Genomic DNA, 55521 nt, shown 5'->3' on the forward strand with positions numbered 1-55521 from the left:
GCGGCGCCGCCCACATCGGCCACCCGGGCACCCTGCTTGATCACGGCGATTTCTTCCGCCGACTTGTACATGCGCATCTTCATGGTGGGCACGCCGATATCGACGAACTCGGCTTCCGGCAAGGCTGCTTTCAGCTTGTCCAGTGCTTGCAGGTTGATGTGGTCGAATTCCACACCTACGCGCTTGGCGCCGCCGATCAGTGACTTGACCGCATAGAAGAAGTTGTCTTTCTGCCAGTCGGTGTACACCAGGTTGTCGCCCAGGGCGTTGCGACGGTAAGGCTGGCCGCCGTCGATGTTGGCGGTAATGGTGGTGTGAATGTGCTGGGTCACGGCCAGACCGTAATCCCGACCGAAGCGGCAGTAGACGAAGTCACTGAAGTAGTTGATGTTGTGATAAGAGGTAAACAGCACCGCGTCCACGTCGTTGGCAGCCATGTAGCTGCGCAGCTTGGACTGACGTGAGGCCATTTCTTCTTTGGAAAACATGCCCTGGACTTTTTCGCCGTTGGGGATATTCAGTGTCTGTGGCATTTGCATGATAAGGCTTCCTTCCTCTATGACAGTAACAGGGTTATTTGCGCCGCTGTAACAATCGGGCTTCGCGCATGGTCTGATACTAAGCCGGGCTCAGTCATAACAGAAATGAATACTTTAAATGCCATCATTAACAATGTTAATGACATGATAATATAAAGTAACAATCAAACATCTGCGGGAGCAGACTAATGGGTAAGGACACGCGTAGCGCGACTCAGATGAGAGGGTGACTAAGGATGACTGCGCCTCCAGAAGAATTGTTATCAGAAACATACGCCGACCAAAAAAATGGTCTGGCAGATAATATATCCGCCAGACCAGATGTTAACCTATAGCCAGATTATCAAATTAATAGCACCAAACAGAAGAAGTTCCGCCCATTAACATTTATTCAGACTATGGTGAATATCAGTTATTCGTCACCAGACTGCCATTGGTCGTTACCTTGGCTTCACCATCAGTATCAACTGTCAGCTCTACCTGTGGATCGGGATTATTTACTACTTTCTCCAGCTCTTTAATTGATTTGTCTCTATTCAAGAGCCGTCTGATTGTGTTTGCAATCATAAGCAAGATAACAATAGAGAAGGGGAAAGCGCCAATAATGGTTCCGGTCTGAACGGTATCAACGACTCCGCTCCCCCCGACTGTCAGCAGCACAGTTGCAACAGCAGCAATACTGATAACGAGAACCACTCTGAACCAGGGCCCCGCCTGTTGCGGTGCAGATACGAACTCCGCAAGCGCATAGGTACCGGCGTCCAACGATGTCACATAGTAAGTTGCCACCAGTATGGTTGCCACAACCAGAAGGATACTACCGACGAAGGGGATCGACTCCAGCATGACAAAAAGCCCGCTGGAAACATTTTCGCTCACCGCTGCCGATATACCATTTCCTGTCTGATCATCGTAGTAAATGGCGGCAGATCCAAGCACACCAATCCATACCATGACGATCAGGGAAGGAATCACGGTCACGCCGATCACGAACTCACGAAGTGTGCGACCACGAGATATCCGGGCAATAAAACCTGCAACAAAAGGTGAGAAGGCAATCACCCAGCACCAGATAAACACTGTCCACCAACCATTCCAGCTCTGCTGCCACGATTCCAGCGGAGCGACGGTACTTGGGGCATCTGTCCAGAAGCTCATTGGTATAAAGTTTGTAAAATAAGAGCCAAAGGTCTGGGTCATGTTGGAAATAATGAACAAGGTGGGGCCAAATACCAGGGCAGCCACCACCAGCACTATGCTCAGGATCGAGTTCGTTTCACTGATCAGGCGCATACCCTTGCTGATGCCGAAGAAAGCCGAGATGGCCGTTGCCGTCCCCAGACCCACAATGACCAATAGCCAGATGGTGGAACTGGAAGTCACGCCGGTAAAAGAGCTGAGCCCTGAAGAGAACTGCATGGCCGCAAAGGCAAAAGACGTTGACAAACCAAGAACCGTGGCCATGATCGCCAGCAGCTCGACGACTACGCCGGCACCACCCTGAGCCCATCGCGGCAAAATATCTACGGTGGCTTCCCGGAACGTCAGGGTTTTGCCCAGGTTGTGATGCGAATAAGCCAGACAGACTGCCACAACGCAATACATGGCCCAGGCGGTGAACCCCCAGTGGAAATAAGCCCAGACAATCCCGCCCCCGGCGACATTACCTTCCAATGCCTGGATCACCGGACTTTCATAGCGAAGCATAATCGGTTGAGCAACAGACCAGAATATCAGTCCTATGCCCTGTCCGCAGGCAAACAGCATCGAATACCAGGCAAAGTTATTGTACTCTTTTTTAGCATTGGGGCCGCCCAGACGAACCTGCTTGCCAATTTTGCTGAAAACAAGCCAGGCGCATACCGCCACGGAAAAAAGCGAGAAAAGGATAAATAGCCAAGTATAACCACTTGTAACATAGGTTCGCAGATCAAAAATGACGGCGGCCACACTATCCGGGCCCCTCAACACCATCACAATCAGTGCGATAATAGCGAGCGGAGGCGTGAACTGAATGAGTAGTCTGCCTATGGGAGGTAGATCACGTCCGGTGAATCGAGGAACCACAAGGGGCTCAAGCGATTCTTTATGAGCCCCCGGTTTGTTATGTCCAGGTTTACTGTTTGTCACCTGCCTTACCTCTCTATTATTGTCGTTATCCATTACCTTCTATTACCCTGCTAACTCATCGGTACCCTTATGATTCTTTTGGTTTTATTCGGCAGGGATAATAAAGATATTGGAAACTCGTATTTAAAGGATCCTTCCCAATCATGGCTGCTGGGCCACAACACAATCTGACCCCGGAATTAGCACATGAAGCCAATATAGAAAGTTATCCACTGTAAGAAGCTAAAAAGCCCACCCCCTGCTCGGGGATGGGCTCAGTTCTTAGCCTTTAATGATATTGTGTTCCGGACCGAACGGGAAGCGGGTGATGTTCTCTACTCCGCTATCGCTGATCACCAGAATATCGTGCTCACGATAACCACCTGCGCCCGGCATGCCTTCCGGCAGCATGATCATCGGCTCCATCGATACCACCATGCCCGGCTCCAGTACCGTTTCGATGTCTTCACGCAGTTCCAGCCCGGCTTCACGGCCGTAGTAGTGGCTCAGGGTGCCGAAGGAGTGACCGTAACCGAAGGTGCGGTATTGCAGCGCATCCTGCTCGGCGAAGATCTCGTTCAGCTCGTGAGCGATATCACAGCAGCGAGTACCGGCCTTGATCAATTCCAGACCGCGGCGGTGTACCTTGCAGTTGAGTTCCCACAGTTCCAGGTGACGATCGGACACGTGCTCGCTGAACAGGGTCCGTTCCAGCGCCGTGTAGTAACCACCGATCATCGGGAAGGTGTTCAGGCTGAGGATGTCGCCGGCTTCAATCTTGCGGCTGGTCACCGGGTTGTGGGCGCCGTCGGTGTTGATACCGGACTGGAACCACACCCAGGTGTCCATCAGCTCGCCATGGGGGAAGGTTTTGGCAATTTCACGCACCATGGCCTGAGTACCGGCCAGGGCCACTTCGTATTCCGGCACACCGACACCGATGGCGTCACGAATGGCGGCGCCGCCCACATCAGCCACCCGGGCACCCTGCTTGATCACGGCGATTTCTTCCGCCGACTTGTACATGCGCATCTTCATGGTGGGCACGCCGATATCGACGAACTCGGCTTCCGGCAAGGCTGCTTTGAGCTTGTCCAGTGCTTGCAGGTTGATGTGGTCGAATTCCACACCTACGCGCTTGGCGCCGCCGATCAGTGACTTGACTGCATGGAAGAAGTTGTCTTTCTGCCAGTCGGTGTACACCAGGTTGTCGCCCAAGGCGTTGCGACGGTAAGGCTGGCCGCCGTCGATGTTGGCGGTAATGGTGGTGTGAATGTGCTGGGTCACGGCCAGACCGTAATCCCGACCGAAGCGGCAATATACGAAGTCACTGAAGTAGTTGATGTTGTGATAAGAGGTAAACAGCACAGCGTCTACGTCGTTGGCAGCCATGTAGCTGCGCAGCTTGGACTGACGTGAGGCCATTTCTTCTTTGGAAAACATGCCCTGGACTTTTTCGCCGTTGGGGATATTCAGTGTCTGTGGCATTTGCATGGTAAGGATTCCTTCCTCTATGACAGTAACAGGGTTGATTGCGCCGCTGAAACAACCGGACCTAGCGCATGACCTGATACTAAGTTCGGCCTTGTCATAACAGAAATGAATACTTTAAATATAACCATTAACAACGTTAATGACTTGTTAACTAAGTGAAAGAAATCATCATCATAGAAACAAGGTATCGAGCAGGATCAGACCCCAAATCAGCCCCATCAGCAGCATGGTCAGTAACACCGCCGCCGATCCCATGTCCTTGGCCCGGCCCGACAGCTCGTGATGTTCGGGTCCGATACGGTCCACCACCGCCTCTATCGCCGAGTTGAGCAGCTCCACTATCGGCACCAGCATCAGGCTGCCGATCAGCAGCAGGGTTTTCACCACTCCCGGGCTCCAGATCAGCGCCACCGGCAGCAGCACCGCCACCAGCCAGCATTCCTGGCGAAAGGCCGCTTCATGACGATAGGCACTTTTCAGCCCCTGCAATGAATAGCCGGTGGCGGCGATGATGCGTGACAGTCCTGTTTTTCCTGGTTTCATCTTGCCTCCTCAAAAGCCCGGCTCTGCAGTTCCACCCCTTGGGGAGTGACCGCCAGCACGCTGCCCTGTGTATACCAGTCGCCCAGCACGATACGGCGAGCAGACTGACCGTTAATATCCAGCTGGTGGATGGCCGGTCTGTGAGTATGGCCGTGAATGAGCGAACGCACCTTGTAACGACGCATCTGGCGCTCGACCTCGCCCTGATTGACATCCATCACCTGCATCACCTTGTTTTCCTTGGATTCGGCGCTCTTGCCCCGAATGCCGTCGGCAATTCGCATCCGCCGGCTGAGCGGCAAGCGCAGAAACAGCCATTGCAGCCATCCCCAGCGGGTGATGCGACGATAGCGCTGATAACCGGCGTCGTCGATACAGAGGGTATCGCCGTGCATGATCAGCGTCGGCTCGCCGTAGAGGTCGATTACCTGGTGCTCGGGCAACAGTGTCATACCCGCCTGGCGGGCAAAGCGACGACCGACCATGAAGTCCCGGTTACCGTGAATGAAATAAACAGGTGTGCCCTGCTCGGCGCAGGCCTTGAAGGCGGCGGCCACTTCGTCATTCAGCGCACTGGGCTCGTCGTCGCCGATGGAGAATTCGAACAGGTCTCCCAGCACATACAGCGCCTCGGCCTGGTTCGCTTCTTCCTGCATGAAGCGCAGAAAGGCGGCGGTAATGTCCGGCCGGCTGGGGCTCAAGTGCAGGTCGGCAATAAAGAGGGTGGTCTGGTTCAAGGGCAGGCTCGTGATTCAGAGAGATTAACAATGCCCGCAAGGGGGCGAGGTAAGGGTTACCTCAAGAGGCAAAACGGGATAGACCAACTTTCCACCGACACGCCGTAAACCCATCCCTGGGGGCTCTGCTGCGCCATCCATGGCGCAGAAGGTCGGCTTGAAAGCCGGTCTATCCCGTTAGCTACTTTACATTTCGCCGCGGGTGCTTATCGCCCATGACGATAATCAACGACATGAAGACAGACTTACTCGCTGACGGTCACGCCGGTGATCAGCACGTCGTCCATGGGTACGTCCTGGTGCACATAGCCGCGGGTGCCGGTCGCCACGCCCTTGATCTTGTTGACTACATCCATGCCTTCAACCACTTCGCCAAACACGCAGTAGCCGTAGCCCTGGCTGGTGGCGGACTTGAAGTTCAGAAAGTCGTTGTCGTTGACGTTGATGAAGAACTGGGCGGTGGCGGAATGCGGTTCCATGGTACGGGCCATGGCCACGGTGCCAACCTTGTTGGACAGGCCGTTGTCGGCTTCGTTTTGTACCGGGGCGCGGGTTTCCTTTTCTTCAAAGCCGGGGCCGAAGCCACCGCCCTGAACCATGAAACCGTCGATCACACGGTGAAACAGGGTGTTGTCGTAGTGGCCGTCGCGGCAGTATTGCAGGAAGTTGGCAACGGTTTCCGGCGCCTTGTCGGCAAACAGGTTCAGGGTGATGTCGCCGTGAGTGGTGTGCAGAGTAACCATAGTAATTATCCAGATAGTAGGTTCAGAGCTCGATTTTAACGCAAGCGGCCGCTTTAGCGAACCCCTGTGGTCGCAAGGCTTGCACCAAATGGCCATTAAAGGTTCAATACGTACCGACCAATATCCTTCACCAAGACGTGGACTCATGCTGAAAATCTACAATTCCCTGACCCGACAAAAAGAAGAATTCATCCCTCTGGTACCCGGCAAGGTCGGCATGTACGTCTGTGGTGTCACCATTTACGACCTCTGTCATATCGGTCACGGTCGCACCTTCGTCGCCTTCGACGTGGTCACCCGTTACCTGCGCTATCTGGGCTTTGACCTGACCTTTGTGCGTAACATCACCGACATCGACGACAAAATCATCAAGCGGGCGGCCGAAAACGGCGAAAGCTGCGATGCCCTGACCGAACGATTGACCAATGACATGTACCGGGACTTTGACGCCCTGCACATTGCCCGCCCCGACATCGAGCCCAAGGCCACCCAGCATATCCCCGAAATCATCAATATGGTGCAGAGCCTGATTGAAGACGGTCATGCCTATGTGGCCGACAGCGGCGACGTGCTGTTTGCCGTGAACAGCTTCCAGGATTACGGCAAGCTGTCGGGCCAGAATCTGGAGCAGTTACAGGCCGGCGCCCGGGTCGAAGTAGAACAGAGCAAGCGCAACCCGCTCGACTTCGTGCTGTGGAAACCGTCCAAGCCCGGCGAGCCGAGCTGGGAGTCGCCCTGGGGCCCGGGTCGCCCCGGCTGGCACATCGAATGTTCGGCCATGAACGGCAAACATCTGGGCAAGCATTTCGACATTCATGGCGGCGGCTCCGATCTGCAGTTCCCCCACCACGAAAACGAAATCGCCCAGAGCTGCTGCGCCAACCACAGCCCCTACGTCAACACCTGGATGCACTCGGGCATGGTAATGGTGGATCAGGAGAAAATGTCCAAGTCGCTGGGCAACTTCTTCACCATTCGTGACGTGCTGGGCCATTTTGACGGCGAGACCATTCGTTACTTCCTGCTGTCCGGCCACTATCGCAGCCAGCTCAACTATTCGGACGACAACCTGAACAAGGCGCGCAGCGCACTGGAACGTTTCTATACCGCCCTGCGTGGTCTGCCGGTGACACAAGCGGCCGGTGGCGAGGAGTTTGTCGAGCGTTTCAAGGTCGCGATGAACGACGACTTCAATACTCCCGAAGCCTATTCGGTGCTGTTTGACCTGGCGCGCGAGATCAACCGCCTCAAGGGCAAGGACGACGCCACCGCCGCCGGCCTGGCCGGACGTCTGCGCGAGCTGGCCGGCGTGCTGGGCCTGCTGAGCCAGGATCCCGAGACCTTTCTGCGCGGCGATGCCGGTGCCGACGACGAGGTAGCCGACATCGAGCGGTTGATCCAGGCACGCCTGGATGCCCGCAAGAACAAGGACTGGGCCGCCGCCGATGCGGCGCGCGACAGCCTCACCGCCATGGGCATAGTGCTGGAAGACGGCCCCGAGGGCACCCGCTGGCGTCGTAAGTAAGACTCGCTTCTCACTCATTCACCCTTGCGGCGAAGATTGAAAAAATCATCATGGGCGCCATAATTGGCGCCCTGTTTTTTTGAACGGCTATTTACGGCCGACATTATCTCTTTCAAGTTCAAGGAGCCTTGCCATGCGCATTTTTATTCCCGCCGTATTAATGACCGCCCTGCTCGGCCTGACCGGCTGTGAGCCTGAAGGCCCGGCGAGTGATATCGGCGACAACATCGATCAGGTGCTGGATAACGCCGTCTCATCCTCAGAGCCTCAACAGGTTGAAACGCCAGCACCGGCCAGTTCACCCGAGCCTGAAGTGATTGAACAGCAAAAAGAAGAAATCGAGCACGTGGTGGAAGAAGCCTCGCAGGAAGCCCAGCAGCGGCTGGACGAAATACTGGAAAACACCCTGGAACAGCCGTAAATCCGCACCGCAGCAGACCCCGTCCGGTTTGCTGCGGCTTCGCTGCCCCCGCACCGCCTGTTTTTCAACCACCCGATGACACGCTTCGTCATATCCGCGATTATCCATTCCGCTTTGTTTACGTCATTCCGGGACGTAACCTGTCATTAATATCTGATTTATATGATTATTTTTAAATAAACATCCGTTTTTAAATCATTGACCGGCTGTTGTTTCATCACCGTCTGGGCTATTACTAGTAAGGTAAAAACACAACGGCGGCCCCGGCCGCAAACGATCCCCAGCGAGGAGCAGAAAATGAAAAAATCATGGCTTAACGTATTATTACTGACCTCTGTTGCCACCTTTGGCCTGGCTGCCTGTGATAACAAGGGAGACGCGGAGCAAGCGGGTGAACAGATGGATGAAACCATCGAGCAAGTGCAGGAGCAAAGCCAGGAAATGGCCGACGAAGCACAAGAAGCTCTGGGCGTGGAAGAGCAGGGCACCATGGAAGAAATGGGCGAGCAGCTGGATGAAGCCGCCGATAGCGTCAAGGATGCCGCCAGCGAACAGGCAGCCGAAATGGATCAGGCCATGGACGATGCGGCAGCCGAAATGGAACAAGCCATGGATGACGTAGCGGCCGAAGCCGATCGCAAGCTGGACGCGCTGATGGAAGACAACAAAGAGTAATCGCTCGACACAGCGTAATAACCAAACAAAAGGGAGCCTCGGCTCCCTTTATTGCTCTTCACACACAGACCATCGTTACTCCTGCGGTGGCTCCATTTCTCCGCCGCAATATTTGCAATAATTGGCATCCCTGTCGTGCCCGCCCTTGTCACACTGGGGGCAATGGCGGTGTTCGTATTCGCGCCACATTTCCCGCCCCAGCTCGGCACTGAGAATACCGGTAGGCACCGCGATAATGGCGTAGCCCATCAGCATGGTCACGGCGGCAATGGCCTGACCCAGCGGCGTTTGCGGGGTGATATCGCCAAAGCCGACGGTGGTGATGGTGACGATGGCCCAGTAAATACTGACGGGAATACTGGTAAAACCGTTTTCCGGCCCTTCCACCACATAGAGCAGCGAGCCGAACAGGGTCACCAGAATGAAGAGGCTGCTGAAGAACACCAGTATCTTGCGCCGGCTCTGATTGAGTGAACGCAACAACACATTGGCTTCGTTGACGTAGCGGATCAGCTTGAGAATGCGGAAAATCCGCAACACCCGCAGCAGACGGATGATCATCAGAAAGCTGGCGCCGGGAATGAAAATGGCCAGATAGGTCGGCATTACCGCCAGCAGGTCGATAATGCCGTAAAAACTCCGGACGTAGGCGAGCCGGTTCTGGGAGCAGTAGATCCGTACGCCGTATTCAATGGTAAAGGCCAGGGTAAAGGCCCATTCCACCCCGTAAATCACGGTGCCGTATTGCGCTCGAACCGAACCTATCGAGTCCAGCAGCAAAACCACGATAGACAGCAGTATGGTGACAATAAGGGCAATATCGAAGCGGCGACCCGCCGGGGTTTCGGTGCCGAAGATTACCGTATAGAGCACATCCTTGTCGGGCCACCGCATCCGCTGTCCTTACTGACTGTGTTTATGAAGGGTGTTTACTGATCATGATAGCGTTCACAGGCGATCAGGGTGTTTTCTATCAAGGAGGCCACCGTCATCGGGCCCACGCCGCCAGGCACCGGGGTAATATAGGAGGCGCGCTCGGCGGCCACCGCATATTCCACATCGCCCACCAGACGGCCGTCGTCCAGCCGGTTGATGCCCACGTCGATCACCACGGCGCCGGGCTTGATCCAGTCACCGGGAATAAAATGCGGCTTGCCCACCGCCACCACCAGCAGATCGGCCCTTGCCACCTGGGCCTTGAGATCTTCGGTGAAGCGGTGGCAGGTAGTGGTGGTGCAGCCGGCCAGCAGCAGCTCCAGCGTCATGGGGCGACCGACGATATTGGACGCGCCCACCACCACGGCATTGAGGCCATGGGTCTTGATATGGCTACGCTCCAGCAGGGTGATGATGCCCTTGGGGGTACAGGGGCGCAGTGCCGGTATGCGTTGGGCCAGACGGCCGATATTGTAGGGATGAAAGCCGTCCACATCTTTGTGCGGATGAATGTGCTCTATCACCGGGGTGCTGTCGATATGGGCCGGCAGCGGCAGTTGCACCAGAATACCGTCTATGGTGGCGTCCTGGTTCAGCTCGTCAATCAGTTCCAGCAGTTGCTGCTCTGTGGTTTCCTTGGGTAAATCGTAAGACTTGGAAATAAACCCGACTTCTTCACAGGCCCGGCGTTTGCTGCCGACATAGACCTGGGAAGCCGGATTGGCACCGACCAGTATCACCGCCAGACCCGGCGCGCGTTTGCCCGCACGGGTGCGTTCGGCCACACGTTCGGCCACCTGGTTGCGTACCGCCTGTGCAATCGCTTTTCCATCGATTATTTGAGCTGACATCTGCGTTGATTCTCACCTTTATAAACCTGCGGCAATTGTCGCATTTTTTCCCGGCTTTGATAAGCAAGCGCCCGCGGCTTTCGCTCGGTGCTCCCGGTGGGATAAAGCCGTTGACCGACGCAAGTCAAATAGGTATCATCCCGCCCCGTTACGCCGCAGCCCTGCTGCCGCCTAATGTCAGAAAAGCGCCCTTAGCTCAGCTGGATAGAGCACCCGCCTTCTAAGCGGGTGGTCGCAGGTTCGAGTCCTGCAGGGCGCGCCATCTTTGGTGACCGTAGCTCAGTTGGTAGAGTCCCGGATTGTGATTCCGGTTGTCGCGGGTTCGAGCCCCGTCGGTCACCCCATTTGATACGCTGTATTTTTCTACTCTTCCATTCCCTGCTGTACCTGTCGCTCCAGATGCGCCACCAAATCGGTCGGTATATTCAACCTGTGCGCCAGTGCCTCCAGATAAGCTCGCTCCGCCGCCTGATCCGGATCGATCACCAGCCGTGAGGCCAGATACAACTCTGCCGCCTGCTCGGTACCCTTGGCCGACGCACAAATGTCCGCCAGTGACACCGGCGCCGACAGCATATCGAACACCATCGCCTTTTCTTCTGCGGCCAGCCCCATCTGCTCGACCTGTTCGAAGATATGCGCCTGTTCGGCGGCATCGATGTGGCCGTCGGCCCTGGCGGCCCCTATCATGGCGCGCATCAAGGAAATCTGGAACGACTCGCCGTTGGCGGCGGCACTCTGCGGCGAAAAGCGCGGATCCAGCTGCTGCACGTCGTCCCCGGTCACGGGGCGGGCTTCGGCCGGGCTTCGGTTCTGCTGCCAGCCCTGATAGGCTTTCCAGGCCATGGCGCCGGCGGCGGCCAGCCCCGCATACTTGATGGTGCTACCGGCCATGCTGCGGCCCTTCTTGCTGCCAAGCAGCAGCCCGAGAATACCGCCGGTGGCGGCACCCTTGCCAAAACCGCTCCCTTTGCCCGGGCGGCCATTGCCACCCAGAAACTGGCCAATCAACTTGTCTACTTTCATATCATCTCCTTATAAGTAATATCTCATAACTTATGTGGATACTGGGGCTAGCTTTTTTTTCTCGTCACCCTCGCGAAGGCGGGGGTCCAGTGTCTTTGCAGGAGAAGCGCAGGCTGACAAATCTGCGCCACAGGCCCTGGATTCCCGCCTTCGCGGGAATGACGACAGAACCACACCTGTTATGCAGCATTACTTACCCAACGGATTAAACATGTCGTCTTTTTGATACCTGCCGGGAGCGGTATCAAGCGCTTAATCCAGCAGCGACTGGGCTATCTGCTGCCATTCTTCCCGCGTGGTACAATTCGGGCGCTTTTTCTTGGCGCGGCCGTACCAGTAGTCGGCATTCCACAGCACGCCTTCTACATGGTGCAGATAGGCATGAACCCAGGCCGAAGGCTGGTCGCTGTTGTCACGCACCCGATCGTGCGCCGCCTCCCACTGGCCATTGGCGTCCAGCCACAAGGCAGTAAGGGCATCGGACAGCCCCTGCGGCGGTGTCGGCTGGCTGAGTGAGGCGTGGAATTCTTTAAAGTTCATAGTAGTGTCTACCGTACCGTTTTGTGTGGTGAGATGAAGAGTCAATAGACCCCGTAGCCTACCATAGGCAGACCACAGGGCTCGTATCGGGTTGAGTCGTTGTCGCATGGCTGAAGAATATCGCCTTATTGCCTAACAGCGTTCAGTTAACGGGAGCGATTGGCTTTCAAACCGACCTTCTGCGCCATGGATGGCGCAGCAGAGTCCCCAGGGATGGGTTTACGGCGTGTCGGTGGGAAGTCAATTGATTCCGTTTTACGCTTAACTGACAGATGCCAGCCTTATTGTCCGCTGTGGGTCATCAGCCGGGCGACCTTGTCGATCAGTGCACGACGAATACCGCCCAACTGCTTTTTCTCGTCGCCCTGCCAGGGCACGGGCCGACACAGGCTCATGGTTTGCAGCCCGAGGCGGGCGGTGAGCAAACCGGCGCCCACCCCCTGCCCGGCCCGGGCCGACAGCCGCCCGGCCAGCTCCAGCCCCAGCAAGTCCATGCCGGCATCGATGGCCGCCTCCGACACGCCCACATAAAGCATGTGATGCAATACCTGGCGGATCAGCCGCAGTCGGCTCAGGCCGCCCAGACGAATGCCGTAACACTGGCTGATGTCTTCAATCATCTTGAGGTTACGCCACAGCACCAGCAGCATGTCTACCGCCGCCAACGGGCTGGCCGCCACCATGACCGCCGCCTCGCCGGACCATTTCAGCACCCGCGCCCGGGCCTGCCGGTCCTGTACGCTCAGCACCTGCCGGCTGTAAAGCGTCAGCACTTCGGCATCCTGCTCCTGGTCGGTCAGACTCTGCTGCCAGTCCTGAAAGGCATCGGTCTGCTGCAAGCCACTGCGGGCGGCCAGTTGTTCGCAGAATGCCCGGGCCCGACCACTGCCCTGCTCGGCCAGCAGCTGCTCGGCTCGTGCCTGCTGGCGAGATACCCGCTCCAGGGTGCGCAGCAGCCTGAGCTCGCGCCACAAGCGACCCAGGGCCGCCAGCGCCAGCAGGGCAATGGCCAGGCTCCAGGCCGCACCGAGCAGGCGGTTGTCCTGCCAGGTCTGCCACAGGCCGAGGACGGAATGCACCAGTAACAGGGTCAGCAACAGACCGATGCCGCTCCACCACAGCCAGTGCCGACGACCGGGCCGCAGGCTGTCGGCCAGCATCGGCTCCGGGGTTTCGTCCAGGGCGATAAAGTCGTCCTGCTCCAGTGGCTGACTCGGCCGCAGCGCCTTCGGCTCCGGTTGTTGCAGGGGTTGGTCCAGGATCACCTTGCTTTTCAAATTCACGATAACTTGTCTCCCAACAGGAACGCCAGCGCCTGATCCAGACGCAAATGCGGCAGCGGTTGTTCCGGCTGCCATTCGGGCGGGGCGAATTCGGTAAAATCGAAACCCTGCTGCTGCCAGAAGGCCTCTTCGGGTAACGACTCGGGCACCTCGCCCGGGTACAGCGCCACCGCGTCCTGATTGTCCAGCCGCCGGCCCTGCAGCGCCGGTATGGTCTCGCCTTTATGGCTGACCTGGCCGCTGCTGGTGGCACGAATCGCCGCCAGCGCCAGGGTATGAATGTCGATACCGGACAAGCGGGCGTGGCGATGCCCACCCCGTACCAGGGTACCGAGCAGGGTCGCCAGCCGACCGTGCTGATCCGGGGTCAGATGATCGGCCTTGGTGGCGGCAAACAGCAGCTTGTCGATCCGTGGGGCAAACAGTCGTTGCCACCAGCCGCTTTTGCCGTATTCAAAGCTCTGCAGTATGGCGTCCAGCGCCCGGCGCAGGTCGGCAAAGCTGTCGGGGCCGCGATTCAACGGCGTCAGGCAGTCCACCAGCACTATCTGGCGGTCGAAGCCGGCGAAAAAGTCCTTGTAAAAGCCCTGCACCAGGTGCTTTTTATAATGCTCGAAACGCGCGGCCATCATGCCGTAATGGTGGCTGTCATTCAGCCCGCCCGGCACCTCATCCCATACCCAGGGCACAAACTGCAGCATGGGCGCATCCCGGTATTCGCCGGGCAGAATGAAGCGCCCCGGTTGCACCAGATAGGCGCCGCATTCGCGCTTGATGTCGTGCAGCCATTGGGTGTAGGCCGCCGCCAGCGGCACCAGTTTGCCATCGTCGGCCGGGCTGTCGGCGGCCAATTTTGCCCCGGCCTGCAACCAGGGCGTGGCCAGCCCGGCCAGCGCCGGCGTCTGCAGCAACAGGCGCTGTTGCTCGCTCCACTGGGCATAGCTCATGCCCAGCAACGGCAGGTCCAGCAGCCATTCCCCCGGGTAGTCGACAATTTCCAGATAGAGGGTGGCGGTGTCCTGCAGCTTGCGCTTGAGCCGGTTTTTGGGCCGATAGCGAATGGCGAGGGTGATTTCGCTGATACCCCGGGTGGGCTCGGGCCAGCAGGACGGCGTGGCTGACAGCTGATTCAGTGCCGCCTCGTAACCGAAGGCCGGCACATGATGATGGCGGCTGGGCACCCGCTGTATGCCGAGCAGGCGCCCTTCCGCCGCCGGGGGCCAGTGCGGTAGCCGGGCATCGAGCCCGGCATGTTCCAGCTGGTTGACCAGACTGGTGATAAAGGCGGTTTTACCGCTGCGACTCAGCCCGGTCACCGCCAGCCTGATGCGTTGATCCAGCCCCCGCTGCACCCAGGCGCCGGCCTTATTTCGCCAATGTGAGTTGCGCCACTGATCCAGTGGCATCTTGCTCATTTGTTTTTACTCAAATCATTGAACTCCCGTCGCAGTCGAAACTCCCGCGAAGTCAGCAGTTGCTCCATTTTGGCCACTCGGCCATTGAGCTGCTGCAAGCGGCTGTCCAACCGGGTCAACGCCTCTTGCGGCGACAGGCCCGACTGCCAACCGGCGGTTTTGACATGAGACCGCTCCGCCTCTTCTGCCTCCGGCCTGTCTTCCAGTAACAGCCAGGCGGCAATATAAAGCACAAAGGTCAGAAAACTGGCAAACACCAGGCCGGTCAGCGCCAGCACCCGCACCAGCCAGGGCTCGACCTCGGCCTTGCGGGCAATGCCGGCACAAACGCCGCCGAGCTTGCCGTTGCGTTTGTCGCGATACAGATTTATCAAGGTTGACGCCATCCGGGCACCTCCTGATCCAGCAGCCGCTCGAGGGTGGTGACCCGTTCGGCCAGTTGTTCCGCCTGGGTCAGACTCTGCTCCAGGCGTTGACGGGCAGTCTCGTCCAGTCCTTCATCGAGCCGGCGCTTGCTGCGATAATGCAGCACCAGCCAGATAGGCACCACCAGAAACAGAAAGATATTCAGGGGGGCCACCAGGGCCCAGGCCAGCTCCGACATCAGCGTTCCTCACTCTTCTTGTTCATGTTGGCTTTCAGCGTGTCCAGCTCACGGTTAATGGCATCATCTACCTCCAGTTCGGCAAAAGACTGCTCCAGTCCCTTGCTCTGGCTGTACAGATCCGCCCGTGATTCCAGCTCATCTATTTTACGCTCCATGCGATCGAATTTGTCGACCGACGAGGACGTTTCGCTGTGGCGTACCCGCTCCTGTACCTTGATGCGGCTCTGGGCACTGCGTTCGCGCAACTGCATCGCCTGCTGGCGAGAGCGGGCGTCGACCAGCTTGGCTTCCAGCGCGCCGATGGCCTCCGACAGTTTATTAATGCCTTCGGCCACCGCCTCGTGTTCATGCTCCAGTGCCTTGAGCAGCTCGCTCTGCTTGCTTTTTTCCAGCAGCGCGGCCCGGGCCAGATCTTCACGCTCGCGGCTCAGCGCCAGCTCGGCCTTGCCCTGCCATTCAGCCACCCGTTCGCGGTGACGTTCAATCTGGCGCAATACGTCTTTTTTCTCGGCCAGAAAGCGGGCCAGGTTGGAGCGCTCGCGCACCAGCTCGTCTTCCATTTCCTGAATGATCAACCGTACCATCTTGGCCGGATCTTCGGCCTTGTCCAGCAGGGAGTTGAGATTGGCGTTGATGATGTCCGCCAGTCGGGAAAATATGCTCATGGTGTTTGTCTCCTCGATACCGATGATAGAACAAGACTCGGAGCGTCTTGCCTTCCTCCTCTTTACGTAACAAGTTATGTGCCAATCAGACAGAGTTCACTAATCATTTGAAATATAGATAAAAATTATAAAAAGACTGGATTCGTCATTGGCCGACATCGGCTAATAACGCTATTATTTAGCAAATTTCGCCACTTTGGTGTGCCATGACCGACAATGAGCTGATTGGCCAGTCCAATGCCCTGCTCGCTATACTGGAGCAGGTGTCGCTGCTGGCGCCGCTGAACAAGCCGATACTGGTGGTGGGCGAGCGCGGCACCGGCAAGGAGCTGATCGCCCACCGGCTGCATTATCTGTCGCCCCGCTGGCAGCAACCCTTTATCTCCCTCAATTGCGCCACCCTCGCCGAGACGCTGCTGGAAAGCGAGTTGTTCGGCCACGAGGCCGGCGCCTTTACCGGCGCCCAGAAGCGCCATCAGGGCCGCTTCGAGCGTGCCGATGGCGGCACCCTGTTTCTTGACGAGCTGGCCAGCACCAGCCCCCGGGTGCAGGAAAAGCTGCTCAGGGTGATCGAATACGGCGAATTCGAGCGGGTCGGCGGCAGTCAGTCCGTCTCGGTCGATGTCCGGCTGGTGTGTGCCACCAATCAGGATCTGCCCGGGCTTTCGCAAAAGGGGGATTTTCGCGCCGATCTGCTTGATAGACTGGCCTTCGATGTGGTTACATTGCCGCCCCTGCGAGCCCGGGATGACGATATTCTACGCCTGGCCGAGCATTTTGCCGTGACCCTGTGCATGGAACTGGGCTGGCCGCTGTTTGCCGGCTTTACCCCGGCTGTGCGCCGGCAACTGCTGGCCCATCCCTGGCCGGGCAATGTGCGGGAGCTCAAGAACGTGATTGAGCGCAGCCTGTATCATCATGGCCGGCCGGAGGTAGCGCTGAGCGACTTGTATCTGGATCCCTTTGCCTCGCCCTGGCGCCCGACCATGCCGACCTCGAACAAGGCCGAGACCCGGCTGCCGCTCGATCTCAAGGCGCATCTGGCCCGGGAAGAAGTCAGGCTGCTCACGCTCGCCCTGGAGCAGACCCGTTATCATCAGCGCCAGGCCGCCGAGCTGCTGGGCCTGAGTTATCATCAGTTGCGTGGCTTGCTGCGTAAATATGCTTCCCTGCTGCCGGCAGGCGAGCAGGAAGACCTCAAGGATTAAGCATGCGTTTATGGCTCTGGAGCCTGCTGACTACCCTGCTACTGGCAGGCTGTGATGGCGGCAACCGACAACTGGCACAGGAAAGTCTGCTCTATTGCATAGAAGGGACGCCGCTCACCTTTAATCCGCAACTGGTTACCTCCACCGAGACCCTGGACGCCACCGCTCATCAGCTGTATGACCGGCTGCTGGATATCACCCCGGACAGCCAGTACCCGATACCTTCGCTTGCCACCGAATGGGAACGCAGCGACGATGGCCTGCGCTATCGTTTTACCCTGCGCCCCGACGTGACCTTTCATCACACCGGCTGGTTCAGCCCCGGCCGACCACTGACCGCCGACGACGTGGTCTTTACCTTTTCCCGCCTGATTGACCCGCAACACCCCTATCATGCGGTCAGCGGGGGCCGTTACCCCTTTTTCGACAGCATCGGCTGGCCGGAGCTGGTTCGCGAGGTGCGGGCCTTGAGCGAACACGAAGTGGAATTTGTGCTCAGTCGCCCCAACGCCTCCTTTCTGACCAACCTGGCCACCGACTATGCGGTTATACTGTCGGCTGAATACGGGGCACAATTGCTGGCCGCCGGCCATCCCGAACGAATCGATCAACAACCGGTCGGTACCGGGCCCTTTATGCTGAAGCTGTACCGACCCGACGAGTTTATCCGCTACCATCGCCATCCCGACTACTGGCGCGGCAGCGCCCGACTGGCGCAACTAGTGTTCGACATTACGCCGACCTCGTCCAAGCGGCTGGCCAAACTATTGACCGGTGAATGCGATGTCATGGCCCATCCGGCCACCAGTCAGCTGTCGGTGATTAAACAACACCCCGAGCTGGCCCTGAGCTACGCCACCGGCATGAACGTGGCGGTACTGGCGCTCAATACCCAGAAAGCGCCCTTCGATGATATCCGGGTGCGCAAGGCCCTGAGCCTGGCGCTGAGCAGAACGGATATTCTGCAGGCGGTATACTTCGATATCGGTGCGCTGGCCGAGTCGTTGCTGCCGCCGGTGTCCTGGGGCCATGATGCCAAGCTGCTGATGCCGCAGCCGGATCAAGGCCGGGCCCGCTGGCTGCTCACGCAGGCCGGTTTGAGCAACGGCTTCGACATGACCCTGCTGGTGCCTTCCGGTGCGCGCACCTACAACCCGGACAGCCTGAAAACCGGCCAGCTGATCCAGCGCCGGCTGGCCGAGCTGGGCATTCGGGTCAAGCTGCTCAGCCTGGAAGAACAGATACTGCGCCGCGAGCTGCTGGCAGGAAATCAGGATGCGGTGCTGACCGGTTGGTCCGCCGACACCCCGGATCCGGATAACATGCTGCGCAATCTGCTCAGCTGCCAGGCCATTGCCGCCGGCACCAACGCCAGCCGCTGGTGTCACCCGCTGTTTGAACAACAACTGGAGCTGGCACTGACCGAACCGCAGCTGACCCGCCGTATCGGCTATTATCAGCAGGCGCAACAGCTGGCCTATCAGGACATGGCGGTGATACCGCTGGTGCACAGCCAGCGGCTGCAGGCCTTCCGTAAAGAAGTCAAGGGACTGCGTCTGCTCCCCTATAGCAGCGTTGCCTTTCATCGGGCCTACAAGGAGTAATGATGCTGCGTTATCTGTTACGGCGCCTCGGCCTGCTGCTGACCACCCTCTTGATGCTGACTCTGGTGGCCTATGTGCTGGAGTTTCAGGTCATGATCGATGACCCGGACGATTTCTGGCCCGGTTACCTGGCCTTTATGCAACTGCTGCTGGCCGGCGACTTCGGTATTTCCAGCGCCACCGGTCTGCCGGTGCTGGGGGCGCTTGGCCAGTATTTTCCCGCTACCCTGGAGCTGTGCCTGGCCGCCTTTACCTTGTCAATGCTGGTAGGGGTCCCCATTGGCACTCTGGCCGCCCTGCGTCAGGGCCGCTGGCAAGACACCCTGATCCTCACCGGCACCCTCATCGGCTACTCGGTACCGGTGTTCTGGTTGGGTCTGTTACTGGTGATGTTTTTCTCGCTCAACCTGGGCTGGTTGCCGGTATCGGGTCAGCTCAGCCTGCTGTACGAGGTGAAACAGATAACCGGTATCATGACCATAGATACCCTGCTCACCGACAGTCAGTATCGCTGGCCCGCCTTTCTCGACGCCCTTCGCCATCTGATACTGCCGGCGCTGGTGCTGGCCATAGTGCCGACCACCGAAGTGATTCGCCAGATCCGCAGTGCCTTGCTGGAAGTACTCAAACAAAACTACATTCGCGCCGCCCTGACCAAGGGACTGAGTGAAACCCAGGTCATACTGCGCCACGGCCTGCGCAACGCCTTCCCCATGGCCATTCCCACCCTGGGGCTGCAATTCGGTACCGTGCTGACCTCGGCCATCATGACCGAAATCGTGTTCGACTGGCCCGGTCTGGGCCGTTGGCTGGTGACCAGTATCGCGCTGCAGGATTATGCCGCCATCAAGGGCGGCACCCTGGCCATCGCCACCTTCACCATAGTGGCCAGCTCCGCCGTGGAGGTGCTTTCCACCCTGATTTATCCCGCCAGAAGGAGAGCGATTTATGCCCGGCAGAGCTAATATCTATCCGGAATTGCATGTCCGCTCGCCGCGCGAGCAGGCCTGGGAGCTGTTTCGCAAGAATACCCTGGCCATGATTGGGTTGTGGGGCCTGGTATTGCTGTCACTGATGACCCTGCTCGCGCCCTGGATCGCGCCTTACGCCCCTTACGAGCAGTTCAGCCAGGCGCTGCTGATGCCGCCGTCCTGGGCCGACGACGGCAATATCGACTTTTTTCTCGGCACCGACGATCTGGGCCGCGACATGCTGTCCCGGCTGGTGTTTGGTGCCCGCCTCACCTTCGGCAACGCCATACTGGCGGTACTGGTGGCGCTGCTGGTCGGCGGTTGTATCGGCATTGTCGGCGGCATGAGCAAGGGCTTCAAGGCCAGCATTCTCAACCATTTTCTCGACACCCTGCTGTCGATCCCCTCGCTGCTGCTGGCCATCATCTTCGTTGCCATTCTGGGACCCGGGCTGTTCAATACCCTGATCGCCATTACCCTGGCGCTGACCCCGCAGTTTACCCGCGCCATCTATAACGCCGTGTCCGACGAAATGCAGAAGGAATACATTACCGCCCTGCGCCTGGATGGCGGCACCCGCTGGCGTATACTCAGATTTGGGGTCCTGCCCAACCTGAGCGACACCGTCGTCAGCCAGACCACCCGCGGGCTCTCTTCCGCCATTCTGGACATTACCGCCGTGGGCTTTCTTGGCCTGGGCGCCCAACCGCCCCGCCCCGAATGGGGTGCCATGCTGTCGGACGCCATGGAGCTGGTCTATCTAGCGCCCTGGACGGTCACCCTGCCGGGGCTGGCCATACTGCTGTCGGTACTGGTGGTCAACATGGTGGGTGAAGGCCTGCGCCAGGCCATTAACGAGGTAATGGACTGATGCCGCTGCTCGATATTCGCAATCTCACCATCGAAATTGAAACGCCCCAGGGACTGGTCAAGGCGGTGGATAAATTCAGCCTGACCCTGGCCGATGGCGAAATCCGCGGCCTGGTCGGCGAGTCCGGCTCGGGCAAGAGCCTGGTGGCCGAGACCATCGTCGGCATCGCCAAAGACACCTGGCGGGTGACCGCCGACCGCATGTATCTCGACAATATCGACCTGCTCAGCCTGTCCCACAAGGAGCGACGACGGATCATGGGGCGGGATATCGCCATGGTATTTCAGGAGCCGTCCAGCTGTCTGGATCCGTCCGAGAAAATCGGCGCCCAACTGGTCGAGGCCATTCCTGCACGCAGTTTTCAGGGTAAATGGTGGCAACGCTGGTACTGGCGCCGCAAGCAGGCGACCGCACTGCTGCACCGGGTGGGCATTCGCGAGCCAAAAGTAGTGATGAATGCCTACCCCTTCGAGCTGTCGGAAGGGCTCTGCCAGAAGGTGATGATCGCCATGGCCATTGCCAATCAGCCCAAGCTGCTGGTGGCGGATGAGCCGACCAACGCCATGGAAGCCTCCAATCAGGCCCAGATACTGCGGCTGCTGGAACGGGTCAACAAACTGTCGGGTACCACCATACTGCTGATCAGCAACGATCTGACCACCTTTGCCCAGCTGACCGACAACCTGACCGTGATGTATTGTGGCCAGGCGGTGGAGTCCGGCACCCGGGATAAAATCCTGACCCGGCCACGTCATCCCTATACCGCCGCCCTGCTGCAGATGATGCCGGATCTGGACGGCAGCCTGCCGCACAAGTCCCGGCTCAACATACTGCCGGGGGTCATACCGCCATTGCAGAGCCTGCCCATCGGCTGCCGGCTGGGCCCGCGTTGTCCCAAGGCCCAGAAGCAGTGCGTGATAACGCCCCCCCTGGCCAAGATCAAGGGGCAGACCTATTACTGCCACTTTCCGCTCAACATGCCAGAAGGTAAGTCCAAATGAGCCAGGTGCCACTGCTCAAGGTCGATAATCTCAGCAAGGTGTTCGTGAGCCACAGCGGCCTGTTTCGCAAGGTCAGCAAAACCGCCTTCCACCCGCTGTCTTTTACCCTGGAACGGGGCCAGACCCTGGCGGTGATGGGCGATTCGGGTTCCGGAAAAAGCTCACTGGCCCGGGTGCTGGCCGGGGTAATGCCCCCGACCAAGGGCAGCATTTACATCGACGGTGAAAAAATAGAGCCGGGCGACGACAAGAAACGCTGCCAGCTGCTGCGGATGATTTTTCAGGATCCCAACACCTCGCTCAACCCTCGCAGCCGCATCGGCCAGATTCTGGAAACCCCGCTTATCCTGAACACGGGCCTGGATGCCGAACAACGTGAAGCCCTGGTGCTGGATACCCTGCGCATGGTGGGGCTGCTGCCGGATCACTACCACTTTTATCCGCAGATGATTTCCACCGGTCAGAAACAACGGGTGGCGCTGGCCCGGGCGCTGATCCTCTCCCCCAAGATCATCGTCGCCGACGAGGCCATCTCCAACCTGGATATTTCGGTGCGCTCGCAGATCATCAACCTGCTGCTCAGCCTGCAAAGCCGGCTGGGATTATCCTACGTGCTGGTAGCCAACGATCTGGGGGTGGTACGCCATATCAGCGATCAGGTGATACTGATGCACGAGGGCCATGTGGTGGAAGCCGGCCCCACCCACAAGGTGCTGACCAACCCCCAGAGCGAGCAGGGCTTGCGCCTGCTGCAGAATTACAACAACGAATACCGCTGGCACCACCGGGATATGAAGCGCTGATCAGCCATCGGGTTTAAGCGTTACACTTCGGCCAAAGAGCGTCAGAGGCAACAGAGCCGCCTCCCTCGACACGCTACGAGTACATCCGTGTAAGCTCGGAAATGCCGTCCCTGGCATTTCACGGTCGTGGGAGGCCATCTCTGTTCCCTCTTCTTAAGCACCGAGTTGTCTGCAGGTCGCCCCCACAGGCGATGCCGTAGCATAGGAGCGGATGAAGGGTCCAACTCCAGCGACCATCACATGACAGGACGTCATGTGCTGAGCGCAGAGGGGGCGAGCTTGTCTCGCCGTGACGAGCTGTTTCAGCCTGACCGAATATCCGGTGAATGTTCGCAGCAGGCTGAAACGGTGAGTGTCATTCGTCTGAAGCGGGTCAGTGGAGCAGACCCTTTGTCCGACATTGATCGGTATTACTCAGCTACGATCGGTATTACTCAGCTACCCACTGGTACACCACTGTGAAAACGCAGTACCTCGTCGGGCGCCTGTATCAGCTCCGCTTCCCTCGCGCCAAAAAAGGCTACCCGTTCATCGATATTCTGGCCGCTGTAGTCGGCGGCCAGGGTCAGATAGTCCTGATAATGGCGCGCCTCCGAACGTAACAGCGAGATATAAAACCGGTTCAGTTCCTCGTCCAGATAGGGCGCCAGCCGGGCAAAGCGTTCACAGGAACGCGCCTCGATATAGGCACCGATGATCAGCCGATCGACGATGGCCGCCGGCTCGTGGGTGCGCACATGCTGCAACAGACCACGGGCATAGCCGGACGCCGACAGGCTGCTGTATTCGATGTTTCTGGCGGCCATGATCTCCAGCACCTGCTCGAAATGATGCAATTCTTCCTGGATCAGTCGCACCATTTTCACCAGCAGATCGTTCTTGGCCAGCTCGTCGAACACCCGCCGGTTTTCATCCAGCAGGGTCTGCTTGCCCAACACCTCGCCTTTTTCCGGCAGGGCGTCGAGCGTCTTGTAAAAGTCCAGATTGGGCAACAATTTGCGTTTTTCTTTCGGCAGACAATAACGGCGTACCAGGCTGTGGGCACTCATCGCCGCCTTCATTTCGCAGTTGGCATGATCCACCAGCAGCGCGGCCAGCTGTTCCGGCTTTCGTGCCTCGGCTATCCATTCATCGGGAGTATCACACTGCAGAAAGACATGAATGGGCGCCAGCAACTGGCCAAGCTCTGAATTCAGTGAATGTGGGTGCAAAATAAGTACCTGTCCCCGGCCTGACGGCGAGGTTCAATGGGGTTGATGCCGCTATTTTATCAATTCGTACGGCCAACAACAGTCCGAATAATGGCGCCAACGGTGGGGCGGTCTGGCGAATCGGCTTCTGTGATCTGCCTCACGTTTCCCTTACTACACTTACACAAAATACGGATTTATTGTCTACAATTGACCATCGAATCGATTGCGTAACCGTTTCGCTCACCATTTCTGGTTAATTTTCGGAGCGTTTCAGCTCCAGAACAAGGCGATACCGTGAAGAAAACCACCTTGCTTAACAGTCATTTATCCGCGCTGGTCGCCGGCGTCGGCCATACTGACGAAATAGTGCTGGCCGATGCGGGCCTGCCCATTCCCGCCGGTCCCGAGCGTATCGATCTGGCGGTCAGCCCGGGGTTACCCGGCCTGCAGCCGGTACTGGCGGCGCTGCTGAGTGAATTGCAGCTGGAGTCGGTGGTGCTGGCGGAAGAAATTAAAACCGCCAGTCCCGAACTGCACCAACAATTGCTGAGCCAGCTGGCCGAGGCCGGCCAGACTCAGGGCCGGGACATAGCGGTAAGCTACATCAGCCACGTGGCGTTCAAGCGGCAAAATGCCTGCGCTCGCGCCGTGGTGCGCACCGGCGAATGCACTCCTTACGCCAACATCATACTGCGCTGCGGCGTTCCTTTCTGAGGTGAGCATGGAACCCATATTGTCTCTATCCGGCATCGACAAGGCCTTTCCCGGCGTCAAGGCGCTGGATCAGGCCGGACTCAACGTGTATCCGGGCCAGGTAATGGCGCTGATGGGCGAGAATGGCGCCGGAAAATCCACCATGATGAAGGTGCTGACCGGTATCTATCAGGCGGATGCCGGCGAGATCCGTTATCGTGGCCGGCCCTGTCACTTCAAGGGCCCGCGCGACTCGCAGCAGGCCGGTATCGGCATCATTCATCAGGAGTTGAACCTGCTGAACGAGCTGACCATTGCCGAGAACATCTTTCTCGGTCGCGAGCCGGTGAATGCCTTCGGCAAAATCGACTGGACCCGACTCTACGCCGACGCCCAGGTACTGCTGGATCGATTGCAGATCCGCCAGTCGCCCAAGACCCGGGTCGGTGATCTCAGCATCGGCGCCCAGCAGATGGTGGAAATCGCCAAGGCGCTGTCGTTCAAGGCCGACGTCATCATCATGGACGAGCCCACAGATGCCCTGACCGATACCGAAACCCGCGCCCTGTTCCGGGTGATTGAAGAGCTGCGGGCCGACGGCTGCGGTATCGTCTATATCTCTCATCGACTAAAGGAGATCTTCGAGATCTGCGATCGGGTCACCATACTGCGCGATGGCAAATGGATCGGTGAAGACGCGGTCAGCGATATCGACGAAGACCGGCTGATCGAAATGATGGTCGGCCGCAAGCTGGACGAGCAATACCCGCGCATTCGCGTTCCTCAGGGGGCGGAGGTGTTGAAGGTAAAAGATCTGAGCGGCACCGGGATCAACGGCGTCAGTTTCAGCCTGCACGAGGGAGAGATCCTGGGCTTTTCCGGCCTGATGGGCGCCGGTCGTACCGAGCTGGTCAAGACCCTGTACGGTGCCCTGCCCCGTACCGGAGGCCAGGTCTGGCTGGCGGGCAAACCCTATGCCGCCAACAGCCCGCAACAGGGGCTGGCCGCCGGTATCGCCTATATTTCAGAAGACCGCAAGGGCGATGGTCTGGTGCTGGACCTGTCGGTCAAGATCAACATGAGCCTGTCGGCACTGGCCCAGCTGAGCCGGGGCCCCCAGCTCGATCACCAGGCCGAACGCGGTGCCGTGGACGAGTTTATTTCGTTGTTCAAGATCCGTACCCCGGGCCGGGAACAGCTGATCGGCAACCTGTCCGGTGGCAACCAGCAAAAGGTGGCCATCGCCAAGGGGCTGATGACCCGTCCCAAAGTATTGATCCTCGACGAGCCGACCCGCGGCGTCGATGTGGGTGCCAAGAAAGAAATCTATCAGCTGATCAACCGTTTCAAGCAGGAAGGCATGGCCATTATTCTGGTGTCGTCCGATATGCCGGAAGTGCTGGGGATCAGTGACCGTATCATGGTGATGCACGAAGGGTGTATTGCCGGTGAATTCAACGCCACCGCCGCGACGCAGGAACAACTGCTGGCCGCCGCCGTAGGTCAGACTCAACAAGAGGAAGATGCATGAACTCCCCCGCCATTAATAGCCGCCGCTGGTTCAGCAAGGAATGGTTGATTGCCCAGAAATCGCTGATTGCCCTGCTGGTGCTGATCGCGGTGGTTTCTGCACTGAGCCCCAACTTTTTCACCGTTGACAACCTGCTCAACATACTGCGTCAGACCTCGGTCAACGCCATTATTGCCGTGGGCATGACCCTGGTGATCCTCACCGCCGGCATCGATCTAAGCGTGGGCTCGGTACTGGCGCTGTGCGGCGCCTTTGCCGCCAGCATGGTGTCGATGGAGCTGTCCATTTTCATCACCCTGCCGGCGGTGTTGCTGGCCGGCTTTGCCCTCGGTGGCGTCAGCGGCCTCATCGTCGCCAAGGGCCGGGTACAGGCCTTTATTGCCACCCTGGTCACCATGACCCTGCTGCGCGGCGTGACCATGGTCTATACCGATGGTCGCCCCATCTCCACCGGTTTTACCGATGCGGGCGACATCTTCTCCTGGTTCGGCACCGGCTATGTGTTCGGCATACCGGTACCGGTGTGGCTGATGGCCATGACCTTTCTCGGCGCCTGGTATCTGCTCAACCACACCCGCTTTGGCCGCTATATCTATGCGGTGGGCGGTAACGAAGCGGCGGCACGACTGTCGGGAATCAACGTCGCCCGGGTCAAGATGGGCGTCTATGCCATCTGTGGCATGCTGTCGGCCCTGGCCGCCATTATCGTCACCAGCCGTTTGTCATCGGCCCAGCCCACCGCCGGCACCACCTACGAGCTGGACGCCATTGCCGCCGTGGTATTGGGTGGCACCAGCCTGGCCGGCGGCAAGGGCGCCATCATGGGTACCCTGATCGGGGCGCTGATCATCGGTTTTCTGAACAACGCCCTCAACCTGCTGGATGTGTCTTCCTACTATCAGATGATCGCCAAGGCCTCGGTGATCCTGCTGGCGGTACTGGTCGACAATAAGCACAAATAATACCCATTTGAATAAACATCTGATCATTTTAACCTCGGGTTCAGAGGCAACACAGTCGCCTCCCACGACACGCCATGGGCTAAGGCCATCTGCGCTTGGCGATGGCTGCAAACATTCACTGGATGTTTGGTCCATCACCAAACTGGATGCAGGCAGCAAGCTGCCCCCTGAGGGCTCGGAAAGCCATCTGACCGCCATGGAAGGCGGGAATGCCGGAACGGCAGGAGCATTTTCCGGCCTTGGCATTTCACGGTCGTGGGAGCCGATCTCTGTTGCCTCTTCTCGAGCATCGAGTTGTCTGTAGACGGCGCTAACAGGCAACGCCGGTGCATCAAGGAGGACAAAGGGATCTGCTCAGCCGACCATTCGCGCCACGGATGGCGCGGCTGAGCCTCCAGGGAGGGATTCACGGCGAGTCGGCGGAGCGGGCCCTTTGTGCGACTTTTATACAAAAGCGGAATAGATCATTTGTTTAGTGGGATTGGTATAATCCAAGTCACGATAAGACCCGAATTCTCGATACGATAAAGGAAGCTGAATCATGAAAAAACTGACGACCCTGCTCTCCGCTGCCCTGATCAGCGCCACCATGACCTCGGGTGCCTACGCCAAAGACACCCTGGCACTGGTGATCTCGACCCTCAACAACCCCTTTTTCGTGACCATGAAAGAAGGTGCCGAGCAAAAGGCAGAAGAGCTGGGCTATGAGCTGATCGTGCTGGACTCCCAGAACGATCCGGCCAAAGAGCTGGCCAACGTGGAAGACTTGAGCGTGCGCGGCACCAAGGTACTGCTGATCAACCCCACCGACTCCGATGCGGTGACCAACGCCATTCGCCTGGCCAACCGGGCCGACTTGCCGGTACTGACCCTGGACCGGGCCGCCAACCGCGGTGAGGTGGTGTCTCATATCGCCTCCGACAACGTGGCCGGTGGCCTGATGGCCGGTGACTATATTGCCGAGCAGATTGGCGCCGACGCCAAAGTAATTCAGCTGGAAGGTATTGCCGGCACCAGCGCCGCCCGCGAGCGTGGCGAAGGTTTCGCCCAGGCGGTCACCAGGCACGGCTTCGAGCTGATGGCCAGCCAGCCGGCAGACTTCGACCGCACCAAGGGCCTGAACGTGATGGAAAACCTGCTGACCGGCAACCCGGAAGTACAGGCGGTGTTTGCCCAGAACGACGAAATGGCACTGGGTGCCATGCGCGCGCTGCAGGCGGCCAACAAGAAAGACGTAATGATCGTCGGCTTTGATGGCACGCGGGATGGCATCAAGGCGGTGCAAGGCGGTCGTCTGGCGGCCACCATCGCCCAGCAGCCGGATGCCATCGGTGCCATCGCGGTAGAAACTGCCGACAGAATTCTGAAGGGTGAAACCGTGGCCGACCATATTCCGGTCCCGCTGCAAGTCATCAGCAAGTAAGGCAAACACCATGACATTAACCGTAGTTGGCAGCATCAATATCGATCATGTGATCCGGTTGCCGCAGTTTCCCCGCCCCGGTGAAACCCTGACCGGCAGCGACTATCGCATCGTGCCCGGCGGCAAGGGCGCCAATCAGGCGGTGGCCGCCGCCCGTGCCGGGGCCGCGACCCGCTTTATCGCCTGCGTGGGTGACGATGCCCTGGCCCGAAGCCTGGTCGAGGGCTTTGCCGCCGACGGCATTGATGTAAGCGCCATCGACCGCATGACCGGCATCAACACCGGGGTGGCCTTGATCCAGGTGAATGGCGAAGGCGAGAACACCATTTCCCTCGCCGCCGGTGCCAATGGCCGACTGACGCCCGAACAGCTGAACCGGCATTCGGCCGGTCTGAGCTGCGAACAGCTGCTGCTGCAACTGGAAATTCCGCTCGACACCAACATCGCCGCCGCCGGCCAGGCCAAGGCTCAGGGGGCGCGCGTGGTGCTCAACCCGGCTCCGGCTCAGGCGCTGCCCGATGCGCTGTTGTCTTTGGTGGATCTGATCACCCCCAACGAAACCGAGGCCGAACGGCTGACCGGTATCGCGGTACACGACGATGCCGGCGCGGCAGCGGCGGCCCGGGTACTGCATGCCAAGGGCATCGCTACCGTCATCATCACCCTGGGTGCCCGCGGCGTCTGGCTGAGCGAGCAGGGTCAGGGCCGAGTCATACCGGGCTTCAAGGTCGAGGCGGTGGACACCACGGCGGCGGGCGATACCTTCAACGGTGCCCTGCTGGCGGCATTGCAGCAGCAACAACCGCTGGAGCAGGCGGTACGTTTCGCCCAGGCGGCGGCGGCCCTGTCCGTGACCCGGCCCGGCGCCCAGACCTCGATACCCGACAAGACCGAAATCACCGCCCTGCTGGAGTCCCGCTGATGGCCACCATCAAGGACGTGGCACGGCGGGCACAGGTGTCGACCTCTACCGTCAGCCATGTACTGAACAAGACCCGCTTCGTCAGCCCCGAAATCACCTTGCGGGTCGAACAGGCCATCGACGAGCTTCACTACGCTCCCTCGGCGCTGGCGCGCAGTCTCAAGAGCAATGAAACCCGCACCCTGGGTATGCTGGTAACCAGTAGTGCCAACCCCTTTTTTGCCGAGGTGGTACAAGGGGTGGAACAACGCTGTTTCGAGCTGGGTTACAGCCTGGCGCTGTGCAATACCCGTGGCGACAAGGCGCGGCTGAACGCCAGCATGGAGATGCTGCTGCAAAAGCGGGTAGACGGCATTATTCTGATGTGCACCCAGGTCGATCTGGGCGCCAATGTGTTCGACCGCTACCCCAGCGTGCCCCTGGTGCTGGCCGACTGGGGCCCGATGGACATGGAAGCGGATTTGATTCAGGACGGCGGCCGTCTGGGTGGTCGGCTTGCCACCGAGCACCTGCTTGGCCTGGGTCATCGCCATATCGGCTGTATTACCGGCCCCCGGGGCAAGCGGGCGGCAGACGAACGCCGGGCGGGCTTTGAAGCCGCCATGGCCAGGGCCGGTCTGACGGTACGACCGGAGTGGGTCATCGAGGGCGACTTCGAGCTGGCCGGCGGCAACAGTGCCATGACCGCCCTGCTCGCCCTGCCCGAACGGCCCACGGCGGTGTTTGTCGGCAACGACATGATGGCCATGGGAGCACTCAGGGCTCTGGCCGATGCCGGTGTTTCGGTGCCGGAGCAGATGTCGCTGGTGGGCTACGACAACATAGAACTGACCCATTATCTGGTGCCGGCGCTCACCAGCGTAGAGCAGCCCAAGGCCGGCATGGGCGCATTGGCGGTCGACACCCTGCTGGCGCGCATCAAGACACCGGACTGCCCCCGCCGGGTACTGACCCTGACGCCCGAGTTGATCGTCAGAGACAGCTGCCAGGCGCTCACCTGAATAACGGCCCGGCGCTCACTTTTGCAGCGATGGGCTGGTAATCCCGGTTTGCTCTGATTAGCATCGACATTTACTCATCATCTATTCAGGCGTTATGGATAACCACCGGAAAGGACTGCTGCTGACCGCGCTTGGCGTGCTCATTATCTCTCCCGATGCGCTCTTGTTGCGCGTGATCAGCCTGCCCGCCGAGCAGATAGTACTGTGGCGGGGCCTGCTCAATGTACTGGGATTCTGGCTGATTGTGGTGGCCCGCCACCAAAGCCGGTGGTGGCAGGCTTATCGGGGCTGTAGCCGAGCCGGACTGGGCTGTGCCCTGCTGTTCAGCTTCAGCACCATTGGCTTTATTCTGGGCAATCACTTTACCAAAGCCGGCAACGTGCTGGTCATTCTTGCCTCCGCCCCCCTGATAGCCGCCCTGCTCAGTCGTTTCTTTCTGCAGGAGCGTCTGCCCATGCGCACCTGGGTGGCCATCTGCGTTTGCCTGTTTGGCATCGGTCTTATCGTCCTCGATGACACCGGTGCCACCTCCTGGCTGGGTAGCAGCTTCGCCCTGATGGCGGCACTGGGACTGGCCGGCAACCTGACGCTGGCACGCAGTCGGCCCGACATAGACATGAGCCCCATGCTGGCCCTCAGCGGCCTGATTACGGCCGCTCTGGCATGGCTCTGGAGCGGCGAGGTTGTGTTGCCGGACGCCATCAACATGGGCTGGCTGCTACTGCTGTGCCTGATCCTGATGCCGGTGGGTTTTACCCTGATCCAGCAGGGGCCTCGGTACCTGCCCTCGGCGGAGGTCAGCCTGCTGTTGTTGCTGGAAACGGTCTTCGGCACCCTGCTGGTCTGGCTGTTCCTGAGCGAGCGCCCCTCCAATCAGGGCCTGCTGGGTGGCGCCATCGTATTAATGGCCATATTGACCAAGAGCGGGCTGGAACGGCGCCGGCAGCGACTGGTTTACCGTGAAGGATGATCCGGGGTGGCAGCAATGTTTTGCCAGCCGCCGGTGCTATGGGTAAACTGCGGGTATCTTTGTTGTACGGGTCCTTCTATGAAGCAGTTTGCCGAATTTATTCCCCTGATCATCTTCTTCGTGGTGTACAAGGCCGTCGATATCTACGCGGCGACCGGCGCGCTGATGGCCACAACCTGTATCCAGATGCTGCTGGTCTGGCTGAAACACAAAAAGCTGGAAAAAATGCACCTGATCACCCTGGTACTGGTGCTGTTTTTTGGTGGCCTCACCATGTTTTTTCAGGATGATGCCTTTATCAAATGGAAGGTCACCGCCGTCAATGGGCTCTTTGCCATCGGATTGCTGGTGAGCCGTTACGGCTTTCGTAAAAACCTGATCAAACAGATGCTGGGCAAGGAAATGACCGTGCCCGACAGCATCTGGGACAAGGCCAACCTGGCCTGGGTCGGCTTTTTCAGCTTCTGCGGCGCCCTCAACGTCTATGTGGCGTTCAACCTGTCGCAGGAATTCTGGGTCAACTTCAAGGTATTCGGATTACTGGGGCTCACCCTGCTGTTCACCTTCTCTACCGCCCTGTATCTCTATCGTCAGCAACAGGCGCTGGAAAAATAATCCGTTATTTTCAGTACCAACAGGGCGGCTGCATGAGTGGCCTCCCTGTTTAATTTCCATCATGTAACAAGGAATACACCATGTGGTATGTCATCTTCGCCGAAGACAATGCAAACAGCCTGGCCTTGCGCAAGGAAGCTCGTCCGGCTCATCTGGCCCGCTTACAGGCGCTGACCGATGAAGGTCGTCTGCTGGTCGCCGGCCCCAACCCCGCCATCGATGCCGAAGATCCCGCCGAAGCCGGCTTTACCGGCAGTACCGTGATTGCCGAATTTGATTCGCTCGCTTCGGCGCAAGCCTGGGCCGAGGCCGATCCTTACGTGGCGGCCGGCGTTTATGCCTCCGTGGTGGTCAAGCCCTTCAAAAAAGTCCTGCCCTGATACAAACCGGCTGCGGCCGGTTTTCTCTGCCACTCCCGCCGTTTCCCGATGTTTTTTGCAATACCTCCTCTCTTTATTGGCAAAAACCTGTTCCTTGGACAAGGCTTGATAGGGTCCGATGGACGAAATGCTACTCATCTGGAAACAAGGAGAGACGGTAATGAACAAGGCACTGTTATCCACCTTGCTGGCCGCGTTACTGACGGTAACGGCACCGAGTATGGCCAATGAAGCAGCGACCGAGCAAAACGCCGTGGTCACCAGCATCGATATCAATAACGCCACCCAGGATCAGCTGGCCATGCTGACCGGCATAGGTCCGGCCAAGGCGGCGGCCATCGTGGAGTATCGGGAAGCCAACGGGCCCTTTAGCTCGGTCGACGATCTGGCCGAAGTCAGTGGCATAGGTCCAGCTACCGTAGAAAAAAACCGGCATTTACTGAGTAATTAACGCAGGTGCCGGGGCCGTGGCCCTTCCGATAATGGTCGGGAGGGCCACTATTGGTTATCATAAGCTCCCATTGTTTTTTTGATGACTCTCATGCCTTCAACGACGCCTCAAAACATGCCTTCACCCTTTTCGATTCGTAAAGCAGTAATCCCGGTCGCCGGTCTGGGCACCCGCATGCTGCCCGCCACCAAGGCCATCCCAAAGGAAATGCTGCCGGTGGTCGACAAGCCCCTGATCCAGTATGTGGTGAATGAAGCCGTACAGGCCGGGATAAAGGAAATCGTGCTGGTTACCCACGCCAGTAAAAACTCCATCGAAAACCACTTCGATACCAGCTTCGAGCTGGAAGCCACCCTGGAAAAGCGGGTCAAACGGCAGTTGCTCGAAGAAGTGCAGAAAATCTGCCCTCCCGACGTGACCATCATGCATGTGCGCCAGGGTGAGGCCAAGGGCCTGGGCCACGCCATTCTGTGCGCTCGCCCGCTGGTGGGCGACGCCCCCTTTGCCGTGCTGTTGCCCGATGTATTGATTGACGATGCGGGCTGCAATCTGCAACAGGATAATCTGGCGGCCATGATTCGTGCCTTCGAGGACAAGGGCCACAGTCAGATTCTGGTGGAGCCGGTGGCTGACGAACTGGTCGATCAGTTCGGCATTGTCGATATTGGCGGTCAGCCGCTGGGCCAGGGAGAGTCGGCGCCGATTGAAGCGATGGTAGAAAAACCGCAACAGCAGGAAGCCCCGTCCAATCTGGCGGTGGTGGGTCGTTATGTACTGCCGGCCGACATCTGGCCGCTGCTGCTCAAGACGCCGCTCGGCAAGGGTGATGAAATACAGCTAACCGACAGCATCGCCATGCTGATGGCGCAACAGCCGGTCTCTGCCCATCATATTACCGGCAAGAGCCATGATTGCGGCAGCAAGCTGGGGCTGATGGTGGCCAATGTTGAATATGGCCTGCGTCATCCGGAGCTGGGCGCTGCCCTGACAGACTATCTGCGACAGCTCAATTTGCGGTAATACCAATCTAAATAAAAATATGATCTATTTTAAAGCTGGAGACGAGAGGAAACAGAGTCACCTCCCACGACACGCCATAAACCCATCCATGGGGGCTCGAAAATGCCATCCCTGGCATTTCACGGTCTCGGGAGCCGCTCTCTGTTGCCTCTTCTTGGCACCGAGTTGTCTGCAGGTCGCTCCACAGGCGACTCCGCAGCATTAGGAAGGATGAAGGGTTCTACTCCAGCGACCATCACATGACAGGACGTCATGTGCTGAGCGTCGCAGGGATGCGGTTCAGCGTGTCGGTGGAGTGGACCCTTCGTTCGACCTTTACCTTGAAGCCAAGTAGATCAGTTAGTTTTCCAGATTGATATAACTGCTTTCACGAAACCCCATGGCGCGCCGTCAGCTGGATTTCACCGCCGAAGCCGCCATGCAGGGTCAGATCGAAAGGAAAAGAACAGGGGTAGCTCAGCTGGCTGGCACTGAAGGTTCCCGCACCCAGCGGGCCGGCATCACACCGGGCCAGCCAGTCGTTACCGGCCATGCCGCCGTTGGCCAGCACCACCTTGTTGCTGTTGGCCTGCAACCGGTATAACGCCAGGTTCATCCGGCAATTCAGCCCCGTATCCAGGATCAGACGATTGATGTATTCCAGGGTGCGGCCCGGATGGTTGAGCAAAGATCCCGACTGATGCTGCCGCTGAGGCTCATGCAACAGCAAGGGCATCAGCGCCATCACCACCGGGGTATCCATGCTCAGCGGATCGAACTCCGCCAGCAACAACAACAGATCCTGATCCAGCCGAATATACTCTGCAAGCAGCCAGGGGGTGCTTTGCCGCCAGCTCAAGTGCCAGCCCCCCAGATCCCGCTCCGGCCGCTGACGCAAGCCCCGACTCAGACGACTGGCGGCCACGTCATCCCGACGAAAGAACGCCAGATGTTCGTTGAGTTCACCCCATATTCGTCGCGGACTCGATCCGAGACAGGCGGCCATGACATCAAATACCTGCCGCCAGTTACGAATCGGCTTGATCAGGTAATCTTCGGCGCCGGCCCGCAGCGCCCGGGCCACATCGACCATTTTCAACCGCGCGGAAATCGCAATCACGGGCAACGCCGGATAGCGTTGTTTCAGGCAGGCGATCACCTCAATACCACTCGGTGCCGCCAGCAACAGATTAATCAAGACCAGATCGGGTGCCTGCTTCCCCACAAGCCCTATGCCTTCGTCGCCATTGTCCACTTCAATCACCCGAGCGCCCCACAGTTCAAGGTAGGTCACCATCAGCCGACGGAACACGGGATCGTCTTCTATGAGCAGAATAAGCGGAGAACGTTCAAACATCAGATGAGGTAACAGCGTAGTGGGGGTATATACTGAGCCTAGCCGAATTTTGGCCTCATGGCAGCGGCTCCGTCATGGCGGCTGTATTCTACTGCGGCTTTGTTGGATAATGATCCCCTCATTCGATAACAGTGGCACTATGACACCGGCAGAATATCAGGCGCTCACCTCCCCCAGGCTGTCTCACCCGGCCCGCAGCCTGTATCAGCTTTATCTCAGGCACCTGGCGCGCGGTGACCATACCCAACCGCTGGATTATCCCTTGCTGGGCAAGGCGCTGGCCGTACAGGGCGAAGGGGAATATCGCTATCGCGTCACGCCGATGGCGTTGACCGAGCTGGTTGATGAGCTGCTGGACGCCGGCTTGCTGAGTGTGGTGCAAAATCCCCACCCCCAGCATTATCACGGGGCCGTGTTCTCGCTGCCACTGAAACGGCTTGAAGGGCTGACCCCGCTGCCTTCTCGCCAGTTTGCCATGCATCCACAGTGGCGCCCGGACGAACAGTTCGAGGGGCTGGCCAGACTCTGCGGCCTGCTCGACAGTCAGTTCGATGAAACCGAGCTGGGCGAGTTTATTGCCTACTGGCTGGGACGGCCCGAAGTGTTTGAAAACCAGCATCAGTGGATGCTGAAACTGGTACGCAAACTCAAGAATCAGCGTAGTGTCAAACGCACGCCGGCGCCGCAGGAGAGCGGTGGCTATCAGCAATTGCCGGCCAAGAGCGACGCCGGCCCCAGCAAGCGGGCCCAGGAAATGATGGCCGAAGCCCGACGTCTCAGCCCCGATAACCAGGAAGACCGCAATGAAAAAGACACCTGAAGAAATTGCCGCCGACCTGAACGACATTGCTCGTCGTCGACGCCGCCCGAAACCGCAAAAAGACCTGACCCCTACGGCCACCGGTGGCGATGTGAAGGGGCTGCTGAACCGACTGCAGCGACTGCGTGCCGACGGTAACCTGCCCGAGTACGATTATCTCGACCTTAAACGCCAGTATGAGCAACAGGCGAATATCGAAGTGCGCCAGGCTCAGAAAGAAGCGCAACAGAAACGGACCGAACGTTTGCTGGCCCAGGCGGATCTCAATCCGGAATGGGTGTTCGAGAATATGGACCGCGACGATCCGGCGCTGAGCCATCATATCGACACCGCCCATCATTTCATCAACGCCTTCGATCACTGGGAAGAGAAAGGCGGTGCCGCCATTCTGATCTACGGCAACTTCGGCACCGGCAAATCGACCCTGGCCGGGGCCATTGCCCATGATCTGATTTACCAGCACCAGAAATCGGTCATTTTTCAGCAATGGGCCTCGGTGGTAGACCGACTATTTTTCGGGGTGATAGAGGATCAGGAAAGCCGCAACCAGTATCGGCGGGCGCTGGAAGAAGTGGACTTGCTGGTATTGGATGAAGTGGCCGCCAACCGTACGCGGCTGGCCGAAAGCCAGTCCAGCTTTCTTGGCCATCTGCTGCGTCGCCGGCGCAACCTGGCCAAGAGTGTCATCATCATCACCAACCATGATCCCCAGTCTCTGCACCGGGCGGTGGGTGATTTCTGCTTCGAAGCCATCAAGGCTTTTCATCCGGTCGACATGGCGCTGCTCGGCCCCAGCCGACGACCCGATATCGGTGATTACCGAAGTTAAGCCCGGCTGCCCGTTTACGCCGGCAAAACAAAGATACTGATGGCACCCCGCTGACCGACAACTACGCTTAGGACTGTTCTGGTCACGGATGCCGGCCATGTCCCTTTTCTACTCACGTTTCAGCCTGCGGGTATACATTACCTGCATGTTTGCCACCCTGATCATTCTGCTGGGTGGCGTGCTTATCTATGCGCAGCACCGCCATAACAGCGCCTTTGTGCTGGCCAACAGCGAACACCGCCTCGACAGCCTGGCGAGTAAACTCAGCCAACAGCTGGAGCAGAGCCTGCACAACATCAATACCGGCCTGACCCTGATGCGCGCCAATGACGTCACCCTCGCCACCAGCGAGCAGACCCCGGCTCGCTGGTGGCCTCTGCTGCACCCCCTGCTGGACGCCAATCCTGGAGTCACTGCTTTCTATGTAGGCGAGCCCGATGGTCGTACCCTGGCGTTCAGCATGATACGCGATCCGCAGACACGTACCGCTTTCACGGCGCCAACAGGCGCCGATTTGATGATGGAGATCATAGCGCCGGACAGCACTGCCCGGCGCTTCTATTTCGACCACAATTATCGGCTGGTCGACGAAGTCGAGTTCTACGCCGAGTCCTTCGATAGCCGTACCCGCCCCTGGTTTGGCCCCTCGCTCACGCAACCGGATCTGTACATAACCCCGCCCTACTATTTTCATTTTTCACAAGTTCCGGGAATTACCCTGTCTTTGGGAGATGCCAGCCGGCAACGGGTGTGGGCAGCCGATTTACTGCTGAGCGACCTGGATGCCCAGCTCAAACAGGCATTGCCACAGGCTCGCATCCTGCTATTGCAGGCGCCGGAATTTCAGGTGCTGGCCAGCAGCCTGCCCGAGTCGGCATCCGCCGGCCTTATGCCGGCCTTTGATGAACTGAAAGGCTTCGAGATATTGTCGACCCAGCCCGATCTGGCAAGCTGGAAGATCGAGCTGAACGAGGAAGTCTGGTTGGGTCAGCAAATCCCGCTGACCCTGGACACCGGCAACAAAGGCAGCCTGGATCTGCGCCTGTCCACGCTGATCCCCTATCGCAAGCTGATGGCAGAAGCACTCGGCTTTGGTCGCTCCCAGGCGTGGCTGACGCTGTTGATTGTGGTGTTGAGCCTGCCGGTGGTCATCATGGCGTCTCGTGCCATCACCCGCCCCCTGCGACAAATGGCAGAAGACATGAAAGGAATTCAGGAGTTCGACTTTGACGGCCTGAAGGAACGGCACTATTTCTACCGGGAGCTGGATGCCCAGGCCCGCGCCATCACGCTGATGCATCGCACCCAGGCCGGCTTTATCCAGGAGTTGCACCGCCTGTCACAGAGTGACGATTTCAACAGCATGCTGCAGCGGCTCAGTCAGGGCATACAACACCTGAGCGGCGGACAACGCTGTCTGGTGTACCGGGCCAGACAGCAAGACAAAACGCACTGCCTGGAGTTGCTGGATAAAGCGCAACAACATCGCATCCCGTTGCCCGACAAGGTCGGATCAGACGAACTGTCTATGTTGATCCTGCAGGCATTGAAAGGTCGTGGCCTGCACTTTGAGCCGCCCTGGCTGCTGTATGACCGCTTCGGCAAGCTTAACGGCGCCATCGTGCTTGGCCTGCGCTATGGCTCTGCAGCCCTTTCTGCCGGTAAACGTCGCTTCATCTCTCATTACAGCGAATTTGCCAATCTGGCGCTGGAAAACATGGCGCTGTTCGAACAGCAGCAGCAGATGACCGAGTCGATGATTCGGGTCATCGCTTCCGCCATCGATGCCAAGTCCGCCTACACCAGCGGTCACTGCCAGCGCGTACCCGAACTGACCCTGATGCTGGCCCGTGCCGCTCACCACAGCGAGCATGGCGACTATGCGGATTTTCGGCTGTCCGAGCAGGAATGGGAGGCACTTTATCTGGCTTCATGGCTGCACGATTGCGGCAAGGTAGTGACCCCTGAGCATGTGATAGACAAGGCTACCAAGCTGGAGACCATCTATAACCGGCTGCATGAGATCAGAATGCGCTTCGAGGTGCTCAAACGCGATGCAGACATCCTCTATTGGCAGGAAATAGCCAATGGTGGGAATGAAAATCTGCTCGCCCGGCAACGAGAACAACAACACCGGCAACTGGATGACGACTTCGCGTTTATTGCCCATCTGAACCAGGGGGGAGAAACCGTCAGCGAAGCACAGTTGGAGCGGCTGAACCACATTGCCGAGCGGCGCTGGTTGCGCACTCTGGATGACACTCAGGGACTCTCGTGGGAAGAGCTGCAACGCCGCGGCGATAGCGAGTCGCTGCCCGCATGGGAGCCGCTGCTGGCCGACAAGCCCTGGCATCGGCTGCCCTACCCGGCCAAGGAGCGTATCGACCACGACAATCCCTGGGGAATTACCCTGAAGCAACCCGAGCTCAAGCTGGATCTGGGAGAACGCTATAACCTGGCCATCGCCCGGGGCACCCTGACCCCGGAAGAGCGCTACACCATCAATGCCCACATGGTGCATACCCTGATCATGCTGAGCGAACTGCACTACCCCGAACACCTCAGCGAGGTACCCATGCTGGCCGCGGGTCATCACGAGCGCATGGACGGCCAGGGCTACCCGCGCAGCCTGAAGGCCGGTGACTTGCCGTTACAGGCGCGGATGATGGCGCTGGCCGATGTATTTGAAGCCCTCACCGCCGCCGACCGGCCCTATAAAAAAGCCAAGAGCCTGAGCGAAACGCTGACCATAATGGCAGCCATGGTCAAAAAACAGCACCTGGATCCCGGGCTGTTTCGCTTCTTTATCGAGCAGGAACTCTATCTGCAATACGGAACTCGCTTTCTCGCACCGGAACAACTGGATTCGGTCAACAAGCAGCGGATACTGGAGTTAATGTCGTGATCCTCATCGATGGAGGCTCAGAAGCGCAGGTAGATCACCGCCAGCAGGGCGCCGCCCAGCAATAACTTGTTTCTGAGCTTGCGCGGCATGTTGGCCAGCCGCCATACCAGCCCGGCCCGGGGTAACTTGCTGGCCAGTTCCAGTAAATCCGCCCCCGTATGCTCCTGCTGCCGACGCAATTGATTGGTCAGCAGCTTCAGCCGCAGCGCTTCGGCTTTCAGCTGCAACAGCTGTTGTTCCTGTTGTAACGACTTGTGCATAACTCAGTCCTTCAACGACCAGTCGGACATATTTTTCTTGCCCTGAATATAAGCGACGTCTTCCTGCAACTCATGCAGCGTGTCGGCCAGAAACCGGCGCTGGCTGGCAAGGTTACGGACGATGGCCCAGAAGGCCCAGCACATCAGCAGCAGCAATCCAGCCGACAGCCCGAAAAACACCCACAGTTTGGCCGAATGGGACAATACCAGGTTCAGACCGAACAGCAGGCTGATGTAAGACATGAAGAACAGAAAAATCGCCAAAGCCGCCAGCATGCCAAGCCGGACCATGCGCTCTTTCTGGGCAATAAACTCGATGCGGGCCATCTTGAAGCGGACAAACAGCAGCTCGGTAATGGTATGCAACAACTCCTTCAACGAATTGATCTGGCCACTCATTGAACCTTCCTTATGGCGTAAACCTCCGCTTGGGCGGCGCTGAACATCGCCGCCCGAGACCTTTCATCTCATCCTGCCTGCTCGGCAACTGTCAGCCTGTTGTCGGCCGGGCCGTCGCAGAAGCAGACAAGGACAACTCACCGACGGCTCAGCAAGGCCCCCAGCACCAGTCCGACCAGGGCCGCAATGCCCATGGCATGATAGGGCTTGCTGTGAACCAGATCGTCGGTCTGCGCCGCCGCCTGACGGGTGCGCTCCACCACAGAGTCTTCCATATCGGAAAACTGGCCCTGGGCCTTTTCCAGCTGCGCTTTCAGCTTTTCTTTCAGCGCCTTGCCTTCCTTGGTGCCGTCATCGGCTGCCGCCTTGTAGAGTGCTTCGGCATCCTTCAGCAACTGCTTGACGTCATCCATCAATACCGCTCTTTCCGCTTCATACTTCCGGCTCATGCCGCCTCCTTGTCTAATCAGAAATAAACATCTTCTTAAACTGCACAATGCCTGCTCACCATATCCACTAACCGGCGAAGTAGCCAGTCCACCACCATATTTTTGGTCACTGGCGAGACGTTCAACGACCGGATCTGGCGGATGCTCCCCATTCGAAGAATAGCCAGATGCCCGACCACGATGCGGCCATCGATTAGTCCGCCACCGTCAGGCGGTAATCGGGGGTGGTATTCAGCGGGCAGGAGTAAAGATATTCGCCGGGTTCAAGCTCGATTGCATAATCGCGGCTAGTCTCCATGCCAAGGCCGCCACCGGACACACTGGGCAGCAGGGCCCTGTCCAGCAGACTGGCACCTCGCAGCCAGAATCCCAGCTCATAGGGCACATTCAGGTTATGCACCCTGAAGATATAGCGACCGGGCTCCAGCTCCAGCGTGCGAGCCCGGGTCAGCCGCTCAACGGCGGTCTCGGCATTGATGCGATCGCAATCGGCCTTGCTGCGGGTAACATAGCCATGATCGACCCCGTTCTCGCTTTCAATAAACTGACAACCGGTCTGGGTCAGCTCGATAACCCGGGTCGTATCGGCCTGCGCGGCAACAGGCAAAGCCAGCAGCAATAAGCAAAAGCCGACGCGTATCGGTGAGTAACAAAAGGATCTGTTCATCGGGGCCTCCTTAACCGTATGCCCGGTCATGCTCAATGCTTACGGAGCTTGATGACTCAAACCGAAACTCACCTGAGGCAGGTTCCGGCCGTTACTGCGGAATAAGGATCCCAGGCGAGTCAGGCGAAAGCGGCAATCACCTCTTCATGAGACGCACCACTCAGATTTTTATCCAGATCCTTGTACAGCGCCTTGCGCATATGATCATCCATGGCATCGCGCAGTAAACCCAGAAACTGAGGCGGGGCCGCCAGATAGAAACCCCGAATTTCGTTGGTGTCGAGGGCATGGCGAACCCGGCCGATAATGTCACGCGCGAAGCGTTGATTCTCGGTATGCCGCGGGTCGCTTTTCTCCGGAATGGTCTGCACATCGCTGACAAGATCACTCGCTTTTAAACGGGCTTCCGGATGGGCAAGATCTATCACCTCTTCAAACACGCCTTCAACCCTGTCTTGCAGATAAACCACGGCTTTTGAAGCATCAGTCACTACGATCCAGTCTGCCATATAGCACCTCATGTTGATGGTAGGAATATCCAAGGGTAGTTAAGACTCCTAAGTATCGTCCATTTTTCACAAACCACATCGCGGCCTTGAGTGCGACTTTGATCTGGCTGATGTTGATGCCACCAACAAAAAAAGCCCTGCTAACCAGCAGGGCTTTTTACATGGGGTTCCGACTTAAATGATCGTGAACCGTCTAGCGCTTACTCGCCGTAGGCTTCGGTCGGCAGGCAGCTACAGAACAGGTTACGGTCACCAAACACATCGTCGATGCGGTTAACGGTGGGCCAGAACTTGGAGCTGCGTACCTCGGCAGACGGGAACACCGCCAGCTCGCGACTGTAGCCGCGATTCCACTCGGCATCCATGATGTCATCCTGAGTATGAGGCGCATTGACCAGGGGGTTGTCTTCCAGGGTCCAGGTGCCGTTCTCTACCTGACGGATTTCTTCGCGGATCTGCTTCATGGCGAAGATGAAGCGATCGATCTCGGCCTTAGACTCGGATTCGGTCGGCTCTATCATCAGGGTACCCGCCACCGGGAAGCTCATGGTCGGCGCATGGAAACCGAAGTCGTTCAGACGCTTGGCCACATCCATTTCGCTGATGCCGCTGGCTTCCTTCAACGGACGCAGGTCCACGATGCACTCGTGGGCTACACGGTCGTTGCGGCCGGTGTAAAGGATGGAGTAATCCTCGGCCAGGCTCTTCATCAGGTAGTTGGCGTTGAGAATGGCCAGCTGGGTCGAACGCTTCAGGCCTTCATCGCCCAGCAGCGCGGTGTACATCCAGCTGATGGGCAGAATGCTGGCAGAGCCGAACGGCGCGGCAGACACGGCGCCGTTGTTGCGGCTTTCCTTGTCGGTTTTCACCACCGCATGGCCGGCCACGAACGGAGCCAAGTGTGCCTTGATACCGATAGGACCCATGCCCGGACCGCCGCCACCGTGCGGGATGGCGAAGGTCTTGTGCAGGTTGAGGTGCGACACGTCGGAGCCGATGAAGCCGGGAGACGTGATGCCCACCTGGGCGTTCATGTTGGCGCCGTCCATGTACACCTGACCGCCATAGCTGTGAATAACGTCACAGATCTCGCGGATGCTTTCTTCGTACACACCGTGGGTCGACGGATAGGTCGCCATGATGCAGGACAGGTTCTCGCCCGCCTCGGCCGCCTTGGACTTGAGATCGGCCATGTCGACGTTGCCTTTCTTGTCACAGGCCACCACGATCACCTTCATGTTGGCCATCTGGGCAGAGGCCGGGTTGGTGCCGTGGGCAGAGCTCGGGATCAGGCAGATATCACGGTGACCTTCGTTGCGGGACTCGTGATACTTCTTGATCGCCAGCAGGCCGGCGTATTCACCCTGGGCGCCCGAGTTGGGCTGAATGCAGATGGCGTCGTAACCGGTAACCTTTACCAGCCAGTCTTCCAGCTCGGTCAGCATCTGCTGATAACCCTGGGTCTGATCCAGCGGCGCAAAGGGGTGGATCTGGGCAAACTCGGGCCAGCTGATCGGTACCATTTCGGCGGTGGCGTTGAGCTTCATGGTGCAGGAGCCCAGTGAAATCATGCTGTAATTGAGCGCCAGATCCTTCATTTCCAGCTTGTGGATGTAACGCAGCATCTCGGTTTCGGAGTGATACTTGTTGAACACTTCGTGGGTGAGAATGGCGCTGTCACGCGTGAGCGCCGCCGGAATGGAGTCGGTGCCGGCGGCGGCCTTGGCATCCAGTGCTTCCACGTCCAGACCGTGACCTTCGCCGAGGAAGATGTCGAACAGCTCGGCCACATCCTGACGGCTGGTGGTTTCCGACAGTGACACGCCTAGGGCGCCGTCCAGATCGGTACGCAGGTTCACGCCCCTGGCCAGGGCACGGGCGTTGATGGCGTCTTTGTCAGCGGTGATCAGGGTCAGGGTGTCGAACCAGGTGTCATGCTTGAGCTCCACACCCTTGGACTGGAGACCCAGTGCCAGAATGTCGGTCAGGCGGTGTACCCGGTTGGCGATGCGCTTGAGGCCTTCGGGACCGTGGTACACGGCGAAGAAGCTGGACATGTTGGCCAGCAGCACCTGAGCGGTACAGATGTTGGAGTTGGCCTTTTCGCGACGAATGTGCTGCTCGCGGGTCTGCATCGCCATGCGCAGCGCCGGCTTGCCACGGGTGTCTTTGGACACGCCGATAATACGGCCCGGCAGTGAACGCTTGTGGGCGTCACGAGTTGCAAAGAAGGCGGCGTGCGGACCACCGTAACCCATGGGTACACCGAAACGCTGGGCGTTGCCCAGTACCACGTCGGCACCCAGCTCGCCCGGCGCCTTCAGCAGCACCAGAGACAGAATATCGGCGGCCACACAGGCGATGCCCTTCTGGCTCTGCACACTGGCAATCAGCCCCTGAATGTCGCGGATCTGACCGGTGGTAGACGGATACTGGAACAAGGCGCCAAAGACGTCGTGCTCGACGACCGCCTCGGCCGGGGCTACCTGGATCTCGAAACCGTAGTGCTCGGCGCGCTCTTTGACCACGTCGATGGTCTGCGGGTGTACATCGTCGGCGATGAAGAAGATGTTGGCTTTCTTGTTCTTGCTCACGCGCTTGGCCAGTGCCATGGCTTCGGCGGCGGCGGTGGCTTCGTCCAGCAGCGAGGCGCTGGCCAGATCCAGGCCGGTCAGATCCTGAGTCAGTTGTTGGAAGTTGAGCAGTGCCTGCAGACGACCCTGGGCAATCTCCGGCTGGTAAGGGGTATAAGCGGTATACCAACCCGGATTTTCCAGCACGTTGCGCTGAATAACCAGAGGCACATGGGTGTCGTGATAGCCCATACCGATATAGCTCTTGTTGACCTTGTTTTGCCGGGCCAGGGATTTCAGGTAAGCGAGGGCTTCTACTTCGGTGCGGCTGGCACCGATGCCCATGGGCTGATCGTTGAGAATGTTGGCGGGAACCGTCTGGCGGATCAGGTCGTCCAGCGACTCGGCGCCCACCACGGCCAGCATCTCGGCCACATCCTGCTCGGCCGGGCCAATGTGGCGACCGATAAAAGCATTATTCTGCTCAAGTTCAAACAAAGACTGGGTCATTTTATTAACTTCCTTAACAGGCCAGCAGCCTGGAGGCACACAGACAACCGGCCCCTGGGGGGTACTTACCGGCAAGGTCTTGAAATATGATTGCAGGGTCGAATTAACAGGAAGCCCCCTGTTCGGGGGCTTGGTATTAGTCTTCGTCGATGCTGTTTTCGTAACCGGCGGCATCCAGCAGTTCGTCCAGATCAGACTCGTCTGCCAGCTTGATGCGGAACAACCAGCCGTCACCGAAGGGGTCGGAGTTGACCAGCTCGGGGCTGTCTTCCAACGCGTCGTTCACGGCAATGATTTCACCGCTGACCGGCGCATAAATGTCGGAAGCGGCCTTGACCGATTCGGCCACGGCACAGTCTTCGCTCGCGTCAACGGTGCGGCCCACTTCGGGCAGCTCAACAAATACCATATCACCCAACAGATCCTGCGCGTGCTCGGTAATACCAACCACCGCTTCGCCGTTTTCTTCCAGTCGAACCCATTCGTGGGAGCGGGCATATTTCAATTCACTGGGGATATTGCTCATCAGTTGTTCCTCTTGATTCTTGGCTTGAATTCTTAAAATTCGGCGACCGCTTTGCCGAAACGTACGAATGTCGGTTTGACCACCGACACCGGCATCCATTTTTTACGCATTTCAACTTCAGCATTGGCTCCCACCGAGCGCGGCACCCGCGCCAGGGCAATGCTGTGTCCCAGTGTAGGCGAGAAGCTACCGGAAGTAATAACGCCTTGCTGCTCCTGGCCCTGGTCGTCAAAAAAACGCACCGGAGTGCCGGCACGCAGCACGCCTTTTTCCTTCATCACCAGGCCCACCAGCTTGTGCTGGCTGCCTTCGGCTTTCTGGGCTTCGAGCACGTCACGACCGATAAAGTCACGCTCGGCCGGTTCCCAGGCGATGGTCCAGGCCATATTGGCGGCCAGCGGAGACACGGTTTCATCCATGTCCTGACCATACAGGTTCATGCCCGCTTCCAGACGCAGGGTATCGCGCGCACCCAGACCGCAGGGCTTGACGCCGGCCGCCAGCAGGGCATTCCACAGCGCGGCAGCCTGATCGACCGGCACCACGATTTCATAGCCGTCTTCGCCGGTATAGCCGGTGGTGGCAACAAAGAGGTCGCCGGCCTGTACGCCAAAGAAGGGCTTCATGCCTTCTACCGCGGCGTTTTGCTCGGCGTTGAATACCTGGGCGGCCTTGGCCTTGGCGTTGGGGCCCTGTACCGCAATCATCGCCAGCTCGGGGCGCTCGGTCAGGGTGACGTCAAAGCCTTGTACCTGTTTGCTCATCCAGGCCAGATCTTTGTCGCGGGTGGCGGAGTTGACGATCATGCGATAGTCATCATCGGCAAAGAAGTAGGTGATCAGATCATCGATAACACCGCCCTGCTCGTTGAGCATGCCGCTGTAGATGGCCTTGCCGGGCTGGCTGACACGGGCAACGTCGTTGGCCAGCAGCTTTTGCAGGAAGGGTTTCGCCTGGCTGCCTTTAACGTCGACGATGGTCATGTGAGACACGTCGAACATGCCGGCGTCGTTACGCACAACATGATGTTCCTCAAGCTGAGAGCCATAGTTAATGGGCATATCCCAACCGTGAAAATCCACCATCTTGGCACCGGCTTCCAGGTGCTGAGGGTGCAGAACTGTTTGCTGAGTCATGGCGCTTCCTTTTATTCCAGGCCTGGCCTGTGAGCGATAATCCGATATTGCACCCTGATTATACCCAAGCCGGCGGGGGATAAAACCGCACCAACCCCAAAAAAAACTTATCGTTTCATCGTGGCCGTAAAAGTGTGATCCAACAGGCAACAGTCGTTTCAACGAAAGGAAGTGCCAAAATCAGCACAAACAACGAAAAGTTAACAAAAAATTAACCTATAATGCACTTAAATGCCCATTGAAAAGCATAAACGCAAATAATTTCGCCATCGGCAGGTAAAAGTCAGCCGCAAGAAAACTAATCCCGAGTGACGCTGTGATTAGTTTTTCTCAGGTGTAGATAGCCGAGAGTGCAGCCCGTCGCTACCCAGGGCATGGGCGGCCAGCTTGCGCTTGAGGGGCGTTAATCTATCGGTCAGGCTCAAGCCCAGACCACGCAAGCCACGCACCAGCGGATGCGGATGGGTAAACAACCGTTTCAGCCCCTCCATGGCCACCAGCAGGGTGGCCGCTTCCGCCTTGCGCCAGCGCTCGAAGGATTTCAGCTCGGCCAGGGTACCGATGTCTTTGCCCTGCTCATGCAGAGTGGTCAGGGTTTGTGCCAGGGCGGCCGCATCCTGCAGCCCCAGGTTCACGCCCTGCCCCGCCAGCGGATGTATAGTATGGGCCGCATCGCCAATCAGCGCCCAGCGCGGACCACAGAACTGCTGACTGTAACGGGCCTTGAGCGGAATGGCCATGCGCGGCCCCAGCACCTCACTCTGGCCCAGGCGCAGATCGAAGGCATGGGACAGCGCCTTGTTGAATTCGAGATCAGACAACGCCAGCAGCACCTCGGCCCGCTCCGGCGCGCACGACCAGACAATGGAGCACTGATGCGGGTCGGCCAGCGGCAGGAATGCCAGAATGTCGTTGCCGCGAAAAATCTGCCGCGCCGTCTGCTGATGAGGCTCGGCGGTCGCCACCGTCGCCACCAATGCGCTGTGGTCATAGTCCCATTCAATCATGCCCGGCTGCAGTTGTTCACGCAGCCAGGAGCGAGCACCATCGGCTCCCACCAGCAAACGACCGGTAATGGGGGTGCCATTATCGAGCAGCACAAAGGCGCCCTGCTCGCTCACCGACACCGAAGTGGCACGCGCCGGCATATGCAGGCTGATATGAGGACACTGACGGGCTCGGGCCAGCAGGCTTTGCTGCAGCAGGGCGTTTTCTACGATATGACCCAGGTGCGACTGATGCATGAGGGCGGCAGAAAATTCGATGCGGGCGGCGCTGTCCGCCTCCCACACTTCCATGCTGGTATAGGGACCCAGGCGTTCGCTTTGCTCTGGCCAGGCCTGCACCCGTTCGAACAGGGTCCGGGAGGCCAGGTTGATGGCACTGACCCGATTATCGGGAATGGCCGGCAAGCCAGGCTCCGGCGTCTGCCCTTCTATCACCGCCACCTTGAGACCGCTGTGCTCCAGCGCCAGCGCCAGGGTCAGCCCCACCATGCCGCCACCAATCACGATCACATCTGTCGCTTGCATGCGTTACCTCTTGCCCATGGCCCGCCAGGCCAGTTTGTCTTTCGCCGTGCTGCTGGCCGCCATGGCCATCAACCCCAGGTTACGCCCGGCAGCCAGTGCCGGGTGATCGTTCGAAAAAATCAGCGCCAGCGCCGTGGTCAGGCCGACAATCTCGGCCTGATCCGGCTGGCGAGCCTGACCGTAAGCGGACAGTACCGAATAGCTGCCGATGTCCCGCTCGTCCATCAAGGCCCGGCGCACCTTGTCCACCAGTGCCGCCACATCCCGCAGCCCCAGGTTGAATCCCTGGCCGGCAATGGGGTGCAGCAGGTGCGCGGCATTGCCGATCAAGGCGACCCGGTGATGCCAGGGCCGTTCAATTTCATCCAGCACCAGTGGGTAGCAGTGTCGCCGGCCGGTGCGTTGCAGCCGGCCCAGCCGATAGCCGAATTCCTGCTGCAGCTGTTGCAAAAATGCCTCGTCGTCGAGGCTCATCAGCTGTTCGGCCCGCTCACAAGAGGCACACCACACCAGCGAACAGCGGCCTTCCCCCATCGGCAACAAGGCTATGGGGCCTTCGCGGGTAAAACGCTCGAAGGCCCGCCCCTGATGGGGAGCAGCCGTCTGCACATTGGCAATAATGCCACTTTGCCGGTAGTCCAGCCGGCGACTGGTCAGGCCCAGTTGCCGGCGTACCACCGACTGGCTGCCATCGGCGGCGACCAGCAGTGTGGCGGTCAGTGATTGACCATCATTGAGGGTCAATACCACCCGCCCGGGCTCCTGGATCAGCGTCTCGATGCGAGCAGGACACAGCAACGCGATGTTGGGGCACAGTGTCATGTGCCGATACAACAGCTGCCCCACCGGATGCAGCTCAACCACATACCCCAGTGCCGGTACCGGGTAGTCGTCGGCACGAATATTCACCTGACCAAAATGGCCCTGATCGGAGACCTGAATATGGTTGATGGGAGTGGTCAGGCCGGCCAACCGGGGCCACAGGCCCAACTGCTCCAGCAGTTCACGGCTGTGTCCGGCCAGGGCAATGCTGCGCGCATCAAAGCCCGGGTGCAGGTCTCGCTCCGGAGCAACCGCTTCGATAACCGCAATGCGCAGGGCCGAGCCATCCGGGCGGTGCAAGCGGCCAAGGCCCAGCGCCAATACGGCACCGGCCATGCCGCCGCCGTTAATTACCACATCATAATGGGTCATTTGGTTGAACGGTCTTGCTTAATGTAAGGTGGGACGCTTGGGCGCAGGCTGACCCTTGCCGAATTCTTCAAAAGCCAGCGTCGCCCCCAGCTTCAGATGCTCATACAGCACCACAAAGGCGGTTTCGCTTTCTTCGTCTTCCTGATCGAAGTCGCTGGCAACCTGAGTAATGCTGCTGATGTCCTGGATCATTTCCTGCAGTTCGGGCGAAGCCTTGTTCAGCTCCACCTGCACCACACCAAAGCCGGCCAGAAAGGCGGCGGCCCACTCCATCATCGCATCCAGTCGCTCATCCAGCGGCTCGTCGTCTTCCGGCATCAGCAGTTCAAAACGGCTCTGACTGACCAGCTCGTCATATACCCGGCTAAACAGCAGGTTAACCGCTTTTTTCACTTCGGCAGGCAAACCGAAGTCGTCGTTCAGCAGCGCATTGAAGTGTTCCTGCCAGCGAGGGTCGTTCTTGGCCATGCCGCCGCAGATCAAACCGCAGATAACGCCATGCACTTCGGCGGCGGTCACCACCATATTGTGGTGTTCAAGCAAGGTGGTGAAGGCGTCGTAGTTGAGACGGGCGTTGTCGTTCATCATGTACTCGATTGGCAAAAAGGTGGCATATATGGGGCAGATCCTAGCATTGTGACTTCGCTCAGGCCAGCAACCCCTTGAAACTTCTGGTGCGCCCCTATATAGTCGCCACAATTTTATGGCCTATTGCAATCAGCTATCTGAGGATCACATGACCACAGCGGCAATCGACATCGTTATTCTCGGGCGCCCTTATAAGGTGGCCTGTCCTGTTGGGCAGGAAGCGGCATTGCAACGGGCAGCCGACATGCTCAACGAACGTATACACACGTTCAAGCAGGGCGGCAAGGCGGGCTCGAATGAGCAGATCGCCATTATGCTGGCCCTGAATGTGTGCCATGAACTTGAGCTTGAAAAAGACAAGAACTACCAATATGCTGACGCCATGGATAAGCGCATCAAGATGCTTCAGCATACGATTGAAGATGCTCTGGCCAGCAAGGTAGGCTAGGTAGCACGCGTTTGGATTTAAGATAAAAGTTTAGCTTTCCCTGGGGTGTTCGTCAGTTGGGTGGCGTCCCTGAGCCGATAATCACAGCACAGGAAAGCCGTGTTATTTACTATTGAGCATGCTCGGCCCGACCGAGAAGCCTGCGGTAGATACCGGGTTTCCGCCTTGAACCAACGGGTTCAAGGACTAACACCTGCAACGGCACCCTGGGGATTCCCTCTTAGTTCTCTCTGGTTATCTGTTCGAGAGACACAAAAAAGACCGGCAACGCCGGTCTTTTTTTATGCGCGATAATCGCGTAGCGCTTACGCGTTACGAGCCCGGCCGCCCATGCCCAAGACGGCACAGCCGACACCCAGTACCACCAGTAACATCAAACTCCAGTCCGGCAGGTAGAAGGTGCCGTAAACCGACCAGCCCAGTTGCCCCAGCAGTTGTGACAACTGGGTGGGAGCCCCGGCAAGGTATCCCCCCAGAGTACCGCTGATGGCAAACAACGCCGAGCCAATCAGCCCCAGCACTATCAGTATCAGCCCCTGCCCGCCTTGCAGCGCCGCGTGTTGTGCCCGCCAGACCAGCAGGGTGATCACCGTCCACAGGCCGGTGGCCCACAGTGACATCAACAGGTGATTACGCGTCATGGGGCTATGCAGGTTGGCCGCTGCCGGCCACACCAGCCAGCCACTGACCAGCGCGGCAACGGCACCCAGCCAGGCCAGTACCAGCACCGCTGGCAAGCCCGACCGGCACGCCTGCGCCAGTGCGCCCTGCTGAAAGCGGCCCAGCAGCATCATCAATAGCGCCAGCGCCCAGAATGCCAGTGGAAAGTGAACCAGCATATGATGCATGCCCGTCATTGTGCGTCTCCTCGCTTGGTAGTGGAAGTAAAGTCACGGCGCAGCCCCAGCCACAGGCCAAGCATCAGCACCAGACCGGCGCCCAGTGTCAGCCACCATTGGCGGGTGATCTCGGCATTGAATTCCATTTCGACCCCGTATTGTGCCAGCTGCTGCTCGCTGTGCCGTGGCCTGACCGGCTCACCGGCGGCGATATTGGGCGCCCCGGCGTGCACCTGACTGGTCAACTGTGGCCAGCTGACCTGGCCTGGGTAAAACAGGGTAATGTCGGTCCATCCGTCATCGTTCCAGACCGGGCGATCGCCGTCGATATAACGGGCGACCAGATCCGCATCACGGCCCAGCCCCAGGGTGTAGGGGTGAGACACATAGTGCCAGCGACTGCCGGTCGCATCTCTGTGCACTGCAAAGGCGAGATCGTAACGCCCCTGATGCTGAAATGCCTTGTCGTCCAGCGGATGGCCGGTATCCAGCGCGCGCTGCAGGGTAACATCCCACCAGCCATCCTGCCAGCGTCCCTGACCCAACACGCTGATGTCGGCCCGGGAGCCCTGGCCGCTGCGCAGCAGACGACGTGGAATCACATCATCCTGCTGCCACTCATGAGTCGGGTCGAAGGGCCTGGCCATGTCTTCCGACAGGTAATAGATGCCATCAAAGTCGACGCTGTCTTGCTGCACCTGCCGCCAGGTCAGGGCATCCATGCCGGCCTTGTCGCGATCAAACATGAACAACGGCTGATTGCGCTCTGCATCCCAGTTGGTGCTGAAGGGGCCCTTGCCGGCATCGCTGATCCGGTGCCCGGCCACCAGCTGGTCGTCGGACATGTTCACCCCATTGGAGCGACCGGCCCGCCAGTGCCAGAGATCCAGAAAATAGCCACTGGCGCGCTGCGCATCGAGATCGGACTCTGACTTTACACTTCGCCAGTCGGCCATGTCGGTACGGGTGGCGGGCAAATGTTTCTGCACCTCGTTGGCGCCCATTTTCCCGCCGATATAAGGGTCGGCGGCCACCTCGGACTTGCTGGCCTGTTGAGTGAAAAACCGCATGTCTGCACCGACGGTGATGTAGCCCCCATAGCGACCAAACTCCGGTACCCGGCCATCGTCTACCAGCATGCTGACCCGATCTTCATAGGTGCCTTCGGGATCCGGGCCGGTACGCGACGCACCATAGCGAACCCAGTTGCCATCCTGATAGCGCAGCATGTCGTGATAAACATGGGGCTTGTCGGCCGGCCAGCGGTAACGAAAAAAGATTTGCTCGTCGTTATAGGCCGCCTGTACCTGCAGCGGCATGGTCAGGGTGGGCGGAATCCAGATATTGCGTTCCGGATCCGACTTCACCACGCCAGTACCCTGACTGAACCAGGCCACTGCCATCCCTGCAATAAAGCAGGTCACCACAGCGGGGGTTCTTGCTCTTGTCATCTTGCTCTCCCGTGCCTGCTCGAGGCGTTTTATTGTTATCGGCATTGCTATTGGCAATAGGACTCAAACTAGCACAGTTCTGTGACAGCGGGGTTGTTCTGGATCATGCCTCTCCCGCCATTGGCGCAAATACTGCTACAATCGCGGCTTACTTCGTTAATCACGTCTGGTACTCCCCGATGACAGAACAACCCAACAACCCGCTGCACGGTATTACCCTCAAGGATCTGCTGACCGAGCTGGTGGATCGTTACGGCTGGGAAGAGCTGGCCCGCCGGATCAATATCAACTGTTTCAAGAAGGATCCGAGCATCAAGTCCAGCCTTACCTTTCTGCGCCGTACCCCCTGGGCGCGCACCGAGGTGGAAGCACTCTATGTTCGGCTGAAGAACAGCCCCTGGCATCACTGAACCGCCGAGAAGAGTGAGGAGTGAGAGGAAAGACGTGAGGTGAACAAGAACGGCGAGGCCCGTTCACACCTTCGTAGCCCCCTTCCCCCTTACACTGCTCGCCTTACCGTGGAATTTAATAAGCAGGACGCTTTCATGACCGACAGACATCAAATACGACAGCAAATCCGCCAGGCCCGCCGAGCCCTGAGCGGCACCGAGCAGCAGGCGGCCTCCGAGGTGATCATTCGGCATGTGGCCGGCGCCGAGCATCTGGCCCAGGCCGGCAAGGTGGCGCTGTATCTGGCCAACGACGGCGAGCTGGATCCGCAGCCGCTGATTGACTGGTACTGGTCACAGGGTACTCAGGTGTATCTGCCGGTACTGCATCACTTCAGCCCCGGTCACCTGCTGTTTTTGCGCTATGACCCCGACACCCGGCTGATTGCCAACCGCTTCGGTATTCCCGAGCCCAAACTGGATATTCGTTTGTTGCTGCCCAAGCAGGAGCTGGACGTTATCTATACCCCGCTGGTCGCGTTTGATAGTCGGGGCAATCGCATCGGTATGGGCGGCGGTTTTTACGACCGCACCCTGGCCGCCTGGCGTCAGGGACTTGGGCCACGTCCGGTGGGCCTGGCCCATAATTGCCAGCAACTACCCGCTATTCCTACCGACAGCTGGGACATCCCCCTGCCGGAGCTGATCACTCCCGACCAGCACTGGCGCTGGTAAAAGCCACATGCAAGGCAGGTGTGCTTTGCTATAATGCCGCCACTTTTACAGCAGACCGCCGTAAGCACCATAGCCCCGAGCAAGAGAAAAAAGCCATGACACAAGATGAGATGAAAAAAGCCGCCGGTTGGGCGGCGCTGGATTACGTAACGCCGGGCACCATAGTGGGTGTGGGTACCGGCTCGACCGTTAATCACTTTATCGACGCCCTCGGCTCGGTCAAGGATCAGATCAAGGGTGCCGTATCCAGCTCCGAAGCCTCCACCGCCCGGCTGGAGCAGCTCGGCATTCGCATCTTCGACCTGAATGACGTCAGCGAGCTGGCCGTTTATGTGGATGGCGCCGATGAAATAGACGACAGCATGGCGATGATCAAGGGCGGCGGCGCGGCCCTGACCCGGGAAAAAATCGTCGCCGCCGTGGCCGACCGTTTCATCTGTATCGTCGACGGCACCAAGACCGTGGATGTGATGGGCCGCTTCCCGCTGCCGGTGGAAGTCATTCCCATGGCCCGTGAATATGTGGCCCGCGAGCTGACCAAACTCGGCGGCAAACCGGTCTACCGGGAAGGCGTGATCACCGACAACGGCAACCAGATTCTGGATGTGCACGGCCTGCAGATCACCGCGCCCAGAGAGCTGGAAAACCGCATCAATGCCATCGTCGGCGTGGTGACCAACGGCCTGTTCGCCGAACGCGGCGCCGATGTGCTGCTGATTGGCAGCCCGAGTGGTGTGGTCCGCAAAGGCGTTTAATCTTCTTGTGCGGCGTCCGCCCGGATGCCGCCGCTTAAACCAGTGCCGCCGCCTTGATCAGGGCATAGCAGGGGCTGCCCGGCATCAATTTCAGCTGTTCGACCGAATAGGCCGAAAGCCGGGCCGGTATGTGCAGCTCACCTGTGAGTGCCAACATCAGCAACACCTGCCCGGTCGAGGTTGGGGTCAGACTCACTACCCGCGCCGGTAACTGGTTCAGCACCGAAATATCGGGCACCGGCGCCAGCGCCACGCTGACGTCGCGAGCCAACACCCGCAGCCGAGCCCCCCCCGCCCCGGCAGGGTCATGCCCGGCCAGCCACAGCCGACCGGCGGCGCAGTCGAACGGCAGCCGACCATCGGCCAGCACCTCGCCGAGCCGGCCTTGCAGCACCCCCGCCGCATCTTCATCCCGAAACAAGGGACTCAAGGGTCGAGCCAGTGCCTGCTGCAGGCTGTCGTTATGGCTGATGCGCCCTCGCTCCATCAACAGCACCCGATCGGCCAGCCGTTCCACTTCTTCCGGCGCATGGGTGACATACACCACCGGCACCCCGGCCTGGGCCGAGAGGCGTTCCAGCAGGGGCAGAATGTCCCGCTTGGCACCGGTGTCGAGTGCCGACAACGGCTCGTCCAGCAGCAACAGTTGAGGGCTGGTCAGCAGCGCCCGGCCGATGGCGACTCGCTGGCGCTGACCGCCGGACAGCTCGGTCGCCCGTTGATGCAACAGCGGCGTCAGCCCCAGCCAGTCGATCAACTGCGCCTTGTCGGCTCGCCGCAGCGCCGCCGGCAACCGGCGCCAGCCATATTCCAGGTTGCCCAGTACCGACAGATGGGCAAACAGGCTCGCCTCCTGAAACACGTAGCCGAGCCGTCTTTTATGGGTCGGCACAAACAGCTGCTCACTTTGCCAGCATTGCTCGCCCAGCCGAAAATGCCCGGA

The 55521-nt window shown here is 58.8% G+C and carries 58 protein-coding genes, 2 tRNA genes and 1 other RNA gene (1 of these 61 cut by a window edge); 30 read left to right on the plus strand and 31 right to left on the minus strand.

Annotated features, from left to right (window positions below; translation table 11 throughout):
- The 6 genes from ABD827_RS02070 to ABD827_RS02095 form a co-directional block, all read right to left on the minus strand.
- The coding region (locus tag ABD827_RS02070) for an aminopeptidase P family N-terminal domain-containing protein (protein WP_344961892.1) at nt 1-539 on the minus strand (539 nt) is incomplete at its 3' end.
- Nucleotides 540-947: 408 nt separating this feature from the next.
- Nucleotides 948-2702: a BCCT family transporter gene (locus tag ABD827_RS02075; protein ID WP_344961894.1), complete on the minus strand. Its 1755-nt coding sequence runs from the start codon at nt 2700-2702 to the stop codon at nt 948-950.
- 228 nt (nt 2703-2930) lie between these two features.
- Nucleotides 2931-4142, minus strand: a complete 1212-nt coding sequence (locus tag ABD827_RS02080) for a M24 family metallopeptidase (protein ID WP_344961896.1) — start codon at nt 4140-4142, stop codon at nt 2931-2933.
- A gap of 171 nt (nt 4143-4313) precedes the next feature.
- Entirely contained in the window at nt 4314-4685 is a 372-nt protein-coding gene (locus tag ABD827_RS02085; RefSeq protein ID WP_344961898.1) for a diacylglycerol kinase, read from the minus strand.
- The gene (gene lpxH / locus ABD827_RS02090) at nt 4682-5422 is read right to left on the minus strand and encodes a UDP-2,3-diacylglucosamine diphosphatase (RefSeq protein WP_344961900.1); all 741 of its coding nucleotides are present in this window, start codon (nt 5420-5422) and stop codon (nt 4682-4684) included. Before lpxH ends, ABD827_RS02085 begins: the two co-directional genes overlap by 4 nt.
- Nucleotides 5423-5667: 245 nt before the next feature.
- Complete coding sequence (locus ABD827_RS02095) at nt 5668-6165, minus strand: peptidylprolyl isomerase (protein ID WP_344961902.1); 498 nt, start codon at nt 6163-6165, stop codon at nt 5668-5670.
- A 145-nt stretch (nt 6166-6310) separates the two neighbouring features.
- Here ABD827_RS02095 and cysS point away from each other — a divergent pair, with 145 nt between their 5' ends.
- From cysS to ABD827_RS02110, 3 genes are all read left to right on the plus strand, one after another.
- A complete protein-coding gene (cysS, locus tag ABD827_RS02100) occupies nt 6311-7690 on the plus strand; it encodes a cysteine--tRNA ligase (RefSeq protein WP_344961904.1) in 1380 nt (459 codons plus the stop codon).
- Between the two features lie 133 nt (nt 7691-7823).
- A complete protein-coding gene (locus ABD827_RS02105; protein ID WP_344961906.1) occupies nt 7824-8111 on the plus strand; it encodes a hypothetical protein in 288 nt (95 codons plus the stop codon).
- A gap of 297 nt (nt 8112-8408) precedes the next feature.
- Nucleotides 8409-8786 carry a hypothetical protein gene (locus ABD827_RS02110; RefSeq protein WP_344961908.1) on the plus strand — a complete coding sequence of 126 codons (378 nt, stop codon included), beginning with the start codon at nt 8409-8411 and terminating at the stop codon, nt 8784-8786.
- Between the two features lie 75 nt (nt 8787-8861).
- Here the strand turns inward: ABD827_RS02110 and ABD827_RS02115 are convergent, their stop codons facing one another.
- On the minus strand, nt 8862-9680 hold the full coding sequence (locus tag ABD827_RS02115; RefSeq protein WP_298717465.1) for an ion transporter: 819 nt from the start codon (nt 9678-9680) through the stop codon (nt 8862-8864).
- Nucleotides 9681-9715: 35 nt separating this feature from the next.
- Nucleotides 9716-10573, minus strand: coding sequence for a bifunctional methylenetetrahydrofolate dehydrogenase/methenyltetrahydrofolate cyclohydrolase FolD (folD, locus tag ABD827_RS02120; protein ID WP_298717462.1), 858 nt, complete (start codon nt 10571-10573; stop codon nt 9716-9718).
- 185 nt (nt 10574-10758) lie between these two features.
- On the opposite strand from folD, the gene ABD827_RS02125 reads away from it, so the two are divergent.
- Nucleotides 10759-10835 (plus strand) — tRNA-Arg (locus tag ABD827_RS02125).
- 6 nt (nt 10836-10841) lie between these two features.
- Nucleotides 10842-10917 (plus strand) — tRNA-His (locus tag ABD827_RS02130).
- 19 nt (nt 10918-10936) lie between these two features.
- Here the strand turns inward: ABD827_RS02130 and ABD827_RS02135 are convergent.
- From ABD827_RS02135 to pspA, 7 genes are all read right to left on the minus strand, one after another.
- Nucleotides 10937-11599: a tellurite resistance TerB family protein gene (locus ABD827_RS02135; protein ID WP_344961911.1), complete on the minus strand. Its 663-nt coding sequence runs from the start codon at nt 11597-11599 to the stop codon at nt 10937-10939.
- Between the two features lie 252 nt (nt 11600-11851).
- Nucleotides 11852-12139: a hypothetical protein gene (locus ABD827_RS02140; RefSeq protein ID WP_344961914.1), complete on the minus strand. Its 288-nt coding sequence runs from the start codon at nt 12137-12139 to the stop codon at nt 11852-11854.
- 281 nt (nt 12140-12420) lie between these two features.
- Nucleotides 12421-13422: a YcjF family protein gene (locus ABD827_RS02145; protein ID WP_344961916.1), complete on the minus strand. Its 1002-nt coding sequence runs from the start codon at nt 13420-13422 to the stop codon at nt 12421-12423.
- Nucleotides 13419-14828, minus strand: coding sequence for a YcjX family GTP-binding protein (locus tag ABD827_RS02150; RefSeq protein ID WP_425567958.1), 1410 nt, complete (start codon nt 14826-14828; stop codon nt 13419-13421). The genes ABD827_RS02145 and ABD827_RS02150 overlap by 4 nt, the downstream gene beginning before the upstream one ends.
- Nucleotides 14829-14833: 5 nt before the next feature.
- The gene (pspC, locus tag ABD827_RS02155) at nt 14834-15223 is read right to left on the minus strand and encodes an envelope stress response membrane protein PspC (RefSeq protein ID WP_344961919.1); all 390 of its coding nucleotides are present in this window, start codon (nt 15221-15223) and stop codon (nt 14834-14836) included.
- Nucleotides 15208-15441, minus strand: coding sequence for an envelope stress response membrane protein PspB (gene pspB, locus ABD827_RS02160; RefSeq protein ID WP_298717446.1), 234 nt, complete (start codon nt 15439-15441; stop codon nt 15208-15210). Before pspB ends, pspC begins: the two co-directional genes overlap by 16 nt.
- On the minus strand, nt 15441-16109 hold the full coding sequence (gene pspA / locus ABD827_RS02165; RefSeq protein ID WP_344961921.1) for a phage shock protein PspA: 669 nt from the start codon (nt 16107-16109) through the stop codon (nt 15441-15443). Before pspA ends, pspB begins: the two co-directional genes overlap by 1 nt.
- 206 nt (nt 16110-16315) lie before the next feature.
- Between pspA and pspF the strand changes: the two genes are divergently transcribed.
- Genes pspF through ABD827_RS02195 form a run of 6 tightly spaced genes read left to right on the plus strand, consistent with a single transcriptional unit; the run spans nt 16316 to nt 22567 of the window.
- A complete protein-coding gene (pspF, locus tag ABD827_RS02170; RefSeq protein WP_344961923.1) occupies nt 16316-17317 on the plus strand; it encodes a phage shock protein operon transcriptional activator in 1002 nt (333 codons plus the stop codon).
- A gap of 2 nt (nt 17318-17319) precedes the next feature.
- Complete coding sequence (sapA, locus tag ABD827_RS02175) at nt 17320-18921, plus strand: ABC transporter substrate-binding protein SapA (protein WP_344961925.1); 1602 nt, start codon at nt 17320-17322, stop codon at nt 18919-18921.
- A gap of 2 nt (nt 18922-18923) precedes the next feature.
- Nucleotides 18924-19886 carry an ABC transporter permease gene (locus ABD827_RS02180; protein ID WP_344961927.1) on the plus strand — a complete coding sequence of 321 codons (963 nt, stop codon included), beginning with the start codon at nt 18924-18926 and terminating at the stop codon, nt 19884-19886.
- Nucleotides 19870-20763 (plus strand): ABC transporter permease subunit, encoded by an 894-nt coding sequence (locus ABD827_RS02185; protein ID WP_344961929.1) that lies wholly within the window; start codon nt 19870-19872, stop codon nt 20761-20763. The genes ABD827_RS02180 and ABD827_RS02185 overlap by 17 nt, the downstream gene beginning before the upstream one ends.
- A complete protein-coding gene (locus ABD827_RS02190; RefSeq protein WP_344961930.1) occupies nt 20763-21764 on the plus strand; it encodes a peptide ABC transporter ATP-binding protein in 1002 nt (333 codons plus the stop codon). The genes ABD827_RS02185 and ABD827_RS02190 overlap by 1 nt, the downstream gene beginning before the upstream one ends.
- The gene (locus ABD827_RS02195) at nt 21761-22567 is read left to right on the plus strand and encodes a peptide ABC transporter ATP-binding protein (RefSeq protein ID WP_344961932.1); all 807 of its coding nucleotides are present in this window, start codon (nt 21761-21763) and stop codon (nt 22565-22567) included. Before ABD827_RS02190 ends, ABD827_RS02195 begins: the two co-directional genes overlap by 4 nt.
- Nucleotides 22568-23001: 434 nt before the next feature.
- On the opposite strand, the gene miaE is transcribed toward ABD827_RS02195, so the two are convergent.
- On the minus strand, nt 23002-23778 hold the full coding sequence (gene miaE / locus ABD827_RS02200) for a tRNA isopentenyl-2-thiomethyl-A-37 hydroxylase MiaE (protein WP_344961934.1): 777 nt from the start codon (nt 23776-23778) through the stop codon (nt 23002-23004).
- Nucleotides 23779-24054: 276 nt separating this feature from the next.
- Between miaE and rbsD the strand changes: the two genes are divergently transcribed.
- From rbsD to galU, 11 genes are all read left to right on the plus strand, one after another.
- Nucleotides 24055-24474 carry a D-ribose pyranase gene (gene rbsD, locus ABD827_RS02205; RefSeq protein WP_344961935.1) on the plus strand — a complete coding sequence of 140 codons (420 nt, stop codon included), beginning with the start codon at nt 24055-24057 and terminating at the stop codon, nt 24472-24474.
- Between the two features lie 7 nt (nt 24475-24481).
- Nucleotides 24482-25984: a ribose ABC transporter ATP-binding protein RbsA gene (rbsA, locus tag ABD827_RS02210; protein ID WP_344961937.1), complete on the plus strand. Its 1503-nt coding sequence runs from the start codon at nt 24482-24484 to the stop codon at nt 25982-25984.
- Nucleotides 25981-26946: a ribose ABC transporter permease gene (gene rbsC, locus ABD827_RS02215; protein WP_298717413.1), complete on the plus strand. Its 966-nt coding sequence runs from the start codon at nt 25981-25983 to the stop codon at nt 26944-26946. Before rbsA ends, rbsC begins: the two co-directional genes overlap by 4 nt.
- Nucleotides 26947-27487: 541 nt before the next feature.
- The gene (gene rbsB, locus ABD827_RS02220; RefSeq protein WP_344961942.1) at nt 27488-28369 is read left to right on the plus strand and encodes a ribose ABC transporter substrate-binding protein RbsB; all 882 of its coding nucleotides are present in this window, start codon (nt 27488-27490) and stop codon (nt 28367-28369) included.
- Nucleotides 28370-28379: 10 nt separating this feature from the next.
- The gene (gene rbsK / locus ABD827_RS02225) at nt 28380-29291 is read left to right on the plus strand and encodes a ribokinase (RefSeq protein WP_344961943.1); all 912 of its coding nucleotides are present in this window, start codon (nt 28380-28382) and stop codon (nt 29289-29291) included.
- On the plus strand, nt 29291-30292 hold the full coding sequence (locus ABD827_RS02230) for a substrate-binding domain-containing protein (RefSeq protein WP_344961945.1): 1002 nt from the start codon (nt 29291-29293) through the stop codon (nt 30290-30292). The genes rbsK and ABD827_RS02230 overlap by 1 nt, the downstream gene beginning before the upstream one ends.
- Before the next feature lie 94 nt (nt 30293-30386).
- Nucleotides 30387-31262: a DMT family transporter gene (locus ABD827_RS02235; protein ID WP_344961946.1), complete on the plus strand. Its 876-nt coding sequence runs from the start codon at nt 30387-30389 to the stop codon at nt 31260-31262.
- A 78-nt stretch (nt 31263-31340) separates the two neighbouring features.
- Nucleotides 31341-31877: a septation protein A gene (locus tag ABD827_RS02240; RefSeq protein ID WP_344961948.1), complete on the plus strand. Its 537-nt coding sequence runs from the start codon at nt 31341-31343 to the stop codon at nt 31875-31877.
- Nucleotides 31878-31957: 80 nt separating this feature from the next.
- On the plus strand, nt 31958-32257 hold the full coding sequence (locus ABD827_RS02245; RefSeq protein ID WP_344961950.1) for a YciI family protein: 300 nt from the start codon (nt 31958-31960) through the stop codon (nt 32255-32257).
- Between the two features lie 160 nt (nt 32258-32417).
- Nucleotides 32418-32708, plus strand: coding sequence for a ComEA family DNA-binding protein (locus ABD827_RS02250; protein ID WP_344961952.1), 291 nt, complete (start codon nt 32418-32420; stop codon nt 32706-32708).
- Between the two features lie 114 nt (nt 32709-32822).
- Nucleotides 32823-33728 carry a UTP--glucose-1-phosphate uridylyltransferase GalU gene (gene galU / locus ABD827_RS02255; protein ID WP_344961954.1) on the plus strand — a complete coding sequence of 302 codons (906 nt, stop codon included), beginning with the start codon at nt 32823-32825 and terminating at the stop codon, nt 33726-33728.
- Nucleotides 33729-34095: 367 nt separating this feature from the next.
- Here galU and ABD827_RS02260 read toward each other — a convergent pair whose 3' ends face one another.
- Complete coding sequence (locus ABD827_RS02260; protein WP_344961955.1) at nt 34096-35064, minus strand: response regulator; 969 nt, start codon at nt 35062-35064, stop codon at nt 34096-34098.
- 139 nt (nt 35065-35203) lie between these two features.
- Here ABD827_RS02260 and ABD827_RS02265 point away from each other — a divergent pair, with 139 nt between their 5' ends.
- The 3 genes from ABD827_RS02265 to ABD827_RS02275 all read left to right on the plus strand — a co-directional run bounded on the left by ABD827_RS02265 (nt 35204) and on the right by ABD827_RS02275 (nt 39618).
- The gene (locus ABD827_RS02265; protein WP_298717383.1) at nt 35204-35884 is read left to right on the plus strand and encodes a DnaT-like ssDNA-binding domain-containing protein; all 681 of its coding nucleotides are present in this window, start codon (nt 35204-35206) and stop codon (nt 35882-35884) included.
- The gene (locus tag ABD827_RS02270; RefSeq protein WP_298717381.1) at nt 35868-36713 is read left to right on the plus strand and encodes a DnaA ATPase domain-containing protein; all 846 of its coding nucleotides are present in this window, start codon (nt 35868-35870) and stop codon (nt 36711-36713) included. The genes ABD827_RS02265 and ABD827_RS02270 overlap by 17 nt, the downstream gene beginning before the upstream one ends.
- 97 nt (nt 36714-36810) lie before the next feature.
- Nucleotides 36811-39618: an HD-GYP domain-containing protein gene (locus tag ABD827_RS02275; protein ID WP_344961961.1), complete on the plus strand. Its 2808-nt coding sequence runs from the start codon at nt 36811-36813 to the stop codon at nt 39616-39618.
- 17 nt (nt 39619-39635) lie between these two features.
- On the opposite strand, the gene ABD827_RS02280 is transcribed toward ABD827_RS02275, so the two are convergent.
- The 11 genes from ABD827_RS02280 to ABD827_RS02330 all read right to left on the minus strand — a co-directional run bounded on the left by ABD827_RS02280 (nt 39636) and on the right by ABD827_RS02330 (nt 49958).
- Nucleotides 39636-39878, minus strand: a complete 243-nt coding sequence (locus ABD827_RS02280; protein ID WP_344961963.1) for a hypothetical protein — start codon at nt 39876-39878, stop codon at nt 39636-39638.
- Between the two features lie 3 nt (nt 39879-39881).
- Nucleotides 39882-40277, minus strand: coding sequence for a phage holin family protein (locus ABD827_RS02285; protein WP_344961965.1), 396 nt, complete (start codon nt 40275-40277; stop codon nt 39882-39884).
- Nucleotides 40278-40414: 137 nt separating this feature from the next.
- Nucleotides 40415-40726: an ElaB/YgaM/YqjD family protein gene (locus ABD827_RS02290; RefSeq protein WP_298717371.1), complete on the minus strand. Its 312-nt coding sequence runs from the start codon at nt 40724-40726 to the stop codon at nt 40415-40417.
- Between the two features lie 193 nt (nt 40727-40919).
- Nucleotides 40920-41393, minus strand: coding sequence for a hypothetical protein (locus tag ABD827_RS02295; protein ID WP_344961967.1), 474 nt, complete (start codon nt 41391-41393; stop codon nt 40920-40922).
- A 119-nt stretch (nt 41394-41512) separates the two neighbouring features.
- On the minus strand, nt 41513-41902 hold the full coding sequence (locus ABD827_RS02300) for a host attachment protein (RefSeq protein ID WP_344961969.1): 390 nt from the start codon (nt 41900-41902) through the stop codon (nt 41513-41515).
- Nucleotides 41903-42102: 200 nt separating this feature from the next.
- Complete coding sequence (gcvP, locus tag ABD827_RS02305) at nt 42103-44985, minus strand: aminomethyl-transferring glycine dehydrogenase (RefSeq protein WP_344961972.1); 2883 nt, start codon at nt 44983-44985, stop codon at nt 42103-42105.
- 136 nt (nt 44986-45121) lie between these two features.
- Nucleotides 45122-45511: a glycine cleavage system protein GcvH gene (gene gcvH / locus ABD827_RS02310; RefSeq protein WP_298717359.1), complete on the minus strand. Its 390-nt coding sequence runs from the start codon at nt 45509-45511 to the stop codon at nt 45122-45124.
- 32 nt (nt 45512-45543) lie between these two features.
- Nucleotides 45544-46647: a glycine cleavage system aminomethyltransferase GcvT gene (gene gcvT, locus ABD827_RS02315; RefSeq protein WP_298717356.1), complete on the minus strand. Its 1104-nt coding sequence runs from the start codon at nt 46645-46647 to the stop codon at nt 45544-45546.
- A 320-nt stretch (nt 46648-46967) separates the two neighbouring features.
- Nucleotides 46968-48179 carry an FAD-dependent oxidoreductase gene (locus ABD827_RS02320; protein WP_344961976.1) on the minus strand — a complete coding sequence of 404 codons (1212 nt, stop codon included), beginning with the start codon at nt 48177-48179 and terminating at the stop codon, nt 46968-46970.
- A gap of 3 nt (nt 48180-48182) precedes the next feature.
- Nucleotides 48183-49373, minus strand: a complete 1191-nt coding sequence (gene ubiH, locus ABD827_RS02325) for a 2-octaprenyl-6-methoxyphenyl hydroxylase (RefSeq protein ID WP_344961978.1) — start codon at nt 49371-49373, stop codon at nt 48183-48185.
- An 18-nt stretch (nt 49374-49391) separates the two neighbouring features.
- Nucleotides 49392-49958: a UPF0149 family protein gene (locus ABD827_RS02330; RefSeq protein WP_344962028.1), complete on the minus strand. Its 567-nt coding sequence runs from the start codon at nt 49956-49958 to the stop codon at nt 49392-49394.
- Between the two features lie 151 nt (nt 49959-50109).
- Between ABD827_RS02330 and zapA the strand changes: the two genes are divergently transcribed.
- Together zapA and ssrS are read left to right on the plus strand one after the other, a co-directional pair.
- Nucleotides 50110-50409, plus strand: a complete 300-nt coding sequence (gene zapA / locus ABD827_RS02335) for a cell division protein ZapA (protein WP_344961980.1) — start codon at nt 50110-50112, stop codon at nt 50407-50409.
- Between the two features lie 34 nt (nt 50410-50443).
- Nucleotides 50444-50626, plus strand: a non-coding RNA gene (ssrS, locus tag ABD827_RS02340) — 6S RNA.
- Nucleotides 50627-50714: 88 nt separating this feature from the next.
- Here ssrS and ABD827_RS02345 read toward each other — a convergent pair.
- Together ABD827_RS02345 and ABD827_RS02350 are read right to left on the minus strand one after the other, a co-directional pair.
- Complete coding sequence (locus tag ABD827_RS02345; protein WP_344961982.1) at nt 50715-51266, minus strand: hypothetical protein; 552 nt, start codon at nt 51264-51266, stop codon at nt 50715-50717.
- Complete coding sequence (locus ABD827_RS02350; RefSeq protein WP_344961984.1) at nt 51263-52699, minus strand: ethylbenzene dehydrogenase-related protein; 1437 nt, start codon at nt 52697-52699, stop codon at nt 51263-51265. The genes ABD827_RS02345 and ABD827_RS02350 overlap by 4 nt, the downstream gene beginning before the upstream one ends.
- Nucleotides 52700-52878: 179 nt before the next feature.
- Between ABD827_RS02350 and ABD827_RS02355 the strand changes: the two genes are divergently transcribed.
- From ABD827_RS02355 to rpiA, 3 genes are all read left to right on the plus strand, one after another.
- Complete coding sequence (locus ABD827_RS02355) at nt 52879-53109, plus strand: VF530 family protein (protein ID WP_344961986.1); 231 nt, start codon at nt 52879-52881, stop codon at nt 53107-53109.
- Nucleotides 53110-53244: 135 nt separating this feature from the next.
- On the plus strand, nt 53245-53823 hold the full coding sequence (locus ABD827_RS02360; RefSeq protein ID WP_344961988.1) for a 5-formyltetrahydrofolate cyclo-ligase: 579 nt from the start codon (nt 53245-53247) through the stop codon (nt 53821-53823).
- Nucleotides 53824-53918: 95 nt separating this feature from the next.
- A complete protein-coding gene (rpiA, locus tag ABD827_RS02365; protein ID WP_344961990.1) occupies nt 53919-54578 on the plus strand; it encodes a ribose-5-phosphate isomerase RpiA in 660 nt (219 codons plus the stop codon).
- A 34-nt stretch (nt 54579-54612) separates the two neighbouring features.
- Here the strand turns inward: rpiA and modC are convergent, their stop codons facing one another.
- Nucleotides 54613-55521, minus strand: the 3' portion of a protein-coding gene (gene modC / locus ABD827_RS02370; RefSeq protein ID WP_344961992.1) for a molybdenum ABC transporter ATP-binding protein. Its footprint extends 153 nt past the window's final position; the window shows 909 of its 1062 coding nt (coding positions 154-1062); the start codon falls outside the window, past its right edge; the stop codon is at nt 54613-54615.

It is taken from the genome of Oceanisphaera sediminis, from assembly GCF_039539745.1.
Classification (GTDB): domain Bacteria; phylum Pseudomonadota; class Gammaproteobacteria; order Enterobacterales; family Aeromonadaceae; genus Oceanimonas; species Oceanimonas sediminis.

Bases quoted from the DNA above. Each gene is read 5' to 3' on its own strand.
- ABD827_RS02075 (WP_344961894.1), bottom strand. From the start codon at position 2,702: ATGGATAACGACAATAATAGAGAGGTAAGGCAGGTGACAAACAGTAAA.
- ABD827_RS02080 (WP_344961896.1), bottom strand. From the start codon at position 4,142: ATGCAAATGCCACAGACACTGAATATCCCCAACGGCGAAAAAGTCCAG.
- ABD827_RS02085 (WP_344961898.1), bottom strand. From the start codon at position 4,685: ATGAAACCAGGAAAAACAGGACTGTCACGCATCATCGCCGCCACCGGC.
- ABD827_RS02095 (WP_344961902.1), bottom strand. From the start codon at position 6,165: ATGGTTACTCTGCACACCACTCACGGCGACATCACCCTGAACCTGTTT.
- cysS (WP_344961904.1), top strand. From the start codon at position 6,311: ATGCTGAAAATCTACAATTCCCTGACCCGACAAAAAGAAGAATTCATC.
- ABD827_RS02105 (WP_344961906.1), top strand. From the start codon at position 7,824: ATGCGCATTTTTATTCCCGCCGTATTAATGACCGCCCTGCTCGGCCTG.
- ABD827_RS02110 (WP_344961908.1), top strand. From the start codon at position 8,409: ATGAAAAAATCATGGCTTAACGTATTATTACTGACCTCTGTTGCCACC.
- ABD827_RS02115 (WP_298717465.1), bottom strand. From the start codon at position 9,680: ATGCGGTGGCCCGACAAGGATGTGCTCTATACGGTAATCTTCGGCACC.
- folD (WP_298717462.1), bottom strand. From the start codon at position 10,573: ATGTCAGCTCAAATAATCGATGGAAAAGCGATTGCACAGGCGGTACGC.
- ABD827_RS02135 (WP_344961911.1), bottom strand. From the start codon at position 11,599: ATGAAAGTAGACAAGTTGATTGGCCAGTTTCTGGGTGGCAATGGCCGC.
- ABD827_RS02140 (WP_344961914.1), bottom strand. From the start codon at position 12,139: ATGAACTTTAAAGAATTCCACGCCTCACTCAGCCAGCCGACACCGCCG.
- ABD827_RS02150 (WP_425567958.1), bottom strand. From the start codon at position 14,828: ATGCCACTGGATCAGTGGCGCAACTCACATTGGCGAAATAAGGCCGGC.
- pspC (WP_344961919.1), bottom strand. From the start codon at position 15,223: ATGGCGTCAACCTTGATAAATCTGTATCGCGACAAACGCAACGGCAAG.
- pspB (WP_298717446.1), bottom strand. From the start codon at position 15,441: ATGTCGGAGCTGGCCTGGGCCCTGGTGGCCCCCCTGAATATCTTTCTG.
- pspA (WP_344961921.1), bottom strand. From the start codon at position 16,109: ATGAGCATATTTTCCCGACTGGCGGACATCATCAACGCCAATCTCAAC.
- pspF (WP_344961923.1), top strand. From the start codon at position 16,316: ATGACCGACAATGAGCTGATTGGCCAGTCCAATGCCCTGCTCGCTATA.
- sapA (WP_344961925.1), top strand. From the start codon at position 17,320: ATGCGTTTATGGCTCTGGAGCCTGCTGACTACCCTGCTACTGGCAGGC.
- ABD827_RS02180 (WP_344961927.1), top strand. From the start codon at position 18,924: ATGCTGCGTTATCTGTTACGGCGCCTCGGCCTGCTGCTGACCACCCTC.
- ABD827_RS02185 (WP_344961929.1), top strand. From the start codon at position 19,870: ATGCCCGGCAGAGCTAATATCTATCCGGAATTGCATGTCCGCTCGCCG.
- ABD827_RS02190 (WP_344961930.1), top strand. From the start codon at position 20,763: ATGCCGCTGCTCGATATTCGCAATCTCACCATCGAAATTGAAACGCCC.
- ABD827_RS02195 (WP_344961932.1), top strand. From the start codon at position 21,761: ATGAGCCAGGTGCCACTGCTCAAGGTCGATAATCTCAGCAAGGTGTTC.
- rbsA (WP_344961937.1), top strand. From the start codon at position 24,482: ATGGAACCCATATTGTCTCTATCCGGCATCGACAAGGCCTTTCCCGGC.
- rbsC (WP_298717413.1), top strand. From the start codon at position 25,981: ATGAACTCCCCCGCCATTAATAGCCGCCGCTGGTTCAGCAAGGAATGG.
- rbsB (WP_344961942.1), top strand. From the start codon at position 27,488: ATGAAAAAACTGACGACCCTGCTCTCCGCTGCCCTGATCAGCGCCACC.
- rbsK (WP_344961943.1), top strand. From the start codon at position 28,380: ATGACATTAACCGTAGTTGGCAGCATCAATATCGATCATGTGATCCGG.
- ABD827_RS02230 (WP_344961945.1), top strand. From the start codon at position 29,291: ATGGCCACCATCAAGGACGTGGCACGGCGGGCACAGGTGTCGACCTCT.
- ABD827_RS02235 (WP_344961946.1), top strand. From the start codon at position 30,387: ATGGATAACCACCGGAAAGGACTGCTGCTGACCGCGCTTGGCGTGCTC.
- ABD827_RS02240 (WP_344961948.1), top strand. From the start codon at position 31,341: ATGAAGCAGTTTGCCGAATTTATTCCCCTGATCATCTTCTTCGTGGTG.
- ABD827_RS02245 (WP_344961950.1), top strand. From the start codon at position 31,958: ATGTGGTATGTCATCTTCGCCGAAGACAATGCAAACAGCCTGGCCTTG.
- ABD827_RS02250 (WP_344961952.1), top strand. From the start codon at position 32,418: ATGAACAAGGCACTGTTATCCACCTTGCTGGCCGCGTTACTGACGGTA.
- galU (WP_344961954.1), top strand. From the start codon at position 32,823: ATGCCTTCACCCTTTTCGATTCGTAAAGCAGTAATCCCGGTCGCCGGT.
- ABD827_RS02260 (WP_344961955.1), bottom strand. From the start codon at position 35,064: ATGTTTGAACGTTCTCCGCTTATTCTGCTCATAGAAGACGATCCCGTG.
- ABD827_RS02265 (WP_298717383.1), top strand. From the start codon at position 35,204: ATGACACCGGCAGAATATCAGGCGCTCACCTCCCCCAGGCTGTCTCAC.
- ABD827_RS02270 (WP_298717381.1), top strand. From the start codon at position 35,868: ATGAAAAAGACACCTGAAGAAATTGCCGCCGACCTGAACGACATTGCT.
- ABD827_RS02275 (WP_344961961.1), top strand. From the start codon at position 36,811: ATGTCCCTTTTCTACTCACGTTTCAGCCTGCGGGTATACATTACCTGC.
- ABD827_RS02280 (WP_344961963.1), bottom strand. From the start codon at position 39,878: ATGCACAAGTCGTTACAACAGGAACAACAGCTGTTGCAGCTGAAAGCC.
- ABD827_RS02285 (WP_344961965.1), bottom strand. From the start codon at position 40,277: ATGAGTGGCCAGATCAATTCGTTGAAGGAGTTGTTGCATACCATTACC.
- ABD827_RS02290 (WP_298717371.1), bottom strand. From the start codon at position 40,726: ATGAGCCGGAAGTATGAAGCGGAAAGAGCGGTATTGATGGATGACGTC.
- ABD827_RS02295 (WP_344961967.1), bottom strand. From the start codon at position 41,393: ATGAACAGATCCTTTTGTTACTCACCGATACGCGTCGGCTTTTGCTTA.
- ABD827_RS02300 (WP_344961969.1), bottom strand. From the start codon at position 41,902: ATGGCAGACTGGATCGTAGTGACTGATGCTTCAAAAGCCGTGGTTTAT.
- gcvP (WP_344961972.1), bottom strand. From the start codon at position 44,985: ATGACCCAGTCTTTGTTTGAACTTGAGCAGAATAATGCTTTTATCGGT.
- gcvH (WP_298717359.1), bottom strand. From the start codon at position 45,511: ATGAGCAATATCCCCAGTGAATTGAAATATGCCCGCTCCCACGAATGG.
- gcvT (WP_298717356.1), bottom strand. From the start codon at position 46,647: ATGACTCAGCAAACAGTTCTGCACCCTCAGCACCTGGAAGCCGGTGCC.
- ABD827_RS02320 (WP_344961976.1), bottom strand. From the start codon at position 48,179: ATGCAAGCGACAGATGTGATCGTGATTGGTGGCGGCATGGTGGGGCTG.
- ubiH (WP_344961978.1), bottom strand. From the start codon at position 49,373: ATGACCCATTATGATGTGGTAATTAACGGCGGCGGCATGGCCGGTGCC.
- ABD827_RS02330 (WP_344962028.1), bottom strand. From the start codon at position 49,958: ATGAACGACAACGCCCGTCTCAACTACGACGCCTTCACCACCTTGCTT.
- zapA (WP_344961980.1), top strand. From the start codon at position 50,110: ATGACCACAGCGGCAATCGACATCGTTATTCTCGGGCGCCCTTATAAG.
- ABD827_RS02345 (WP_344961982.1), bottom strand. From the start codon at position 51,266: ATGACGGGCATGCATCATATGCTGGTTCACTTTCCACTGGCATTCTGG.
- ABD827_RS02350 (WP_344961984.1), bottom strand. From the start codon at position 52,699: ATGACAAGAGCAAGAACCCCCGCTGTGGTGACCTGCTTTATTGCAGGG.
- ABD827_RS02355 (WP_344961986.1), top strand. From the start codon at position 52,879: ATGACAGAACAACCCAACAACCCGCTGCACGGTATTACCCTCAAGGAT.
- ABD827_RS02360 (WP_344961988.1), top strand. From the start codon at position 53,245: ATGACCGACAGACATCAAATACGACAGCAAATCCGCCAGGCCCGCCGA.
- rpiA (WP_344961990.1), top strand. From the start codon at position 53,919: ATGACACAAGATGAGATGAAAAAAGCCGCCGGTTGGGCGGCGCTGGAT.